The 56,937-nt window shown below is 72.7% G+C and carries 51 protein-coding genes (1 of these 51 only partly in view); 25 read left to right on the top strand and 26 right to left on the bottom strand.

All coding sequences use genetic code 11. From position 1 onward, the window contains the following. Positions 1–231, bottom strand: partial view of a glycoside hydrolase family 13 protein gene (locus tag WCS02_RS02025; RefSeq protein WP_340288989.1) — the start only. 1,500 nt of this gene lie to the left of the window's left edge; only the first 231 of its 1,731 coding nucleotides appear in the window; the start codon lies at positions 229–231; the stop codon falls past the left edge of the window. A gap of 138 nt (positions 232–369) precedes the next feature. Beyond that, positions 370–636, bottom strand: coding sequence for a hypothetical protein (locus WCS02_RS02020; RefSeq protein WP_340288986.1), 267 nt, complete (start codon positions 634–636; stop codon positions 370–372). 113 nt (positions 637–749) lie between these two features. On the opposite strand from WCS02_RS02020, the gene WCS02_RS02015 reads away from it, so the two are divergent. Next, positions 750–1,658 carry an NAD-dependent epimerase/dehydratase family protein gene (locus tag WCS02_RS02015; protein WP_340288983.1) on the top strand — a complete coding sequence of 303 codons (909 nt, stop codon included), beginning with the start codon at positions 750–752 and terminating at the stop codon, positions 1,656–1,658. A gap of 68 nt (positions 1,659–1,726) precedes the next feature. Here the strand turns inward: WCS02_RS02015 and WCS02_RS02010 are convergent, their stop codons facing one another. After that, complete coding sequence (locus WCS02_RS02010; RefSeq protein WP_340288980.1) at positions 1,727–2,134, bottom strand: VOC family protein; 408 nt, start codon at positions 2,132–2,134, stop codon at positions 1,727–1,729. A gap of 20 nt (positions 2,135–2,154) precedes the next feature. Next, on the bottom strand, positions 2,155–2,598 hold the full coding sequence (locus WCS02_RS02005) for a helix-turn-helix transcriptional regulator (RefSeq protein WP_340288977.1): 444 nt from the start codon (positions 2,596–2,598) through the stop codon (positions 2,155–2,157). A 173-nt stretch (positions 2,599–2,771) separates the two neighbouring features. On the opposite strand from WCS02_RS02005, the gene WCS02_RS02000 reads away from it, so the two are divergent. After that, the gene (locus WCS02_RS02000) at positions 2,772–3,977 is read left to right on the top strand and encodes a metal-dependent hydrolase family protein (RefSeq protein WP_340288975.1); all 1,206 of its coding nucleotides are present in this window, start codon (positions 2,772–2,774) and stop codon (positions 3,975–3,977) included. 6 nt (positions 3,978–3,983) lie between these two features. On the opposite strand, the gene WCS02_RS01995 is transcribed toward WCS02_RS02000, so the two are convergent. Beyond that, positions 3,984–4,565, bottom strand: coding sequence for a dienelactone hydrolase family protein (locus tag WCS02_RS01995; RefSeq protein WP_340288972.1), 582 nt, complete (start codon positions 4,563–4,565; stop codon positions 3,984–3,986). 107 nt (positions 4,566–4,672) lie between these two features. Between WCS02_RS01995 and WCS02_RS01990 the strand changes: the two genes are divergently transcribed. From WCS02_RS01990 to WCS02_RS01975, 4 genes are all read left to right on the top strand, one after another. After that, positions 4,673–5,119 carry a MarR family winged helix-turn-helix transcriptional regulator gene (locus tag WCS02_RS01990; RefSeq protein ID WP_340288969.1) on the top strand — a complete coding sequence of 149 codons (447 nt, stop codon included), beginning with the start codon at positions 4,673–4,675 and terminating at the stop codon, positions 5,117–5,119. After that, a complete protein-coding gene (locus WCS02_RS01985; protein ID WP_340288966.1) occupies positions 5,116–5,658 on the top strand; it encodes a DUF2306 domain-containing protein in 543 nt (180 codons plus the stop codon). The genes WCS02_RS01990 and WCS02_RS01985 overlap by 4 nt, the downstream gene beginning before the upstream one ends. Before the next feature lie 150 nt (positions 5,659–5,808). Then, the gene (locus WCS02_RS01980; protein WP_340288963.1) at positions 5,809–7,743 is read left to right on the top strand and encodes an adenylyl cyclase; all 1,935 of its coding nucleotides are present in this window, start codon (positions 5,809–5,811) and stop codon (positions 7,741–7,743) included. 171 nt (positions 7,744–7,914) lie between these two features. Next, positions 7,915–9,267 (top strand): PHB depolymerase family esterase, encoded by a 1,353-nt coding sequence (locus tag WCS02_RS01975; RefSeq protein ID WP_340288960.1) that lies wholly within the window; start codon positions 7,915–7,917, stop codon positions 9,265–9,267. Between the two features lie 51 nt (positions 9,268–9,318). On the opposite strand, the gene WCS02_RS01970 is transcribed toward WCS02_RS01975, so the two are convergent. Together WCS02_RS01970 and WCS02_RS01965 are read right to left on the bottom strand one after the other, a co-directional pair. Next, complete coding sequence (locus tag WCS02_RS01970; RefSeq protein ID WP_340288957.1) at positions 9,319–10,401, bottom strand: Gfo/Idh/MocA family protein; 1,083 nt, start codon at positions 10,399–10,401, stop codon at positions 9,319–9,321. Continuing rightward, positions 10,398–11,093, bottom strand: a complete 696-nt coding sequence (locus WCS02_RS01965; protein WP_340288954.1) for a ThuA domain-containing protein — start codon at positions 11,091–11,093, stop codon at positions 10,398–10,400. Before WCS02_RS01965 ends, WCS02_RS01970 begins: the two co-directional genes overlap by 4 nt. Before the next feature lie 192 nt (positions 11,094–11,285). Here WCS02_RS01965 and WCS02_RS01960 point away from each other — a divergent pair, with 192 nt between their 5' ends. The 3 genes from WCS02_RS01960 (at position 11,286) to WCS02_RS01950 (ending at position 12,413) form a co-directional block, all read left to right on the top strand. After that, positions 11,286–11,699, top strand: coding sequence for a hypothetical protein (locus WCS02_RS01960; RefSeq protein ID WP_340288951.1), 414 nt, complete (start codon positions 11,286–11,288; stop codon positions 11,697–11,699). Positions 11,700–11,808: 109 nt separating this feature from the next. Then, positions 11,809–12,048, top strand: coding sequence for a type II toxin-antitoxin system Phd/YefM family antitoxin (locus tag WCS02_RS01955; RefSeq protein WP_340288948.1), 240 nt, complete (start codon positions 11,809–11,811; stop codon positions 12,046–12,048). Further along, on the top strand, positions 12,045–12,413 hold the full coding sequence (locus tag WCS02_RS01950; RefSeq protein ID WP_340288945.1) for a type II toxin-antitoxin system VapC family toxin: 369 nt from the start codon (positions 12,045–12,047) through the stop codon (positions 12,411–12,413). Before WCS02_RS01955 ends, WCS02_RS01950 begins: the two co-directional genes overlap by 4 nt. A gap of 16 nt (positions 12,414–12,429) precedes the next feature. Here WCS02_RS01950 and WCS02_RS01945 read toward each other — a convergent pair whose 3' ends face one another. The 6 genes from WCS02_RS01945 to WCS02_RS01920 all read right to left on the bottom strand — a co-directional run bounded on the left by WCS02_RS01945 (position 12,430) and on the right by WCS02_RS01920 (position 16,854). Next, entirely contained in the window at positions 12,430–14,082 is a 1,653-nt protein-coding gene (locus tag WCS02_RS01945; protein ID WP_340288942.1) for an NERD domain-containing protein, read from the bottom strand. Positions 14,083–14,313: 231 nt separating this feature from the next. Then, complete coding sequence (locus WCS02_RS01940; protein WP_340288939.1) at positions 14,314–14,688, bottom strand: hypothetical protein; 375 nt, start codon at positions 14,686–14,688, stop codon at positions 14,314–14,316. 63 nt (positions 14,689–14,751) lie between these two features. After that, entirely contained in the window at positions 14,752–15,339 is a 588-nt protein-coding gene (locus WCS02_RS01935) for a helix-turn-helix domain-containing protein (RefSeq protein WP_340288936.1), read from the bottom strand. Between the two features lie 48 nt (positions 15,340–15,387). Beyond that, entirely contained in the window at positions 15,388–15,822 is a 435-nt protein-coding gene (locus tag WCS02_RS01930; protein ID WP_340288933.1) for a T3SS (YopN, CesT) and YbjN peptide-binding chaperone 1, read from the bottom strand. Positions 15,823–15,985: 163 nt separating this feature from the next. Further along, positions 15,986–16,363: a hypothetical protein gene (locus WCS02_RS01925; protein WP_340288930.1), complete on the bottom strand. Its 378-nt coding sequence runs from the start codon at positions 16,361–16,363 to the stop codon at positions 15,986–15,988. After that, complete coding sequence (locus WCS02_RS01920) at positions 16,354–16,854, bottom strand: hypothetical protein (RefSeq protein ID WP_340288928.1); 501 nt, start codon at positions 16,852–16,854, stop codon at positions 16,354–16,356. The genes WCS02_RS01925 and WCS02_RS01920 overlap by 10 nt, the downstream gene beginning before the upstream one ends. Before the next feature lie 286 nt (positions 16,855–17,140). Between WCS02_RS01920 and WCS02_RS01915 the strand changes: the two genes are divergently transcribed. Further along, positions 17,141–17,962, top strand: a complete 822-nt coding sequence (locus WCS02_RS01915) for a nuclease-related domain-containing protein (RefSeq protein WP_340288925.1) — start codon at positions 17,141–17,143, stop codon at positions 17,960–17,962. A gap of 139 nt (positions 17,963–18,101) precedes the next feature. Beyond that, on the top strand, positions 18,102–18,461 hold the full coding sequence (locus WCS02_RS01910) for a macro domain-containing protein (RefSeq protein WP_340288922.1): 360 nt from the start codon (positions 18,102–18,104) through the stop codon (positions 18,459–18,461). 114 nt (positions 18,462–18,575) lie between these two features. Here WCS02_RS01910 and WCS02_RS01905 read toward each other — a convergent pair whose 3' ends face one another. The 3 genes from WCS02_RS01905 to WCS02_RS01895 all read right to left on the bottom strand — a co-directional run bounded on the left by WCS02_RS01905 (position 18,576) and on the right by WCS02_RS01895 (position 20,559). Continuing rightward, entirely contained in the window at positions 18,576–19,127 is a 552-nt protein-coding gene (locus WCS02_RS01905; RefSeq protein ID WP_340288919.1) for a hypothetical protein, read from the bottom strand. Between the two features lie 65 nt (positions 19,128–19,192). Continuing rightward, positions 19,193–19,816 carry a protein-tyrosine phosphatase family protein gene (locus WCS02_RS01900; RefSeq protein ID WP_340288916.1) on the bottom strand — a complete coding sequence of 208 codons (624 nt, stop codon included), beginning with the start codon at positions 19,814–19,816 and terminating at the stop codon, positions 19,193–19,195. Then, positions 19,813–20,559 (bottom strand): ARPP-1 family domain-containing protein, encoded by a 747-nt coding sequence (locus tag WCS02_RS01895; protein ID WP_376983762.1) that lies wholly within the window; start codon positions 20,557–20,559, stop codon positions 19,813–19,815. Before WCS02_RS01895 ends, WCS02_RS01900 begins: the two co-directional genes overlap by 4 nt. 99 nt (positions 20,560–20,658) lie before the next feature. Between WCS02_RS01895 and WCS02_RS01890 the strand changes: the two genes are divergently transcribed. From WCS02_RS01890 to WCS02_RS01880, 3 genes are all read left to right on the top strand, one after another. Next, entirely contained in the window at positions 20,659–21,351 is a 693-nt protein-coding gene (locus WCS02_RS01890) for an NUDIX hydrolase (RefSeq protein ID WP_340288910.1), read from the top strand. Between the two features lie 155 nt (positions 21,352–21,506). After that, entirely contained in the window at positions 21,507–22,919 is a 1,413-nt protein-coding gene (locus WCS02_RS01885) for a PGN_0703 family putative restriction endonuclease (RefSeq protein ID WP_340288907.1), read from the top strand. Continuing rightward, complete coding sequence (locus WCS02_RS01880; protein ID WP_340288904.1) at positions 22,916–23,410, top strand: macro domain-containing protein; 495 nt, start codon at positions 22,916–22,918, stop codon at positions 23,408–23,410. The genes WCS02_RS01885 and WCS02_RS01880 overlap by 4 nt, the downstream gene beginning before the upstream one ends. A 36-nt stretch (positions 23,411–23,446) precedes the next feature. Here WCS02_RS01880 and WCS02_RS01875 read toward each other — a convergent pair whose 3' ends face one another. After that, positions 23,447–24,316 (bottom strand): hypothetical protein, encoded by an 870-nt coding sequence (locus WCS02_RS01875; RefSeq protein ID WP_340288901.1) that lies wholly within the window; start codon positions 24,314–24,316, stop codon positions 23,447–23,449. A gap of 262 nt (positions 24,317–24,578) precedes the next feature. Between WCS02_RS01875 and WCS02_RS01870 the strand changes: the two genes are divergently transcribed. Continuing rightward, positions 24,579–27,740, top strand: a complete 3,162-nt coding sequence (locus WCS02_RS01870) for a PD-(D/E)XK nuclease family protein (protein ID WP_340288898.1) — start codon at positions 24,579–24,581, stop codon at positions 27,738–27,740. Beyond that, positions 27,737–30,976 (top strand): UvrD-helicase domain-containing protein, encoded by a 3,240-nt coding sequence (locus WCS02_RS01865; RefSeq protein ID WP_340288895.1) that lies wholly within the window; start codon positions 27,737–27,739, stop codon positions 30,974–30,976. Before WCS02_RS01870 ends, WCS02_RS01865 begins: the two co-directional genes overlap by 4 nt. Before the next feature lie 108 nt (positions 30,977–31,084). On the opposite strand, the gene WCS02_RS01860 is transcribed toward WCS02_RS01865, so the two are convergent. Continuing rightward, a complete protein-coding gene (locus tag WCS02_RS01860) occupies positions 31,085–32,398 on the bottom strand; it encodes an SIR2 family protein (protein WP_340288892.1) in 1,314 nt (437 codons plus the stop codon). Between the two features lie 471 nt (positions 32,399–32,869). Between WCS02_RS01860 and WCS02_RS01855 the strand changes: the two genes are divergently transcribed. From WCS02_RS01855 to WCS02_RS01835, 5 genes are read left to right on the top strand one after another with little or no spacing between them, the layout of a single operon-like run. Beyond that, positions 32,870–37,855 (top strand): AAA domain-containing protein, encoded by a 4,986-nt coding sequence (locus WCS02_RS01855; RefSeq protein WP_340288889.1) that lies wholly within the window; start codon positions 32,870–32,872, stop codon positions 37,853–37,855. Positions 37,856–37,908: 53 nt separating this feature from the next. Beyond that, positions 37,909–38,163 carry a hypothetical protein gene (locus tag WCS02_RS01850; protein ID WP_340288885.1) on the top strand — a complete coding sequence of 85 codons (255 nt, stop codon included), beginning with the start codon at positions 37,909–37,911 and terminating at the stop codon, positions 38,161–38,163. Further along, positions 38,160–39,536 carry a DUF262 domain-containing protein gene (locus WCS02_RS01845; protein ID WP_340288882.1) on the top strand — a complete coding sequence of 459 codons (1,377 nt, stop codon included), beginning with the start codon at positions 38,160–38,162 and terminating at the stop codon, positions 39,534–39,536. The genes WCS02_RS01850 and WCS02_RS01845 overlap by 4 nt, the downstream gene beginning before the upstream one ends. After that, positions 39,529–41,529, top strand: coding sequence for a DUF262 domain-containing protein (locus WCS02_RS01840; protein ID WP_340288880.1), 2,001 nt, complete (start codon positions 39,529–39,531; stop codon positions 41,527–41,529). Before WCS02_RS01845 ends, WCS02_RS01840 begins: the two co-directional genes overlap by 8 nt. 53 nt (positions 41,530–41,582) lie before the next feature. Beyond that, positions 41,583–42,590, top strand: coding sequence for an EcsC family protein (locus WCS02_RS01835; protein WP_340288878.1), 1,008 nt, complete (start codon positions 41,583–41,585; stop codon positions 42,588–42,590). 91 nt (positions 42,591–42,681) lie between these two features. On the opposite strand, the gene WCS02_RS01830 is transcribed toward WCS02_RS01835, so the two are convergent. The 4 genes from WCS02_RS01830 to WCS02_RS01815 all read right to left on the bottom strand — a co-directional run bounded on the left by WCS02_RS01830 (position 42,682) and on the right by WCS02_RS01815 (position 48,810). Further along, on the bottom strand, positions 42,682–45,759 hold the full coding sequence (locus WCS02_RS01830) for a DEAD/DEAH box helicase (RefSeq protein WP_340288875.1): 3,078 nt from the start codon (positions 45,757–45,759) through the stop codon (positions 42,682–42,684). A gap of 115 nt (positions 45,760–45,874) precedes the next feature. After that, positions 45,875–46,999, bottom strand: coding sequence for an endonuclease/exonuclease/phosphatase family protein (locus tag WCS02_RS01825; RefSeq protein WP_340288871.1), 1,125 nt, complete (start codon positions 46,997–46,999; stop codon positions 45,875–45,877). Positions 47,000–47,095: 96 nt separating this feature from the next. Continuing rightward, positions 47,096–47,689, bottom strand: a complete 594-nt coding sequence (locus WCS02_RS01820; protein WP_340288868.1) for a YdeI/OmpD-associated family protein — start codon at positions 47,687–47,689, stop codon at positions 47,096–47,098. A 74-nt stretch (positions 47,690–47,763) separates the two neighbouring features. Then, complete coding sequence (locus WCS02_RS01815; protein ID WP_340288865.1) at positions 47,764–48,810, bottom strand: NAD(P)-dependent alcohol dehydrogenase; 1,047 nt, start codon at positions 48,808–48,810, stop codon at positions 47,764–47,766. Between the two features lie 232 nt (positions 48,811–49,042). Here WCS02_RS01815 and WCS02_RS01810 point away from each other — a divergent pair, with 232 nt between their 5' ends. Beyond that, the gene (locus WCS02_RS01810; protein ID WP_340288862.1) at positions 49,043–49,603 is read left to right on the top strand and encodes an AMIN-like domain-containing (lipo)protein; all 561 of its coding nucleotides are present in this window, start codon (positions 49,043–49,045) and stop codon (positions 49,601–49,603) included. Between the two features lie 83 nt (positions 49,604–49,686). Then, the gene (locus tag WCS02_RS01805) at positions 49,687–50,598 is read left to right on the top strand and encodes a 2-hydroxyacid dehydrogenase (protein ID WP_340288859.1); all 912 of its coding nucleotides are present in this window, start codon (positions 49,687–49,689) and stop codon (positions 50,596–50,598) included. 4 nt (positions 50,599–50,602) lie between these two features. Here the strand turns inward: WCS02_RS01805 and WCS02_RS01800 are convergent, their stop codons facing one another. Beyond that, positions 50,603–51,421 (bottom strand): GAP family protein, encoded by an 819-nt coding sequence (locus tag WCS02_RS01800; RefSeq protein ID WP_340288856.1) that lies wholly within the window; start codon positions 51,419–51,421, stop codon positions 50,603–50,605. A gap of 44 nt (positions 51,422–51,465) precedes the next feature. Between WCS02_RS01800 and WCS02_RS01795 the strand changes: the two genes are divergently transcribed. Together WCS02_RS01795 and WCS02_RS01790 are read left to right on the top strand one after the other, a co-directional pair. Beyond that, entirely contained in the window at positions 51,466–52,101 is a 636-nt protein-coding gene (locus WCS02_RS01795; protein ID WP_340288853.1) for a TetR/AcrR family transcriptional regulator, read from the top strand. 110 nt (positions 52,102–52,211) lie between these two features. Beyond that, on the top strand, positions 52,212–53,003 hold the full coding sequence (locus tag WCS02_RS01790; protein WP_340288850.1) for a hypothetical protein: 792 nt from the start codon (positions 52,212–52,214) through the stop codon (positions 53,001–53,003). 64 nt (positions 53,004–53,067) lie between these two features. Here WCS02_RS01790 and WCS02_RS01785 read toward each other — a convergent pair whose 3' ends face one another. The 3 genes from WCS02_RS01785 to WCS02_RS01775 all read right to left on the bottom strand — a co-directional run. After that, positions 53,068–53,712, bottom strand: a complete 645-nt coding sequence (locus WCS02_RS01785) for an endonuclease (RefSeq protein WP_340288847.1) — start codon at positions 53,710–53,712, stop codon at positions 53,068–53,070. 114 nt (positions 53,713–53,826) lie between these two features. After that, a complete protein-coding gene (locus WCS02_RS01780; RefSeq protein WP_340288844.1) occupies positions 53,827–55,047 on the bottom strand; it encodes a VWA domain-containing protein in 1,221 nt (406 codons plus the stop codon). Further along, on the bottom strand, positions 55,044–56,937 hold a 1,894-nt coding region (locus WCS02_RS01775), incomplete at its 5' end, for a DUF5682 family protein (RefSeq protein WP_340288841.1). The genes WCS02_RS01780 and WCS02_RS01775, both read right to left, overlap by 4 nt.

Below are 56,937 nucleotides of genomic sequence, written 5' to 3'. Positions count from 1 at the left end.
GTCCTGGTAGTCGCTGATGTCGTAGCCGTTGTCGTCCTGCGGGGACGGGTACACCGGCGACAGCCACAGCACGTCCACCCCGAGGTCGGACAGGTGGTCGAGCTTCTCGATGACGCCGCCCAGGTCGCCGATGCCGTCGCCGTCGGAGTCCGCGAACGAGCGCGGGTAGACCTGGTAGACCACCGCCCGCGTCCACCAGGGGGCCTGCACGGTCGAGGTCCACGTGCTCACGGGACCGCTCCTCTCCTCGGCGTGGCCCCGCCGGGCGGCGGCGCCCCGGCCATCATGGTGGTCCCGCGAGCTGCCGTCCCCGCGCCCCCGCACGCACGGTCCGTGGTCGTAGGCGCGAGGGGGCCCTCGCGCCGGGTGTCAGGGGCTCGAACCGGTCAGCGGGTCGCCGCTGTCCTCGGGGCTGGCGGCGGGGTCGGCCTCGCCGGAGTTGAGGGGGACGCCGGTCTCGGCGTCGGCGGGCTCGACGGCCTCGCCGCCGCACGCGGCCAGGAGCATGCCGGCGGACAGCACCAGGGCGCCGAGCACCGGTCGGCGCCGGCGACGGGAGGTGGTGGTCGCTGCCAGGTCGGCCGCGGGAGCGACGGCCTCGGGCAGGTCCAGAGGTGTGGGGCTGGGCGGTGTCATGCTCCCCGGGTGCCCGCCGTCGGGGCGGTGCATGCCTGCGGCCCGTGGACGCTCCCCGGCGCCGTGGCCGACCTCACGGTGCCCGCCCGGGCGGACGGTGGCAGTGTCGTCGCATGCCTGACACTCCTGCCGTCGTCGTGGTCACCGGGGCGAACGGCCTGGTGGGCGAGCGGACCTGCCACGCCCTCGTCGAGCGCGGTGCGCAGGTGCGCGCCGTCGTCCGCCGCGCCGGCACCGCCCCCGCCGCCGACGGGGTGACCGAGCACGTCGGTGACTTCGCCGACGAGGGGTTCGCCGCCACCGTGGTCGACGGCGCGACGGCCGTCGTCACCACGGTGCACCCGATGGGCTCGGACCTGCAGGTGCAGCACGAGGTCGCCGTCGTCGGCACCCCCGTGCTCGCGCGCGCCGCCCGCGACGCCGGCGTCGACCGGTTCGTCCACGTGTCGACCGCCGCGGTGTACGACCGCTCCCCCGGCGTCGGCGACGTCAGCGACGACAGCCCCCTCGTGGGCGACGACGGCGGGGACTACCCCGTCACCAAGCGCGACACCGACGCCGCTCTCGCGGAGGTCGGCGGGCTCACGCTCGTCCTGGTACGGCCGCCCGCCATCGTCGGCGCCGGCCCGACGTCGGTGTGGAACACCCTCCGCCCGGCCCGCGCCGCCGAGAGCGACCGCGACCGCAGCACCAGCCCCGAGAAGTCGTGGTCGTGGGTGCACGTGGACGACCTCGCCGCGTTCCTCGCCGACGTCGCCACCGGTGCGGTCGCCTCCTCCGACGACCCGGACGCCGGCCCGGTCCAGGGCGGGACGACGGCCGTCGTCGTCGCCGGCGAGCACGCCACCTGGCGGGACTACCTGGGCACGGTGTGCGAGGCGCTCGGCGTCGAGCCGCGGTGGACCGACGAGGCCGAGTGGACCGGCCGGCTCGTGCCCGCACGGGCACGGTCGTGGGGCTGGGCCCCGACGGTCGACCTGCCTGCCGCGCTGGCGGAGATCCGCACCGGCCTGCAGCGCTGACGAGGCGCGTGCCGACGCGCTCCCGGCGGACGGGCCGGCGGGCGGGCGGGCGGGCGGGCCGGCGGGCGTCAGGCCCGCTGGTTGACCCGGACGAGGTTGCCGGTCGGGTCGCGGAACGCGCAGTCGCGCACGCCGTAGTCCTGGTCGGTGGGCTCCTGCACGACGTCGGCGCCGGCCGCGACCAGCCGCTCGAACAGCCCGTCGAGGTCGTCGGTCGCCAGGGTCACCGCGGCGTGCGCGCCCTTGGCGACGACGTCGAGGATGACGCGGCGCTCCTCGTCGGTGAGCCCGGGGTCGATCGCAGGCGGGTGGAGCACGACGGACGTCGTCGACCCGGGCGGCGCCACGGTGATCCAGCGCATGTCCTGGTAGCCGACGTCGTTCAGCACCTCCATCCCGAGCAGGTCGCGGTAGAAGCCGAGCGCGGCCTCGCCGTCGGTGTGGGGGACGAACGCGTGGTGGATGGTGATGTCCATGCCCGCCACGCTAGGCAGCCTCACCGGGCCCGTGCTTCTCGATTCCTGACCGGTCGGGTGACCTGCTTGGCCAGGCACGGCGGGATACCGGCGGCGTCCGCGGCGTGGCGGCGGCGGTAGACGCTGGGCGGCACCCCGACCAGCTCGGTGAACCGCGTGCTGAACGTCCCCAGCGACGAGCACCCGACGGCGAAGCAGACGTCGGTGACGCTCAGGTCCCCGCGCCGCAGCAGCGTCATGGCCCGCTCGATGCGCCGGGTCATGAGGTAGGAGTAGGGCGACTCGCCGTACACCCGCCGGAACTCGCGGCTCAGGTGGCCGACGGACAGGTGCACCTCGGCGGCGAGCGCGGGGACGTCGAGCGGCTGGGCGTGGTCGCGGTCGATCCGGTCCCGGACGCGGCGCATGACGGCGATGTCGCGCAGCCGTCGCTGCTGCACCGCGTCGGCGTCCACGGGTCTCATGCTGGCACGCCACCACGCCACCACGGCCCGCACACCGGTCCCGGTCCGACCGCGCCCGCGCGGGCAGGTGCGCCCGGTCGGTCCGCGCGTGCAGGGTCCCCCGTCGGGCCCGGGCCTAGGCTCGACCGGCCGCGACGCCGCGGTAGCAGCCCGACGCCTCGGAGGTCCCGACCATGACGCGCACCCTGTTCACCGGCGGCCGGGTGGTCGACGGCACCGGCGCCCCCGCGGCCGCGGCCGACGTCGTCATCGAGGACGGTCGGGTCGTCGAGGTGGGCCCCGGGCTGGACGGCGACGTCGAGGTGGACTGTGCCGGCGCGACGGTCCTGCCGGGGTTCGTCGACTGCCACGTGCACGTCATGGTCACGAGCGTCGACTCGCTGCGGATGGCGTACACCCCGTTCGGCTACTCCTTCTACGAGGCGGCGCAGAACCTCCGGGCGACGATCGGTGCGGGCATCACGACCGTCCGCGACGCGGGCGGGGCGGACCTCGGCGTGAAGAAGGCTGTCGACGACGGCCTGGTGGCCGGGCCGCGGATGCAGATCTCGGTGGCGCCGCTGAGCATCACGGGCGGCCACGGCGACGACTGGCTGCCGTCCGGGACGCACCTGGAGTTCTTCGTGCCCCACCCGGGCCGGCCGTCCGGGCTGTGCGACGGCCCCGACGAGGTCCGCCGGACCGTCCGGCAGATGCTGCGCGCCGGCGCCGACGTCATCAAGGTGCACACCACCGGCGGCGTGCTGTCGCCGACGGACGACCCCCGGCACGCCCACTTCTCCCCCGCCGAGCTGGACGTCATGGTCGCCGAGGCCGCCGCGCAGGGCGCGTCGGTCATGGCGCACGCCCAGGGGGCGCCCGGCATCAAGAACGCTGTCCGGGCGGGCATCCGGTCGATCGAGCACGGCATCTACCTGGACGACGAGGCCATCGAGCTCATGCTCGAGCACGGCACCTGGCTGGTACCGACGCTGTCGGCGCCGCTGGCCGTCATCCGCGCCGCCGACGCCGGGGCGTCCATCCCGCCGTCGAGCGTGGCCAAGGCGCGCGGCGTCGTGCAGACCCACCGCGAGTCCTTCGCCCGTGCCGTCGAGGCCGGGGTCAAGGTCGCCATGGGCACGGACGCCGCGGTGTCCCCGCACGGCACCAACCTCGAAGAGCTGCCCCTCATGGCCGCCGGCGGCATGACGCCGGACCAGGTGCTCGCCGCGACCACGTCGAGCGCGGCCGCGCTGCTGGGGATGCAGGACGAGATCGGGCGGCTGGCCCCCGGCATGCGCGCCGACGTCGTCGTGGTCGAGGGCGACGCCCGCGAGCTCGAGGGGCTGCGCGAGCGGGTCCGCGAGGTATGGAAGGACGGCGTCCGCGTCGTCGGGTAGCCGGGCTCAGCCCACCTCCCGCAGCATCGCCCGCACCCGGTCCAGCACCTGCCCGCTCGCCGCGGCGTCATGCGTCGGCGACGACGGGTCGACGAAGAGGTGACCGTCGCCCGGGTAGAGGAACAGCTCGGCCCGCGCGGTCGCCGAGGCCTCCTCCACCAGCGCCCGCGCGGCGGGCAGGTCCTCCCCGGCGAAGAACTCGTCGCCGTCCATGCCGTGCACCTGCACCGGCACCCCCGCCGGCCAGCTGCCGAACTCGCCCGTCGGGACGGCCGCCTCGAGCAGCACCGCGGCGCGGGCACCCGGCCGGGTCTGCGCCAGCATCTGCGCGGGCATCACCCCGAGCGAGACGCCGGCGTAGACGAGGTCGGCGGGCAGGGCGTCGGCTGCTGCCACACCGCGCTCGGTGAGGACGCCGAAGCCGACCTCGGACGCGTGCGCCACCCCCTCCTCGACGGTGGCGAAGGTCCGGCCCTCGAAGAGGTCGGGCAGCGTGACCTCGTGGCCGTCCCCCCGCAGGACGTCGGCGATCTCGTGCAGTCCCGGGGTGAGCCCGAGAGCGTGGTGGAAGAGCAGGACGTGGGTCATGACGGTCCCCTTCGTCGGTGGTCGATGGGGCGGGACGCTAGCCCGCCCCGACGACAGAACCTCGGCGCGCACCTTGCATCGCTAAGTTAGGACGCTATGGTGGAGCGGTGCCGGACCGCTCGCTCGCCTTCGACCTCCACGCGCTCACCGCTCGCCTGGACCGCGCGGCCGACCGGATGCTGCAGGCCAGCGCCGGGCTGTCCTACCGCCGCTTCCTCGCGCTCGTCCTCGTCGGCGAGGGCGCCCCGACGCAGAAGGCCCTCGCCGAGCGGCTCGGGGTCACCGAGCCCTCGACCAGCCGGATGGTCGGCGTGCTCCACGAGGCGGGGCTGCTCGACGTCTCGCCCGACCCGGCCGGCGGCAACCGGCGCCGGCTCTCGCTCACGCCCGCGGGCAAGGAGCAGGTCGAGGCCTGCGCCACCCTGCTCGAGGGCGGCCTCGTGGGCCTGGTCAGCGCCAGCGGCGTGGACTACGAGCGCTACGCCCAGGACACCCGGGACCTGGTCCGCACCTTCGACAGCGCGCCGTCCCCCGACCCGGAGGTCCTCCCATGACCGCCCCGCTGGCCCTCCTCGTCGCCCACGCGAGCACCGCCGTCCTCTGCCTCGGTCTGGGTGCCTACGCGCTGCTCCGCCGCCGCAAGGGCGACACCGTCCACCGCCTCGTCGGGTGGTCGTGGGTGGCGGGCATGACCTTCGTCGCCACGTCGTCGTTCGCGATCCGCGACCTGCGTGACGGTCGCTTCAGCGTCCTGCACGTCCTGTCGCTCGTGACGCTGACAGCCCTGGTCCTCGGGGTCCGCGCCGCGAGGCGGCACGACCTCAGGGCCCACCGCGGCAACATGATCGGCAGCTACAGCGGCCTGGCCGGCGCGTTCGTCGGCGCGGTGGCGGTCCCGGACCGGCTGGTCCCGAGCTTCGTCGTCACGCAGCCGGCCGGTGCGGCGGCGGCCCTGGCGGCGCTCGCGCTGGTCTGGCTCGTCGTGGTCGGCGGGGCGCACCTGTGGGTGCGCGGCGACCGCGCCCGGGCGGTCCGCCGTCGCCCCGCCCGGCGTGCGGGTGCGGCTCAGCCGGTGGGCTCGCCCGTCCCCTGAGCGCGCTGGACGGCTGGGCCGTCGGACACTGCACCGTCCGTGGCATCTGACCAGGGGTCGTGCGACAGTTCCGCGGTCTGCAGGTACCAGGCGACGAGCCACCGGTGCACCGCTGACGACCCCACCCCTCCAGGACGAAGGAGTCCACCGGTGAGAAGCACCCTGCGCGCACCCCGCGCACGCGTGAGCAGGCGGATCGGCCAGGCGCTGGCCGCCGGCGTCGCGCTGACCCTGGTCTCGGCCGCCACCGCGACTGCCGCCCCCGCCCCGTCGGCCTCGGCGACGGACCCCGACCTCGGACCCGGCACCACAGTGTTCGACCCCAGCATGCCGGTCAGCGAGATCCAGGCGACCGTCGACGCCATCCACGCGAAGCAGGTCAGCGCCGAGATGGGCTCCGACCGGTACGCGCTGCTGTTCGAGCCCGGTGTCTACGGTACGGACGAGGAGCCGCTGCAGATCAAGGTCGGCTACTACACCGAGGTCGTCGGCCTCGGCGCCGACACGGGCGACGTGACGATCAATGGCGCGGTCGAGGTCTACAACCAGTGCTTCGACGACCCGAGCAACCCGGAGTTCGTCGGCTGCTTCGCGCTCAACAACTTCTGGCGCGGCGTCTCCAACCTCACCATCGACGTCAACAAGGCCGGCCAGGGCGGCTGCGAGTCCAGCGCCAACTTCTGGGCCGTGTCGCAGGCGGTGTCCATGCGCCGCGTCGACGTCACCGGCGGCAACCTCACGCTGATGGACTACTGCACCGGCCCGTCGTTCGCGAGCGGCGGCTTCATCGCCGACTCCCGCTCGGCGTCGATCACCAACGGCTCCCAGCAGCAGTGGTTCACCCGCAACAGCGAGGTCGGCGCCTGGTCCAACGCCGTGTGGAACCAGGTCTTCGCCGGCGTCGTCGGCGCCCCCGACGACCGCGACTACCCGACCACGCCGTACACGACGCTCGAGACCACGCCGGTGAGCCGCGAGAAGCCGTACCTCTTCGTCGACGACGCCGGCGTCTACCAGGTCCGTGTCCCGTCCGCCGCGACCGAGACCCGGGGCCTGTCCTGGGACGAGGGTCTGACCGCCGGCCGCACCATCCCCCTCGGCGACTTCTTCGTCGCCGAGCCCGGTGTCTCGGAGCAGCAGGTCAACAGCCAGCTCGCCCGCGGCAAGCACCTGCTGCTGACCCCCGGCGTGTACGACATCGACCGGAGCATCTCCGTCAAGCGGGCCGACACGGTCGTGCTCGGCCTCGGCCTGGCGACGCTGCACTCCGTCGGCGGCGCCGTGCCGCTGCGCATCGCCGACGTGCCCGGCGTGGTCGTCGCCGGCATCACCGTCGACGCCGGCGAGGTCGAGTCCCCCGCCCTGCTCCAGGTCGGCCGGCCCAACAGCCCGTCGTCGCCGCGGAAGTCGTCGGCGGCCAACCCGACGACGCTGTCCGACGTGTACTTCCGCGTCGGCGGGCCCTACGTCGGCCGGACCGACGTCGCGCTCGAGGTCAACAGCGACGACGTGCTCGTCGACCACACCTGGGTGTGGCGCGCCGACCACGGCATCGAGGGCTTCGACCGCACCGACGGGACGTTCGGCGACAACGAGCGCTGGCGCACCAACATCGGCCGCACCGGCGTCGTCGTCAACGGTGACCGGGTCACGGCGACCGGGTTCTTCGTCGAGCACTTCCAGGAGCACAACGTGGTCTGGAACGGCGAGGACGGCGAGGTCGTGTTCTTCCAGAACGAGCTGCCCTACGACCCGCCCACCCAGGCGGACTGGACCGCCGACGACGGCACGCTCGGCTGGGCCGCGTACAAGGTTGCCGACGACGTGCAGCGGCACACGCTCACCGGCGGCGGCGTCTACGCCTTCAACCGCAACAACCCGTCGATCGTCACGGCCAACGGCTACGAGGTCCCCGAGACCCCGCTTGTCGTGCTCAACCACGTCATGACGAAGAACCTCAGCGGTCCCGGGATCATCGAGTCGATCGTCAACGGCGTCGGCGACCGGGTGGACGGCATCCCGCCCGCCGGTGACCCCGACAGCTACGAGGACCCGGCATACCTGGTGCGGTACCCGGTGGGCTGAGCCCTCCCGCACGACGACCGGCCCGTCCCCTCAGGGGGCGGGCCGGTCTGCGGTTCCGGTGCCGCGACCGCTCACACACTTTGACCGGCGTGTTGACCACTTCCGCCCGACGGTGTGGGATCGGTGCTGCGCGGCCATGGCGGCCGACCAACGCGAGCACGGGGAGCCTCGATGACGAGCACGGTGCGATGGGCGAGCGTCCTGACAGCGACAGCCCTGGTGGGCCTCACGGCCGGCTCGACGGGAGCGGCCCAGGCCGCCCCGGCCGGCACGACGTCCGCCCCGGAGATCGTCGGCGTCGACGCCGTCGTGGAGGTGGACGAGCTGGGGGCGGCCGTCAGCGCGCTGGTCGTCGAGTACGACAGCCGGCTGCGGGTGCGTGCCGCCGACCTGCCGACCGAGGCGTTCGAGGTGTCCGTCACCGTGGACGGCCTCCCCGTCGAGCGGACGGTCGTCGACGTCTACCTCAGCCACTCCCCCGAGCCCGGTGAGGAGCGCCGCGTCGGGCAGTACCTGGTCGTCGAGCTCGCCACCGCCGAGCCGGGCGCCGCCGCGCTGGCCTACAACGGCACGGTCAACGAGCGGCTCGACCTCGACGGCGCCTACCTGCTCGAGATCGACGAGGACGTCGTCGACGCCCGCGGCCGCGTACAGGTGCCCGCCACCGGCGACGCCGTCGCCAACGACGACGTCGTGCGGCTGGTCGTCGACGACTTCCAGGTCCGCTCCACCACGGGCACGTCCGGGTCGACGCTGCGCTACGGCCTCTACACCCCGCCCGCCGAGCGCGGCGCGAGCGAGGAGCTGCTCCCTCTCGTCGTCGCCCTGCACGGTGCGGGCGAGCGCGGCACCGACGGCACCGTCCAGCTCATGGCGAACGAGCTCGCCGTGGCCTTCGCCGAGCCGGAGCGCCAGGCGACCGACCGCAGCATCGTCCTCGCGCCGCAGGCCCCGCCGCCGTCGATCCAGCCGGTGACGCCGGGCAGCTCGGTGTGGGAGGTGCCCGCGGTGCAGCAGACGCTCATGGAGCTCATCGAGCGCACCATCGCCGAGCAGCCCGTCGACCCCGACCGCGTCTACCTGACCGGGCTGTCCATGGGCTCCATGGGCACCTTCGACATCCTGCCGAAGCACCCGGACCTGTTCGCGGCCGCGCTGCCCACCACCGGGTACGCCGACCAGCCCGCGGCGCCCGTGCTCGCGACCATCCCGATCTGGGCGACGCACTCCGTCGACGACGGCACCGTCCTCTACGACCGGCCGGACTCCGACATCGCGCTGTTCCGCACCATCGCCTCGCTCGGCACGCCCGTCGTGTTCGACGAGTGGGCCGCCAACCTGCCCGACGCGGAGAACGAGGCCCGGGCGCAGGCGCAGTGGGACGCCGCCGAGGCCGCCGGTGCCGACCACCTGTTCACGACCTGGACCGCGGGGACGACGCCGGTCAACCCGCACTTCTCGTGGGTGCCGACGTACTCCAACGCCGTCATGCTCGACTGGCTGTTCAGCCACGAGCGGGACTGACCGCAGGGTGATCCAGGGCCGCCGGACCGTCTGGTCCGGCGGCCCTGTCGTTCAGGCCAGGTCGCCCAGCGGGACCGGTGCAGGACGGGCCGCCGTGCTCCGCATGGGTACCGACGCGCCGCTCGCGGTGGAGGCGAGGACCGACTCCATGACGTCGAGCACATGGAACCCGAGCTCCTCGTTCGCGCGGTGCTGCTGCCCGGCCGGCGTGACCGCCATGTCGGCGAGGCCGTACCCGCGACCGGCTCCTCGGTAGCCGGCGCTGACCGGGAGCACCTGCCAGCCGGCGTCCCGCTCGGCCAGCGTGCACAGCTCGACGTCGCCGTCGAAGTAGTTGGGGTCGGGGAGCACGAGGCTGCCCAGCTCGCCGTGCACCTCGATGTTCGGCGCACGGGTCGCGACCCCGTCGAAGCTCATGACCAAGGTGGACAGCACCCCGGACTCATGGACGAGGACGGCGGTGACGTGGCTGTCGGTGCTGACGGGCACCTGCTCCCCCTCGCGCGGGCCGGTGCCGATGGTCCGCAGGCCGCGCGTCCGGCTGCCCGCGCCGACGACCGAGGCCACGGGCCCGAGCAACGTGACCAGCGTGGTGACGTAGTACGGCCCCATGTCCATGAGCGGGCCGCCGCCCGGGACGTAGTAGAAGTCCGGGTTCGGGTGCCACCGCTCGTGGCCGGGGGTGAGCATGGTCGCCGTCGCGAAGACCGGTGCCCCGACCAGGCCGTCGTCGACCGCCTTCCGCGCGGTCTGCACGCCCGTGCCGAGCACCGTGTCCGGGGCGCACCCGACGAGCACGCCGGCCGCGCGCGCCGCGTCGAGCACCTGCGTGGCCTGCTCCGTCGTCGAGGTGAACGGCTTCTCGGTGTAGACGTGCTTGCCCGCGGCCATGGCCCGGAGCGACACCTCGGCGTGCGCGGCCGGGACAGTGAGGTTGAGGACGACGTCGACCTCGTCGTCGGCCAGCAGGTCGTCGACCGTCAGCGCGCGCACCCCCCGCAGGTCGGCCGTGACCGCCTCCGCACGGGCGGGTTCCAGGTCCGCGACGGCGACCAGCTGCACGGAGGTCAGGCCGGCGAAGGTCTGCAGGTACTGCGGCAGGATCGCGCCGCAGCCGACGACACCGACCCTCATCGGCTCGCCCACAGCAGCCCCCGCTCGACGAGGGTGCGCACGTTGGGGTTGTCAAGTGTCTCGAGGTCATGGCCGGGGGTGCAGACGAAGACCCGACCCCGGCCCCAGCTACGCGTCCACACCGCCGGCGACGTCACCGGCCGGTGCCACGGGTCCCACTCCCGGACCGCCTGCGTGGTGGTGGCGAGCACGTCGCAGTAGGAGTCCGCCAGCACCCAGTACTGCTCGGTCACCAGGTCGAAGTCGGCGATGCCGGCCGTGACCGGGTGCTCGGCCGCGGCGGGCAGCATGGTGATCCGGTGCGGCACGTAGTTGTCGGACTGCTCGCCGGTGCACTCATCGGGGTGCTTGCCGGGGTGGCCGCCGAACTGCCCGCCGACCAGCTGCAGGTAGTCGGACACGTCGCGGTAGGAGTCGGCGATCCCGCCGTGCCAGCCGGCCAGGCCGGTCCCGGCCTCGACGGCAGCGCGCAGGCCGGCCACCTCGTCCTTCTCGATGCTGCCCATGCTCACGCAGTGCAGGACCAGGTCGACGCCGGCCATGTAGTCGCTGTCGGCGAAGGCGGCCGCGGACTCCTCGACGCGGACGTCGTAGCCGTTGTCCCGCAAGTACGGGCTGAAGCGGTCGGTGGCTGCGACGGGCTGGTGGCCGTCCCAGCCGCCTCGGACGACGAGAGCTCGCTTGTCCTTCACAGAGTGCCTTTCGTCAGTCGGGCGCCGGCGCGGCTCGGTGGAGGCGCCGGCACCGTGTGTAGCGCAGCGCGCAGGGTCGCTGCACCCGCGGGCGGGTCATGCGCGGCGCGCCCCGCTGTCGGAGCCCCTGACGGAGGTCGGGTCTGTGGACGACGCTGACGAAGCGGGGCCTCGCCGGGACAGCCTCCGGGCATGGCGTTCACCGACCTCCCCGACGACCCACAAGACCTCCCCCTGTCAGACCCGGCCTACACCGCCGACGTCCTCGACCTCGTGGTTCCTGAGCGCGATCGGCATCGCGGCGCGATCGCTGTGCTGCTCTGCGACGACGAGGACCGGCTGCTGGTGCCGGCGATCGTCGGCGAGCTGCCTGACGACCTGTCCGAAGCCGAGCGGGAGACGGCTCTGCGCAGCCTCGTCGCGGCAGCGGACGAGCGGGGCTCCGTGCTCGTCGCGGTCGCGCGACGACAGGGCCTGAGCATCCGCCCCGGGGACCAGGCCTGGCGCCGGGCCGCCACTACGGCGTGCGCGGAGGGGCCGCGTCTGATCGGGGTGTACGTCATCACACCCGAGGGGTCGCGAGCGGTCCCGGCCGAGCCCGCCTGACGAGCCTCATGTCGCGACCGTCTGCCGGACCGCCACGCCCTCGGAACTGCCGGCATCAGCGCCAACCATTCTGGTTGTTCGCTGGGTGCAGCAGGACTAACCTGACCAGATGACCGAGGTAGGCGTGCACGAGGCCAAGACCAGGCTGTCCGAGCTCCTGCGCGAGGTCGAGGCGGGCGGTGAGGTGGTCGTCACCAGGGGCGGCCGAGCAGTTGCCCGCCTGGTCCCGGTGACGGGCGCCCCGGTGCACGCCGAGCGGTTCGGGGCGCTCCGGGGCGAGATCGACGACCCGGGCGACTGGGTCGGCGACGACGACATGGCCGACCTCTTCGGGATCCCTGCGGCGTGAGGCTCCTGCTCGACACCCACGCGTTCCTGTGGCTCGTCGCGGGCGACGAACGCCTGCCGGCCAGCGCGCGGACGCTCGTGGCCGGCGCGGAGCTGGTCCTGCTGTCCGCGGCGTCGGTGTGGGAGGCCGAGATCAAGCGTGCGGCGGGACGCCTCTCGGTCCCGCCGGTCACCGAGGCGGCGCGCCGCGCGGACGTCGACGTGCTGGCGATCACCGCGGAGCACGCCCAGGCCGCCGCCCACCTGGCCCTGCACCACCGTGACCCGTTCGACCGGATGCTCGTCGCTCAGGCGCAGCTGGAGAACCTCGTCCTGGTGTCGAAGGACGAGGTCGTGCGTCGCTACGGGGTCCCGACGGCCTGGTAGGCGGTCGGCGGCACGGTCACCTGATCCCCAGCCGACGTGCCACCCCGTCCCCACCGGCCGAACGGATCAGGCGGGGGTCGCCGCAGACGACCAGCAGGTCGCGCGCCCGCGACAGACCGACGTACAGCTTCTCCCGGGCCCGCTCGGCGCCGTCACCGCTGCCGAAGCCGTTGACGGCCAGCACCACGACCGGCCGCTCGAGCCCCTTGAACCCGAGGACGTGCCCGTAGAACGTCGACCGGGCGTCGAAGAAGTCACGCCAGTAGACGTCGTGCCCCTCCTCCTGACCCTCCCGCTGCACCGGGTGCCGACGGCCGGTGGTGAGCAGCGCGACGTGGTGCGGCTCGTAGCCCACGCGTTCCAGCAGCTCGTCGACCATCTCGTCCGCCGTGTCGAGCGCGTCCTCGCTGCTGCACGGGACGAAGCGGACCGCCTCGCCGTCGCCGCCGCGGATGCGCTGCTGGGTGGGCACGAGGCTGCTGAAGGCCTGGGCGATCTGCCTGGTGTTCCGGAGGTTCTCGTCCAGCGGGATCGGGACGAGGTCCACGGGCGGGCGTCCCGCGCGGGCGAACACGCGCTGCCCCTCGTCGGCGAACACCACGAGCCGACCGGGCTCGCGCAGACCGGCCAGCAGGGCCGGCCACCAGGTGTCGTCGAAGTCCTGACCCTCGTCCACCACCAGGGCGTCGAATCGTTCACCGTCGGGCAGGTCGGCGGCCAGCGCGGTCATCGCGCGTGGCAGCTCGTCCTCCCAGTAGACCGGGTCGTCGTCAGCACCCGGCTTCGCGCCCCACTCCAGACCGAGACCGTGGAAGGTACCGACATAGGCGGGGCGCTGCCGGGCGGACAGCAGGTCGCAGCGTTCGCGCAGGTACATCGCCAGGCCCCGCGAGTACGACAGCAGTGCGACCCGCATCTTGTCGGCGGCGAACCGACGTGCCTGCTCCACGGCGAGCCACGTCTTACCGCTGCCCGCCCCGCCCCTGACCTCCACCCGCGGCAGCAGGGAGATGTGGTCGAGGACAGCCGCCTGCCGCTGGGTGAGCAGGTCCACCGCGGCCCCGCGGGCCTCGACCTCCCCGGCGACGTGGTCCCGCTGCGCGACCGGGCGGCCGACGAGGCAGTCGACGAGCTGGGCGACCTCACCGGTCCCGGGCGTCGGAAGGCTCCGGTCCGCACCGGCGTCGACCGCGTCTGCGAGCCGACGCGCCAGGTGGGTGACGTCGTCCCGGTCCAGGACCATCCAGCGCGGGCAGTCGCTGGTTGACACGTCTGGCGCCACGCGTGAGTACGGGAACGCGACGAGGTGCTGTGTCCGGATCCGACCGCCTGTCCATGTCGGGTTGCCGTCGAGGTGGCCGCGCAGGGCGTAGCGGCACCGCTGTGCCTGTCGCACGGGGTCGACGCCGTGGTCGCCGCCCTTGCCGCTCTGATGCCACCGGCCGTCCCGGTCCAGGCTGACGTGGCCGCCCTTGACCTCGACGACGACGAACCCCACATCGGGCCACGCCACCAGCAGGTCGGCCTCGCAGTCGCCGTCAGCGTCCGTGAACCGGCGGTTGGCGAACAGGACGGCGTCGTCCGGGAGCTGCTCGCGCAGTCGTTCCCACACCACCCGCTCCGCGTCGGACGCGAAGTCGGGCACCTCCGGCACCGAGCGCGCAGTCATGTCGTCTGCCTCCCCCAGGGCGTCATCGCGACAGTCTGGCCCCGTCAGTTGTCCATCGAGCGTCATGCGGCAGAACTCGTACGTCCGTGCACGACAAGCCGCCCTCCCCTTCCACCGGCCCAAGCCGTCGTCTCGGAGGGGTCGGACGCAACTCGCGGATCAGCCCCCTCCTCCACCAGCACCGACCGCCGGACGCGCAACGTCGCCGCCAGCGTCACCGTGCCGCTCCACTCACTCGCCGGGCACCGCCCGCTCCTCGAGCGCCGCGCGCACGGCGGCGACGATGCCCCACGCACGGGTCAGGTCGGCCGCCACCTCCTGCCGGCCCACGGGCACGTCGTGGTACTCGCTGCGGTTCCGCTTCAACCGCATGGCCTGCAACCACCCCACGCTGCCCGTCGGGTCGTCGAGCTCGCTCGCCGCGTACAGCCCGACGGCCTCGTGGGCGCCCGCCCGGTTCTGGACGCGGTACCCGCGGGCGAGCATGTGGGCGGTGACGGCCTTGCGCGCGGCGTCGTACAGGGCCGCGCACGCCGTGGCCGGATCGACGTCTGCCAGCAGGCCGGCGCTGCGCAGGTGCTGCTCGCAGGCGGCGAGCCGGTCCATGGGCCGAGGCGGGGCCGGCCGGCGCCCGCTCGACCCGGCCGCTGCGCGGCAGGTCGTCGAGGCTCACGGGCCGCTCACCCGGGCGACGGGTACCCGGGCATCGTCACGCACGTCACGGACGAACCCGTCCCGGGGGTCCTCCCACTCCCCGGGGGCGAGGAACGACAGACCGACAGGACGCCCGAGCCGAGACCCGGCCCGGGTCACTGCGTCGGCGAGCTCGTCCATGTCCGGCCGGCCCACCACGAGCAGGTCGATGTCCGACGGAGAGGACCCCGGGTCGCCGAGGTAGCGGCGCACCCAACTGCCGAACACCCATGCCGCCTCCACCCCGTCCACCGCGGCGAGCTCTGGGCCCAGGACGGCAGCCGGCCCGAAGGCCTTGAGGACCAGCCCGGCGAGCTCCGGGTAGAGCAGCGCGTTCGTGTCCACGGCTACCGAGCGGAGGTTCCGGTCGCCGTCGACGGTCACGACCCCGGTCTGCTTCAGCCGGCGGACCTCGCGGCTCGCGGTCGGCTGGGACACGTCCGCGGCCTCGGCGAGGGCGGGCACGGTCCAGGTCACCTCGGGCGCAAGCAACAGCCGGGTCAGGACCCGGGCCTGCGCGACGCTGCGCAGGGCGGGCAGCAGGGCCGGGGCAGCCTGGCCCACATCCTGAATACTGTCATTCAGGATGTGAAACACGACCGCACAGAGTCATCACTCCGCCCCCGGCACCGGTCCGACGGGCAGCGCCACCTTCCCGCCGTGCACGGTGGCGACCAGCGCGCCGAGGCGGTCGGCGGTCCCGCCGACCTCGGAGACGAGGGCGCGCAGGTCCTCGGCACGGAGCGTCTCGACGGGCAGGCAGCCCTCGATCATGAGCGCGCCGCCGTGCATCCACGCGCGCGCCAGGACCAGCCAGGCGTTGGCGTCGTTGACCTCGCGGAGCACCGGCTTGGTGACCGCGATCCCGTCCGCGGCCCGGGCCCAGACCCGCACCAGCCTTCCGTCCGTCACGACCGAGACGTACAGCACCGCAGTCCCGAACGGGAACGCCAGGTCGCCGTCGGGGTCCACGACGACCTCGGCCAGCTCGAACGCCTCGCGCGCCAGCTCCTTGACGTGCGACCGCGCCATGTCCAGGTACGACAAGCCACCACCCTCTTCCGCTCGACGGCGACCATCGTCTCGAGGGGGTCGGACACAAGACGCCCGCCAGCCCCACCTCCAGCAGCGCCACCAGCCCCCGGCCGTGGTCACCCCGACGTGCAGCCGCGGCCGTCCCCGTCAGCGTCGAAGCGGTGCGGGTCCGGGGCTACGACAGCGAAGCTGCGGTGAGGCACGTCACCGCAGTCCAGATCCGGCGGCGCCGCGGGATGCAGACGCCGGGGTACGCCGCGTCGCACCCGGCGGCGGCTGGTCCTGCGGGTGCCGGTACGACCTGGGGGGCAGGTGCGGCGCCGCAGTCGACGCGTGACGGTGACCCGGCGTCGGCCTCGATGTACTCCGCCTCCCTCGCGTGGGCGCCGTAGCCGTCGCGGGAGTCGTAGCGGGCGATGCCGTAGCCGTCGGTGATCAGGCTGAGTCCCGCGTCCAGGGTCGCTCCTGACGCGGCGTCCTCGACGACGTCCACATAGGCCAGCAGCCGGTCGTAACGGTCCCGGCTGTCGCGGGCACCGGGCGTCAGGAGCACCTGCCGGTCCTGCGCGAGGAAGGTGAGCGCCGCGCGGCCTCGTCGAACCCGCACTGCCCCTGCTCCGGGGTGTCGAGGCCGACCACTCGCACCCGCTCGACCACGCCGTCGCGGCGGGCGTCCAGGGTGTCGCCGTCGATGACGTCGACCACGACCCATGCGTCCGGCTGGGGTGCCGGCGAGGGCGGAGGTGCCGGCGGGGGCGGAGCCGGCGTCGGGGTGGGCGACATGGCCGGGACGAGCGCGGCCGCGCTGGCCACCGTCCCCTCCGGCGCCGCGGACGGAGAGCCGGTCGGCTCGTCAGTGGGCTCGTCGCCGGTCGGGATGGCCGAGCGGGTCGGCTCGGCGGGCGAGGTGTCGGACGACGGTGCGGAGGCGACCGGGACCTCCCCCGGCTCCCCCGACATCGTCACCCCGACCACGCACCCCCCGAGCAGCATGCCGGTCAGGAGCACTGTCGCGTCGCGCAGCGACCGGACGCTTCCCCTCACCAGGAGGTGATAGCAGGGACCGGGGGACACAGGTGGGCACCTGGGACGGGTTCACCGATACGGCCCCGAGCGCCGGGTCGGCTCCGTACGACCCGGCGGAGAGCCATGTCCGGGGGTGCGATGAGCGTCATCACCACACCCAGAGCCGACCAGTGCCGCCGGTGTGGTCGCGCGGTCCCTGTCGGGGAGCGGGTCGAGTGGTCGCCGCAGTCCGGGGGTCCTGTGCCTGGAGTCCTGCGGCAGAGGCGTCGCACCGCTGCGGGCCGGGAGCGGGTCCACGGACGCCGTGGTGACTGCGGCGGCATCGCCCGCACCGGCTCCCTCCGACCTGGGCGCGCACACGCCGGCGACATCGGCGACCGGGTGGCCGGACGCCGGTGTCCCGGGTGCCTCAGCGCTCCGGGAGTACAGGACCAGGGCTGCCGCAGAGAAGGTCACGCGGACACGATCCTGGCCGCGACGGGTGCCTGCCGGCGTCGTCCTCCTGCTGCTGAGTCTCCCAGCGATCGTCCCCTTCGGACCTCTGGCGTCGGCGTTGGGCCTCCTCGTCGGCGCCGCGGTCGTGGCCCTGCCGATCTGGAGCTCCCCGACGGCCGAGACGATGCACCACCGGACCGGCGTTATCGGAGAGCTTGAGGTCGGTCGGTGGCTGCAGGCCGTCGTCGAGCGGCAGCAGGCGCTGGGGCGTGGGGCTGGGGTTCTCCTCGACCGCGGGTGCCGGGGCAGCGAGAACGCCGACCACGTCGTGGTCGCCTCTGCCGGCGTGACGGTGGTCGAGGCAAAGAACTGGTCCGGTTGCGCGCGGGTCCACAAAAGCTCGTACTACGCAGGCCAACGGTCCTCGGTCGACAAGGCCGCCGTCCAGGCGAACCGGCAGGCCGCTACTGTGCGTCGAGCGCTCGTCGCGGAGGGGGTGCGCGACGTCCCGGTCCACGCCGTCGTGTGCCTCGTGGGACAGGCACGACCTCGGGTGGCGCTGCAGGTCAAGGGCGTCACGGTCTGCGGTGCGGACCAGCTCTGGGCGGCGCTGCCGACCGGGACCCTCGGGACCCGGCAGCAGTTGGCTGACGTGGCGGGGGCGCTGGACCGCTGTCTGCGAGCTGCGTGACGCCGGGGCGCCGCGGTACCAGCAGTCACTGCCCCGCCCAGAGCACCTGGCGGCGGGCGGCACCGTCGGCGAGGTGTAGCAGTGGGCCGCTGCGGCGGAAGGACTGTCGCCGTACCGCAGCACGTATACCGGCGAGGTCATGCACGCTGCGGCAGCACCCAGGCTGCTGAAGGCACCGCGGGCGTTGGCGCCGTGCCCGCCGGGACAGGCGGCCATGACTCCCGCCTTCGACCTGACGACGGTCCGCTGGGTGATCCATGCCGTCGGCCCCCTCCCGCGGACCGGAGGACGCAGCACGCTCGCGTCGGCGGACAAGGCGAGCCTCGCGCGGGCTGACGAGGTCGGCGCACGGTCGGTGGCCTTCCCCTCCATCTCGACCGGTGCCTACGGCTACCCCGCCGACGCGGCGTCAAGGGTGTCGGTCGAGGCGCTGCTAGGGGCGACAACGGCGGTCGAGGTCGTGCTGCTGGTGGCGCTCGTCCACCGAATGCCGAGCTGATGGAGCGGGCGCTACCGAACAGCGAGCGTGCTGGAGGGCCCATGTGACGTAGCCCGCTGCCCCGGCGTCGAGAACCCGTCCAATGGGACGACGCGCCCTTGCATCACCGACCAGTCAGTCGCACGTGCCGCACCCACCGGCGACCGGCATCAGGACGTTGCAGGTCGGGCACTCGCGGCCCTGTCGGGCCCCGGCCGCCGCGGGTCCCCCGCCCGCGCCGGAGTCGTAGCCGGGCAGCTCGGTGAGAGCACCCCCGCTCCTCCAGTACGTCTTGCCCACATACGCGACGGCGGTGCCGTCCGAGCCCAACGCGATGTAGGAGCGGCTGTTCGGAGCCCACACTGCGTCGTAGTCGACGTCTCGGGCCAAGTTCCGCACCTTCTGCCGCGCCTGCAGGGGAACGTACGCCTCCAGCGCCCGCTCGAGATTGTCGAAGTACTGCCGACCGTGACCGCCTAGTTCCGCCTGACACGTAGAACAGACCTGCCAGGCCTCGAGGTCAGCTTCGTTCGCCACGACCAACACCGTCGCACCACGCTCCAGTCGGTAGCACTGCGACAGGTGCAGCCGAGAACCGGTCAGCGGCCGGAGCAGGACGTCGGGCGCGACGTGCGTCATGGCCTGGCGAGCGGTGAAGGACGACTGCGGCGCACCTGCAGTGGACATGACCGCAGATTACGAGCGGGGCCGGACACAACGGGACCGGCCGGGTCAGCTGCGGCACACCTCGATCAGCCCCGATCGATCGCAGCCGCCTCCAGCAGCCCGCGCATCTCCTCGTCGCGGACCTCCTGGATGACGCGCACAGTGTGGTGCGGGTTTGCCGCCCAGAACGCGCGCAGCTGTGTCCGCTGCTGGCGTCGCTGCACCGCGGAGGCACTCGAGCGCCGGTGCCACCACGACAGCGCGTCCCCCGCGTACCCGATGGCCGCCCTCGGCCTGGCGTCGCGGATAGTCCGTACCCCAGCCGCGGGGCTCATACCCGTCGCGAGCAGGACCGCGAACGCCATGGACGGTCCGCGGTTGATCCCCATGTGGCAGTGCACGTGGACCTTGGCCGACGGGTCCGCCATCGCCTCCAGCGTGAAGTCCACCCCGCGGTCGAACCACGCGTCGGGCATCCGCTGCCCGGCGTCGTCCGCGCCGTTCTCCAGGTACGTGATGGCCGGCGCGTACTCCGCCAGCAGGTCGAGGTCGCTCGCCTCGATGCGGTTGTCGACCACGTGGGTGATGCCCAGCGCCTCCCAGCGGTCGAGCTCGGCGGACCAGGCGCGTCCGTCCCACTGCGGCAGGTCGGCACTGGTGAAGAGCTGGTCGTTGAGGCGGGTGAGCCGCGGTGTCCCGGGCGTCATCACGCGGCCAGCATGAGGTCGTGGCGCGGGTTGAGCACCGTCAGGTGCGCCAGCTGGTCTTGCCACAGCACCCCGCGGGCCAGCACGTGGTCGCTCTCACCGGCGACGGCCCGGCCGTCGACCGCGTCGACGGTGGAGACCGTCCGGAAGCGCCTGCCTCCCGATGCCGCCAGTGCTGCGACGAACGCTCGCGCCTGACGGCCTGGGGTCGGGACGGACGGCCGCATCCCCGCGTCCAGCCAAGCCGACGCGATCAGCGCCGGCAGGTGACGACGCAGCGACCGCGGGTCGGGGAACAGCTCGAGCAGGGCCGGCTGCCCCCCGATGCCGATCAGCACACCCCGCTGACCCGCCAGCACGTCCGGCGACGGGGGGACGCTCGGCAGAACGGTCGTCAGGTGGTGCAAGAGGGTGCCGGTGCTCGAGGGGCCGTAGGCCCGGTCGTAGCGGGACACGACCACGACGGCCAGGTTGCCGGGGGCGAGCACGACGTCGTGCACGAGGGCCCGGTGCTGCCAGCCGCCCTCGAACAGCTCGCCAGCCAGGAGGAGCGCAGGCTGCGCGCCCTGGTTGTGGGCCACGAGCTCCCCGACCACTGGAGCACCTCGCGCTCGTCGACGGCGACGGCCCCGCCGCTGGACAGACCCCGGACCGGGGTCCCGGCGGCCCAGACGGGGGAAGACGCTGAGGCCGCCGCGGTGGGTGGGGCTGCCGAGGTGCAGCCGGGGCAGGGGGACGATGGACATGTGACACGACCTTCCGATGGTTGGATCAGGACTGCGCTTACTCGAACGCTAACCTCTAATAACGCGGTAGCGCGCTAACTGCTTCCCTCGGAGGTCCCCGTGGTTCCCGGCACCGCACCGACCAGCGACCTGCTTGCGTTCCCCCGTCCGTCGGTAGCGGTCGACACGGCGGTGCTGACCGTCGCCCCCCGCGCCGACCCGGCCGCCGACCAGCCCGTCCTCCAGCTCCAGGTGCTGCTGGTGCGCCGGGACGGCGCCGACGGACGTGCGACGTGGTCCCTGCCCGGCACGTTCCTCCACGAGCGGGAGCGGCTCCAGGACGCGGTCATGCGATCGCTGGCGACCAAGGTCGGCATCCGCCAGCGCGCCCGGACGACCGAGATCGGCGTCTTCGACGACCCCTACCGCGACGACCGGGGCTGGGTCCTCAGCGCGGCCCACCTCGCGGCGCTGCCCCTGGAGGCCGTCCTTCCTGCCGTGGAGGCCTCGGACGGAGGACTACGCCTGGTCCCGGCCTCGCGACCGCCGTCCCTGCTCTGGGACCACGGTGCGATCGTGCGGCGAGCGCGGGAGGAGCTCCAGCGGCACTACACCCGCCACCCCGACCCGTTCACGCTGCTCGGTCCCGCGTTCACGATGACCGAGCTGCGCCAGGTCCACGAGGCAGTGCTGAGCCGGGTGCAGCAGAAGGACACCTTCCGTCGGTTGATGGAGCCGCAGCTCCGGGCGACGTCACGGATGTCGAGCGGGACCGTGGGCCGACCGTCGCAGGTGTACGGGCGGAAGCGCTGAGGCGCAGCCTCCTGCCGCACGGATCGGGTCGCCTCGCCTCGCCCGTCCCGCCGAGGGAGCTCACCGGCAGCACGCGGTCGCGAGAGGATCGGGCACAGTTGCCTGCCCAACAGCGCTCACGGCTATGTCCGACCCCCCTCTTACCGTGGCCGTAGATGACATACACCGAGCACGAGAAGGTCCGCGCCGCGACGTGGAAGGCCCGCACGGCCACCCTGCCGTTCGCGGCGAAGCTGCCTGCCGGCTACGTCCACCAGAACGGGACCACCAGCGCGACGCAGCACCACTACTGCCTCCCCGCCGCCTACGCCGAGCACTCGCTGCTCGAGGCGGTCCGGGAGCCGGCGCTGGCGCTGTTCGACGAGCTGGACATCCCGTGGCACGCCGGCGTCGGCGACGGTCCAAGCAACCACCTGCTGTCCTCGCAGGTGCAGTGCGTCAACGCACCGATGCCGATGGTGCACGACCCGGCACGCGTCGTCCGAGCGTTCGGCGACCTGCTCGGCATCGAGGAGGTGCTGCAGGTCGAGCCCGGCCGCTACCTCACCTTCGAATACATCGGGCCCACGGACTACTTCGGAGAGGTGCCCGACGGGCAACGGGTCCGCGGCGCCCGCTGCACCAGCATCGACGCCGCCTTCCTGCACCGGGCGCGGGACGGGGCGGTGGAGCTCGTGCTGGTGGAGTGGAAGTACACCGAGTCCTACCGGCTTCGGCGACCTGACCCCGCCAAGGACAAGGTCCGCGAGCGACGGTACGAGCGCGCGGTCGCCGACCCGGAAGGTCCGGTCCGCGGGGACCTGCTGCCGTTCGACCTGCTGCTGGACGAGCCCGTCTACCAGCTGGTCCGGCAGCAGCTGCTCGCCCATGCCCTCGAGCAGGACCACGCCGAGGGCGCCGACCGGGTCCGTGTCCTCCACGTCCTGCACCCGGGCAACGAGGAATACCAGCAGTCCCTGCACCGGCCGGAGCAGCGGGCCCTCGGTCGCACCGTCGGCGAGGTGTGGCAGCGGCTGCTGCGGCGGACCGACAGGTTCACGTCGCTGGACCCGCGTCTCTTCCTCGACCAGGAGGTGACGTCGCGGGAGTACCTGCTCCGCTACGCCGAGGACGTGATCCACGACGAGGTGGACCTGCTCGAGGCGTTCGATCTCGAGCGCGCCGACGATCTGGAGGACGTCCTGTACGCCGACCACGAGTTCGACGGCAACGTCCTGGTCACCGATGAAGGGGTCGAACTCTTCGTCGGGCGGGACAGCATCGGCTGGACCTACCCGTTCACGGCCACCGAGCTGCGTGACCTCGCTGACGAGCAGGCGTTGGCCGAAGAGATGGTCACGGACGTGGACGTGGACGAGGACGAGCTCACCTGCCCGCGATGCGGGCACTCCCCACTCCTCCGGGTGATGTACGGCATGCCGGCCGGCCCGCCGCCGCCGGACGTCATCCTGGGCGGCTGCGTCGTCCTCCCCGACCCTCCTCGCCACGGCTGCCCCAGCTGCGACTGGATCGGGTCCCCCGACGACCCGCCGGACAGGTCTCGGTCGGCACCTGGCGGCGCCGAATGAGGATCTTCGTCGTCCGGGGCGACATCACCCAGCAGAGCGTCGACGCGGTCGTGACCGCCGGCAACCGGTCGCTGCGCGGCGGGAGCGGTGTGAACGGTGCCGTTCATGCCGCGGCGGGACCCCGGCTGCTGGCCGCCTCACGCGCGCTGGCCCCCTGCCCGCCCGGGCAGGCCGTCGTCACACCGGCCTTCGACCTCGCGACCGCCCGCTGGGTGATCCATGCCGTCGGCCCGAAGTACCGGGGGCCGCAGGACGCGGTGACGCTCGCCTCGGCGTACGCGGCGGCGCTCGCGCGGGCGGACGACGTCGGCGCCCGGTCGGTGGCGTTCCCCTCCATCTCGACGGGCGTCTACGGCTACCCGGCCGAGGAGGCGGCACGCGTGTCGGTCGGGGCGCTGCGCGGGGCGACGACTGCGGTGGAGACGGTGCTGCTGGTTGCGTTCGGCGCCGAGATGGCCGAGTTGTGGGAGCAGGCGCTGGACGGACCGTAGGTCGGAGCCCTTAGCGCGTGCCTCATCAGGTATTATTCACCTGGTGCGCATCGCGCTGTCACCCAGCCGCTTGTAGCGCGTACGACCGCTCGGATTGTGGTGCACGTAGGCGACGCGAAGATGTCCAGGAGGCGCCACGGCGTAAGCCTCGATCGCGTCCACGTCCAGGCTGCCCACCCGGGAAAGATGCAGGATGTAGGGGGCTTTGACGTGGCTGTCGAGCATCTTCTTTCCGTCGGCTTGAAGATGCTCCAACCCGTAGTCCAGCCCGACCTCAACCACGACCGGCGCGGCGATCCGTCCCTGCCGGAACTTCTGGCGGCTGGCCGACGCTAACTGCTGCGGGCTCACCACCGCGAGGTCGAACGAACCGCGCTGGGTGGCCCCGACGCTGCGATCGGGGAAGGTCTCGGGCCACTCCTTGTGAGCGACCTGGGTCAGCTCCCCGGTGGCTATAGGAAATTGCCCCTGCAAGGCAGGCTGATCCTTGAGCCGTCGGTAGATCTCGGCGTGCAACGAGTGCTCGACCCGGTGCAGGTACGGGTGATCGAGGAATTCGATCACGACATCGTCCAGCACGACCTCCACGGCCGCGGTCGCGTCAGCGAGCCATACCTGATCGAGATCGATGTCGACATCGACAAGAGGCAGCACCGCTTGTCCGCCTTGACCGTCCCGCTGCTCCTCCACTCCGTTGCGGGTGGGCACCCAGTCGTGCACTGCCCCGGCGTCGGCCAGCTCAGCGATGTCGGCCAGCTCGACATCCTCAGTGATGGGCAGCCGATAGATGTGCTCGTACTTGCCGTCCTTGTTGGCCGAGGTGCAGACATTGATCGTCTGTGTCTTGGCGCCGCGCGCAAGGACAACTACCCGGCCGTCCCTGAGCCACGTCCGGTTTCGCTCCATATGGGTAACGTAGCGCTGGTACCGCCACCGAGCTGCGACCACACGAGACGCAGGACACTGTTACGCCCACGCCGGTGTCTTCGCCGTCAGGCGCTTCTCGTCATGACGCTCACCCGAGCAGTCCACCGTGCACATGGCGGAGGCTCGGGCGAGCAGGGTGTCGTAAGCGAGCTCGCGCGGACTCAGTTGGAAACGCCTCTCCCTACGTCTGATCTGCATGAGACCGACCACCCGCCCTCGCCCGATCGCTAGCCTCCGCCCCATGGCCTTTTCCCGCGGGACCGTCATCCGCCCCGAGGCCGGTGGGAGCCTCGCCGCAGCGCTGGGCCGGGCCGTCACCGCAGCCCAGGCGGGCGACCCGCTCGCCCCGGTGGAGGTCGTGGTGCCGACCTCGCTGGCGGGGGTCACCCTGCGCCGGGGGTCGGCCGGGCCGCGGGGGTGGGCCAACGTGCGGTTCGGCTCTCTGCCGCAGCTGGCGGAGCGCCTCTGCACGGTGGAGCTCGCCCTCGGGCCGGGCCCCGCCCGCCGCCCGCTGACCGCCCTCGACCGGCGCCGGGCCGTCGCAGAGATGCTCGCCGCCGCGGCCACCTCACCGCTGGTGGCGGCCGCCCGACGCCAACGCGCGACCGCCGACCTGCTCGCTGGGGCGTTCACCGAGCTCGACGACGCCAGGGTCGGCCCGGGCCAGGCCGCGCTGAGCCCTCGCGGCGACGAGGTGCGGCTCCTGCACACCGCCTACCGGTCGCAGATCGCAGGCCTGCTGACCGGGCCGGAGGTGATGGCGCTCGCCGCCGCCGTGGCCTCCCGTGACCCGCTGCCGCCGGTCGTCCTCGTGGCGGCCGGTCCACTGCGGCCCGACGAGCGGTCGTTCCTGGACGCGTTCGGGGCGCGCCTGACCGTCGTCATCGCCCCGGCTGCCCACCCCGGGACCCTGGAGTGGCTCGGGGCGGAGCCGACGTCCCCGGCCTCCCCGGTGACGGCCGTGACGCTGGCCCCCGATCCGGAGGAGGAGGTCAGGATCGCCGTCCGCGCCGCGGTGGCGCACCTGCAGGAGCACGGGTGCCGGCCCGAGCGGATCGGTATTGCCTACGTCTCCCCCGAGCCCTACACCCGGCTGCTGTCCGAGCAGCTCACGGCCGCCGGCCTCCCGCACCACGTGACGGGGGACCGGAACCTCGCCCAGACGCTCACCGGCCGGGCCCTCACCGGCCTCATGGCGCTGCACGCCCGCGGCCTGCCCCGGGCGGACCTGCTGCGGTGGATGTCCGACGGTCCCCGCGTGGACGGCGACGGTCGGCGGCTGCCGGTGACCCGCTGGGAGCGGGTGTCTCGCGAGGCCGGGGTCTCCCGGGGGCCGGCGCAGTGGCAGCAGCGGCTCTCCCGGCACGCGGACGAGCTGCGCGCCCGCGCCCTCACCGAGGGGGCGGACACCGCTCGCCTCGACCGGGAGGTCGCGGACGCAGAGAGCCTGCTGGTCGAGGTGCAGCGCCTCGACGCCCTGGTCACCGCCGTCGACGCCGCTCCCGGCTGGCGCGAGGCGAGCGACGCGCTCGTCGTCCTGGTGCGCGGGGTCATGGGCACCCGCGCGCAGGTCGACGGCTGGTCCGCCCGCGAGGGGTCGGACTCCCCCGAGGTCGCGCTCGAGCAGGCCGCGTGCGACGCCGTGCTCGACAGCCTGCGCGCGGTGTCCACCACCCCCACCCCCTTCAGCGACGCCGCCCTGAGGTCGGAGCTGGAGGACGCCCTGGGCTCAGGGGTCCGCAGCGCGACGACCCTGGGCCGTGGGCTCCTCCTTGCCCCGGTGGCGTCTTTCACCGGGGCCGACCTGGACCTGCTGCTCGTCCTCGGCTGCACCGAGGACGCCCTCCCGGCCCGACGCCGGGAGAACCCGCTGCTGCGGGACGACGACCGGACCGCGCTCTCGCCGTCGCTGGCCACGGTGGCCTCCCGCCGGGTCGTCGAGCGGACCCGGTGGGCGGCGGCCCTGGCCTGCTCCGGTGAGGTCCGGCTGTCCTACCCGCGGGCCGACCCCCGCTCGCAGCGACGCCAGTTCGCCTCCCCCTGGCTCCTCGCCGAGGCGAGCCGCCTGCACGGCAGCACCGTGACCGCCGCGGCCCTGGACGGCGACATCGTCGACGCGCCCTGGCTCGCCTGCCCGCCGTCGTTCGAGGCCTCCCTCCGGGGTGCGACCACACGGCTGAACCTGCAGGAGCTCGACGTCGCCGCCGCGCTGCACGGGGACGTGGACGCGCTCGCCGCCGCCGACCCCCGGCTCCAGCGCGGCCTGGAGGCAGCCCGGAGCCGTCGGGCAGGCAGCTTCGACGCCTGGTCCGGCGGCGTGGACGCCCTCCCCGCGGAGCTGCGGGCGGGGGTCGACGCGCACCTGTCGGCGACCAAGCTGCAGGTCTGGGCTACCTGCCCCGCCCAGCACCTCTTCGGCACGGTCCTGCGGGTCCGACCGCTGGAGGACCGCGGCGCCGGCGACACCATCGACGCCCGAGACAAGGGCACCCTGGTGCACGACGTGCTGGAGACGCTGGTCCGCAGCCGGTTGCCCGAGGACGGCACGGCGGGCCTGGACCCGCAGCAGGAGTGGACCCCGGAGGACGTCGCCGAGGCTGTCGCGCTGCTGGAGGCCAAGGCCGCCGACCTCACCCAGCGGGGCCTGACCGGTCGCGAAATTCTGTGGGCGGCGCAGCTGTCCCGGTTGCGGCGGACCCTGCTCCGCATCCTCGCGGTCGACTCGGACCTGCGGCGCTCCCGCCGCTCCACCCCGGTCGCGACCGAGGCCGCCTTCGGACGCGACGGAGCCGACCCGCTCGTCGTCACCCTGCCCCGTCAGGGACAAGTGCCGTTCACGGGCTCCATCGACCGGGTGGACCGCACCGACGACGGTGATCTGGTCGTCATCGACTACAAGACCGGCAGCGGCAGCGGCTACGACGCCATCCCCAAGCACCCGTCGCTGGACGAGGCCGCCGACCTGGTCGACCGCGGCAAGAAGCTCCAGCTGCTGCTGTACGGCCTCGCCGCCCGCCAGCTCGAGGGGCTGCCGGAGGCGGCGGTGCAGGCCTGGTTCTGGTTCGTCGAGCAGGGCGCCCTGCAGCGGGGCGGCCCGGTCGGCGCCCACCAGGAGCGGCGCCTGCTGGAGGTCCTCGACGTCACCGTCGGGGGCATCCGCGACGGCGTATACCCCGCCCACCCCGGCCCCGAGTCGTGGCGGAGTAACAGGCAGGGCTGGGAGAACTGCACCTACTGCCCCTTCGACCGGGTCTGCCCCACCGGGCGCGCCGAGGCCTGGACCCGCCTCCGCACCGCGGCCCCGGTCCGCCCCTACGCCACGCTCGTCGACCCCGAGCCCGCCGCTGACCCCGCCACCCACCCCGCCGCTGATCGCGTCGTCGACCCGGAGGCCACCCTGTGACCGACCCCTCCGACCACGCCGCCCGCCACCGCATCCGCACCGACGTCGCCGAGGTCCTGTTCGTGGAGGCCGGAGCCGGCACCGGCAAGACCCACGCTCTCGTCGACCGGGTGGTGGAGCTGCTCGCGACCGGGCACCTCACCTCGACCGCCGGGCTCGCAGCCATCACGTTCACGGAGAACGCGGCCGCCGAGCTCCGCAACCGGCTCCGGGAGGCCCTGGCCACCGCGGCGGAGGGTCACCTGCACGGCCGCGACTTCGACGCCACGGAGCGGGACCGGCTCCTCACCGCGGGCCACGACCTCGACGACGCGGTCCTCACCACCCTGCACGGCTTCGCCTCGCGCATCCTGGCCGACGCCGCGCTGGAGGCCGGGCTGCCGCCGGGCTTCTCCGTCGCCGGTGCCCTGGCCGGCAGCGACGGCGCCGAACGGTCCTGGGAGGACTTCCTCGACGCCCTCCTGGACGACGGGGCGATCCGGGAGCACCTGCTCCGCGCCCTGACCCTGGGGCTCACGATCGACAGGCTCGCCGATGTCGCCACCGCGCTCGGCGCGTCCTGGGACCGGCTGCGCGACCGGCCACTCGTCGACAGGCCCGCCCCGCCGATCGGCGTCGAGGAGATCGCCGCACCGCTGCGCCGAGCGCTCCGTGACCCCGACGCCTGGCCGGACGACAAGCTCGCCGCGCACCTGCGGTCCACCGTCGCGCCCCTGCTCAATGACCTAACCGGCTTGACCGACCCCCTCGACCTGCTCGAACGGCTCACCACCGTGAATCTCCCCTCCGGCAACAAGGGCACTGGCCTTGACTGGGCCCGCGCCGGCCTGGACAAGCAGGCGATCGTCGCGGATCTGAAAGAGGCCGACGCCGCCCGCGCGGCCGTGCTCCAGACGGTCGGCGCCGCCGCCACCGAGGCCCTGACGGCGCGGGTGCAGGACTGGCTCCTCGCGGAGTCCGAGCGCCGCCGAGACACCGGCGAGCTGGACTACCACGACCTGCTGGTGCTGGCCCGCGACGTGCTCCGCGACGACCCCGAGGTGCGCGCACGGCTGCACGCCCGCTGGCCGGCGCTGCTCGTCGACGAGTTCCAGGACACCGACCGGCTGCAGGTCGAGATCGCCTATCTGCTCGCCGGCGACCCCGGCGGGCTCGGGTCGGACTGGAGCCAGACCCAGGTCGAGGGCGCGCGGCTGTTCTTCGTCGGGGACCCCAAGCAGTCGATCTACCGGTTCCGCGGCGCGGACGTCACCCTGTTCAACGCCGTCGGGGCGCGTCACGCGGCCGGGCCCCGGCTGGAGGTCAACTTCCGGAGCGTGCCCGGCGTCCTGACCGCGGCCAACACCGCCTTCCGCACCCTGTTCGACCCCGGCGACGGCATCGTGTACGCCGACCTGCTGCCCTCCCGGACGGCCGTCGACGACGTTCCTCCGGTGCTGCTGCTCGGCGGACCGCAAGCTGGCGTGAAGGCCAAGGACCTGCGGCTCGCCGAAGCAACCCACCTGGCCGACGTCATGGTGCGCGCAAAGGGGCGGTGGCAGGTCCGCGACGGCCGGCCGGCGCGCTATCAGGACATGGCGGTGCTACTGCCGACCCGCGCCTCGCTGCCCGCGCTGGAGCGTGCGCTGCAGGAGCGCCAGGTGCCTTACCGGATCGAGAGCCGCTCCTTGGTGTGGGGTACCGACGCAGTCCGCGGCCTCGTCACCCTGCTCCAGGCCGTCGACGACCCGGCCGACGAGGTCGCCCTGCTGGCCTCGCTCCGCCACCCCGGGCTGGCCTGCTCCGACGTCGACCTGGTGACCTGGCGGGCGGCCGGCGGTCGCTGGTCGCTCTTCGCCGACGTCCCCGCGGGTCTGGAAGGGCACCCGGTCGCCGCGGCCCTGGCGACGTTGCGCGGCTGGCACGACCAGCGGTGGTGGGTGCCGGTCAACCAGCTCCTCGACGCGATCACCCGCGAGCTGCGGCTGGTGGAGCTCACGACCGTCGAGGACCGGCCCCGCGACCACTGGCGGCGGCTGCGGTTCCTCGTCGACCAGGCGCGCGCCTGGTGCGACAGCGGGGGGTCCGGCCTGGGGCGGTTCGTCGCCTGGGCCGTCCGGCAGATCGCCGAGGACGCCGACGTGCTGGAGACCGTCGTCCCCGAGCCCGACGACGACGCCGTCCGCATCCTCACGATCCACGGCGCGAAGGGGCTGGAGTTCCCCATCACCATGGTCGCCGGGCTGGGGAGCATCGTCACCCGGCAGGACACCGTCCTGTGGACCGACGACGGACCGCAGATCCGCCTCAAGACCGGTCTGCTGGAGACCAGCGGGTACGCGCAGGCGGTCACCCAGGAGAAGCTGGCTCGCCGCCAGGAGGACATCCGGCTGCTGTACGTGGCCGCGACCCGCGCCGAGGACCACCTCGTACTGGGCTGCTACCACTCGCCCCCGAAGGGGGCAGAGGCTCAGCGGTCGTCGGCCCAGCAGCTCTGGGGACTGCTGGCCGACGAGGGCATCGCCCGCCGGGAGCTCCAGCCCCCGAACGGGGCGCCCGCCGTACCCTCCCCCGCCGAGCCCGCGCACCTGGCCGTCGCCCACGATCCCCTGCCGGACCGGGTCGTGTTCCTAGAAGGGCGCGCCGACCTGCTCGAGGACCTGGCGACCCGGGTGGCCACGAGCCCTACCTCCCTCACCGTCGCCGCCGCGGACCCCGAGCCGGACAAGGAGGCGCCGGAGGACATCGCGCCGGTGGTGCGCCGCGGGTCCAGTCGCGGGGCCGCGATCGGCACCGCCACCCACCGGGTGCTGGAGCTCCTGCCGAGCCTCACCGCCGCGACCACGGCCCAGGTGGCGGGCCTGAGCCGGCTCGCGTGCGCCGAGGCCGACATCCCGGACCTGGAGTCCGACGTGGCCGGGCGGGTGTGGTCGGCGCTGGAGTCACCCTCGCTCACCGAGGCGCTGACCGACGACGCCCGCGCCCTGCGCGAGGTCTACCTCGTGGTGCGCGACGCAGACCGTTTCCTCGAGGGGTACATCGACTTGCTCGTCGACTCGAAGGACCGTGGTCTCACTGTCCTGGACTACAAGACCGACCGCGCCGTGACGGCGGAGGAGGTCGCGGCTAAGCAGGCCCGGTACGGCCCCCAGCTCGACGCCTACGCCCGTGCCGTCGAGCAGGTCACCGGGACGGCGCCGAGCTCGACGGGGCTCGTGTTCGCCCGCCCCGGAGGGCGCCTACCCGAGAACCCCTGACGGCTTCGTGCCATGGGGCCTGATTGCAGTGAGCTGGCCGGGACAGCGCTAGAGCATGCACGACCATGGAGTCGTCAAGGGGCCCCCGCGAGTGCAGCGTCAGCCCTCTCAGCGCCGTTCCGGGCCGGGGGCCCGGTTCCGTCCACCCAACGTGGCGAGAGCCTCTTCCACGACGTGCCAGGCGGCGGTCTGCTGCTCGTCGGCACTCACCTCGCCGCGAAGATCGTTGAGCTTGTCTCGAAGGGATGTCTCCGCGGGAGTGCGTGGCATGGCGTCGTACCGACCGTCCAGGAGGAGCACCTCGCGACCGTGTCGGGCGGACTCTGCACACCAGGACAGCCGGTCGAGGAAGAGTTCTAGCCGTCTCGCGGCCACCAGGACCCTGCGATCAGGCTCTACACCAGGGTCCTCGTCGGCCAGGCACACGCGATCGAGGTCGTCTCGCCACAACCGCTCCCTGGCCCTATCGGCCTGCAGCGCGAGCACTGTCCCCGCTTTTCGGCCTTGCGGGTGCGCGTCGTGCATCAGGCGGCGGACCTGGTGAGCGAGACGAGCGAAGTTGTCGTCGACGAGGGAGAACCCGACGAAGAGCATGTGCCGGGTCATGAGGAGCGCCTGCACCATGCCGGTCACGGGAGAGCGTGCGTCGGCGTAGTCCAGATAGTGCGACTTCGTGAGGACGATGTCTTTGGGAGCTTCGACGTCGCCGTGCATCTTCAGCAGCCACGGTGACCCCGCTTGAGCGTGCTGGCGGGGTAGGACCCGGAGCGGGTGCTCCTTCGGGTGCAGGCTCTCGGATGCGAGCTCGTAGCCGTTGTCGTAGTTGGTCGTGACCACGGCGTCGGTACGCAGGCCCGCCAGCAGCATGTGCGCCGGCGCGCAGGTCGAGAGCCGGAACCGCTGCGCCATGAACTGGTGGAAGTCGTCTCCCAAGATGTCGCTCAGGATCTGCGCGGCGTCTGGTGGTGCCAGCGAGCTCAGCTCTTTGGGGTCCTGCTCCGCCCGCTCCGCCAGCTCGTGCAGCAGGCCCCTCCAGCTCGGCAAGCCTGCGGCCATGCTGACCCCGGCACCGAGGAAGAGGACCAGCTCCCCCCGGGCGGCCTTGTGACCCATCTCGTCCGCCCGGTCGAGCTCAACAGGCGTCAGGGCGTCCGAGCCTGGCACGTGCGCGCCCACCCGGGCCGCCTGGACGGCGGCGAAGTCCTGGTCGTCGTACAGGACGAGTGCCACGTCGACTCCCAGCCGTTCTGCGGCGTCTTGGAGGGCCGGGACGGCGGCCGCCACCACCTCCCCGCGACGCTCCGCCAGCCCACCTGCCCCTGAGCCGGCGAGCGGCACCCCGACCAGTGGGAGCGCGCGGTCGGTCACGCCGACCAGCTCGGCAGCCGCCCGCTCGATGGCCTGGACGAGGCTCGCGGCCACCCAGGCACCGTCCTTGTCCCAGGCGTCCGTGCGGGCGAGCCAGATCTGACGCCGGCCTACCTTGTCCGCCCGGAGCACACGGTCCTCCGTGCCCCAGCCTTGAGGGCGCTCCATCGTGAGGTGGTGCCATCCCTGCCCGTCCGCCCGGGGGGCGTGCGCACCCACCAGCGGGAGCCAGGGCGTCGTGACGGCCAGGTCCCCGGACATGGGGACGACGACGGCGTGGCACTCCAGTCGCGTCAGGTCCCCTCGGAGGGCGAGCAGTTGCCCGAGGCGGTCGGCGCCGATGGTCTGTCTCCCTCGATGGTCCCGGTGGTGGCCGCGACGCTACCTGGCACCTGGACAGCAGGCGACCGACTGCTGACACCATCCATCTGTTCGGGTAGGTGCGGAAAACCGGTCACGCCGCGCCTGGCTGCTCCAGACTGTCAGGCTGACACCGCGCCCTGCGCGCGACGGGGAGGACTACACGTGACCAGCGCCATCGAACGGCCCAGTAGTGACATGACGGACCCGCGCCTGCAGTCGGCGCTCGGACTCTTCCGCTACCTGCGTGCCGCCCAGGAGCTGCGCAGCACCCCGGTCCGCGATATCAGCGTGTACCGGCGCGAGGAGCAGCGGCTCCTCTGGTTCGTCGACCTGCCGGAGCACGACGCCGTCGAGCACCCCCTTCTGGCTGAGGACCCCCCGGCCGACGGTGCGCCCGTCCTCTTCGTCCGACGTGTTCCGGTCGTCGTGGCACCCGTGCCTGACGAGCGCCTGACGCCGTGGCTCACCTCGCTCGACTGGGACGACCCGGCGCGCGCGCCGGAGCTCCGTCCCTCGCGGCTGGTGCCGAGCGAAGACCTGGACGGACCCGGCTCATCGGTCGACGTCACCGACGTTCCCGGCATCACCAACCTCTTCGAGGGGTGGCTTCCTCGCTGGCAAGCCTGGGCCGAGCAGGAGCTCGCGGCCCAACCTGTCCGTGACCTGTACGCCGACCTGCACCACGCCTACACCCGGTCGACCGCCCAACCAGAGGAGTTCGAGCTGGTGCTGGGGGTCGGCCTGCTGGGATGGCGTCCGCTCGGTCACGAGACCGTGCGGCGGCACCTGGTCACGAGCCCGTGCGCCATCGACTTCGATGCGGCCACCGGTGGCCTGTCGGTCCGCGTGAACGCGGCTCTGCAGACCCTCAACGTCGAGCTGGAGATGCTCGACCCCGAGGTCGTGCCCAGCTGGCCGGACGCTACCCGGGCGCAGAGGGCGCTCGAGGAGTATGCCGGCCACCCCCTGGACTCCGCAGCGCTCCATGGCCCGCTGAGCGCCCTCGCCCACTCGGTCTCGGCAGCCGGGTCGTATGACACGGCATTGGAGGCGCCGGCGACCGGGGTCGAGGCCAGGGCCTCGTTCGCCCCCGCACTGATCCTGCGCAACCGGTCCCGCAACGGCATCGCCGACATCTACAAGGCCATCGTGAAGCAGCTCGAGAGCACGGGCGTGGTACCTGACGGACTACTCCCCCTGATCGACCCTGATCACGTCCCGCCGGTGCAGGCGATCAGCGCCGACGGCGCTGTCATCCCCGTCGACGACGAGGTGTTCCTGCCGATGCCGGTCAACGACCGGCAGCGTGAGGTAGTCGAGACCGTGGACCGAAAGGCTCAGACCCTGGTCCAGGGACCACCCGGCACCGGCAAGACCCACACCGCGGCGGTGCTCATCTCGCACCTGCTCGCTCGCGGACAGCGTGTGCTCGTCACGGCGCAGACGGACCGGGCCCTGAAAGAGGTTCGCGAGAAGCTGCCGGAGCAGGTGCGGTCTCTGGCGGTCTCCGTCGTGGGCGCAGGTCGGGAGGACATGGCCAGCCTCAAGACCGCGGTCGAGTCGATTGCCTCACGGGCGGCCGACCATGACGGCGCAACGTCGCGACGGGTCGTGGACCGCGCCCTCGCCTCAATCGAGGACCTGCGTCGTCGACGGTCGAACACCTTCTCTGAGCTGCTCGCTGCTCGTGAGGGGGACGTGCGCCAGCACGAGCACCTGGGGTACCGAGGCTCGCTGGCTGTCATCGCCGCCCGCCACCAGGAGGAGCGCCCCCAGCACGAGTGGGTCGAGGACGTGCTAGGTGGTCTGGTCCGCGGTGACTGCCTGCTGAGGGTGACCGACGCCGCCGAGTGGCTGCACCTTCACCTTCAGGAGCACACCCCAGAGGACAGGGGGGAGGCCGGGGCACGCCTGGTCGACCTCGACCGGCTCCCCTCCCCTGCTGACTTCGCCGCGCTGGTCCACGCGGAGCGGGAGGCCGTATCACGAAACGCGACGCACGAGGCCGTCCGCAGCCACGGCGCCTTCGACGTCATGCGCACCCTGTCCCCCGGGGCCCGCACGGAGGTGCAGACCACGCTGCACCGGTTGGCCGCCGAGGCACGTGAGCTGTCCGAGCGCCGGGAGCAGTGGATCGGCGACGCCCTGGGCGATGTCCAGAAGGGACGCGACCACGGCTGGCGCGCCCGCCGCGACGAGGTGGCCTCCCGCGTCCCCCAGGTGGAGCAGCTCCTCCGGTTGCTGCCCCGACCCTTCGCGGTCACGGTGGACGAGGACCGCCTGGACCCGCTGGCGCGGATGGCCGCAGCCGTCCGAGACCACCTCGCCCCCGGCGGTGCCCTCAAGACCGATACCGCCGGTGAACCCAAGATCGGGTGGCTGACGACCAAGGTCGTCAAGGAGAGCCAACCGTTGTTCGACTCGGTCCGCGTGAACGGGCTGCCCCCGACGTCGCACGAGACGCTCGACGCGTTCGTCACGTGGTGCAACGTCACCCGCCTTCTCGACGACCTCGACCGACAGTGGCCGGTCGGGCTGCGGATACCGCAGGAGGACACCCCAGGGGAGCGGTTGCGCTGGCACGTGACAGAGCTGTCCATCCTCGATCGGGTCCTGGCCCTGGCAGACGAGCTCGCTGGACAACAGACTCGGCTCGCCCAGCTTGGGCTGCCCACCCCCCGTTGGGACGCCCTCGACGCCGTCACCGCGTACGCGGCCACCGTCGACGCGGCTTCGGCAGCCGATGCGCTGTCCAACGCGACCGCACCGCTTGAACGGCTCAACCGTGACCTCACCGACGTGGTGCAGTGGGCTGACGCAGCACCGGCCGTCGGGCACCTCGCCACCGCGGTCGACAACCGTGACCCGCAGGCCTACGACACCGCGCACCGCCGGGTGACTCACGTGCTCCGTGTCCGTTCCGACCTCGCCCGTCACACCAGCCTGACCGAACGGATCGGCCGGCACCTGCCTGGCCTTGCGGCAGCCGTCTCCCAGGACCGTGACGCAGCGCTGTGGGCGGGACGGCTCCGGTCGCTGCCCGAGGCCTGGCGATGGGCTGCCACCGGCACCTGGATCCTCAGCATCCAGTCCGCGGACGTCAACGCCCTGCAGGAGCGGCTGGCCGGGCTCGAGACGGAGATCCGCACACACGTCCAGACGATTGCGTCCACCCGGGCGTGGGCGCACGCAGTGTCCGACGAGCGGCTCAGCGGTCAGCGCAAGGCGGACCTGCTCCAGTACGCCCAGCTGGTCCGACGACTGGGCAAGGGCACTGGCAAGTACGCCGGGCAGCGCCAGGCCGACATCCGCGATGCCATGGCGAGGTGTCGCCCGGCGGTACCCGTCTGGATCATGCCGCTGTACCGGATCGCAGAGCAGCTTCGCGTCGAGCCAGACATGTTCGACGTCGTGATCATCGACGAGGCGTCGCAGGCAGGTGCCGAGGCGACGTTCCTGCAATACCTGGCCAGGCGGATCGTCGTCATCGGCGACGACCGGCAGGTGTCGCCGTCCGCGGTGGGGGTGGAGCAGCAGCAGCTGCGCGACCTGGCGATGCGGTACATCCCGGACGACCGGTACCGCGCGACCTGGGAGGACCCGAAGGTCAGCCTGTTCGACTCTGCTCGGATGCGATTCGGCGGCATGATCACGTTGACTGAGCACCGCCGCTGCGTGCCAGAGATCATCGGCTTCTCCAACGCCATTGCCTACGAGCCCGACGGCATCCGCCTGTTGCCGGTGCGGCAGTACGGCGCTGACCGGCTGGACCCGATCGTGCCGGTGCACGTGCCGGGCGGCTTCACCCGCGGCGTCACCCAGAAGATCAACCAGCCGGAGGTGGACGCCATCGTCGAGCAGGTCGTGAAGTGCTGCGCCGACCCCCGGTACGACGGGCTGACCATGGGCGTGATCTCGCTGCTGGGAAAGGCGCAGGCGCGCACGATCGAGAAAGCGCTCCTGGACCGGATTCCGGACGAGTGGGAGGTGCGCGAGCTGCGGTGCGGAGACTCCGTCGACTTCCAGGGCTCTGAGCGCGACGTCGTGTTCCTGTCGATGGTTGCAGCGGCCGAGCCGGGGCAACGGTTGATGCCGCAGACGCAGGAGATGTACGTCCAGCGGTACAACGTCGCAGCCAGCCGGGCGAAGGACCAGCTGTGGTTGTTCCACTCCGTCACCCTGGCGGAGCTGACCAACCCCGAGGACCTGCGCTACCGGCTGCTCGAGTACTGCACGTCGGTCGCCCGACGCGGCGACACGGCCGTCGAGGGAGCGGTGGAGCATGTCGTGCCCGAGGACGAGCGCGTCCCGCCCTTCGACTCACTCTTTGAGCAGCGGGTGTTCAACCGGATCGTGGAGCGCGGTTACACGGTCGTGCCGCAGCACGAGGCGATGGGCTACTCGATCGACCTTGTCGTGGTCGGCGGGCAGAGCCGGGTGGCGGTGGAGTGCGACGGGGACCACTGGCACGGACCGGCTCAGTACCAGCGCGACCTCGGGCGGCAGCGTGAGCTCGAGCGGTGCGGGTGGACGTTCTTCCGGGTTCGGGAGTCTGACTTCTACGTCGACAAGGCGGCGGCGCTGGCCGGGCTGTGGGCCCTGCTGGACGAGCGGGGGGTGCGACCGGCGGGGTGGTATTCCCCTGCCGAGGCAACCGCCACGAGTGTCCTCGAAGCGACCGGGGAGAAGGATGAGCCGACTGTCAGACTCGACCACGTTGACGAGCATGCAACCGGGGATGTGGCACCTAATGCGACGCCGACCAGTCCACCGGACACCGGGCCGGAGGCACTCAGACCGACCGTAGAATCCGAGAATCACGTCATTGCGACGCACGCCGATCCGATTGGAGACATCGATTCCCCCGTCTTCAGGCTTCGCGTTTCACGCAGTCCCGAGCGTCATGCCGAGGCACGGCTGACCGAGGAAGGCTTCGTCGTGCTTGGTGGCTCGTACGCCAGCAACGTGGTGGGCGTGATGCTTCCCGGATACAAGAGCCGCCGGGATCACCTGATCCGCAACGGACAGCTTCAGACCGTCCCTAGCGAGCGCTCGGTGCTTCGCCTAGTGAACGACCAACGATTCACCAGCCCCAGCCAGGCCGCCAGCATCATGAATGCGGGTAGCGACAACGGGCGCATCCGTTGAGTCACCAAGGAAGGGCTTACTTATGCCGACTGGGAGGCTCAGCAACGGCAGGCATGATGCTGCGTCCGGAACGCCCCGTGCCCTTCGCCCCACCAGCGAGACGCTTTCGCCTGCCCGACGCGCACCTTATACACGCCGGCACCGCCGGCGAGGTCCCCGCCCGGTACGCCATCCCCGGCGCCGGCGTCACCCTGCACGTGCACGCCGTCGACATCACCCCCGACCTCAAGGCCGTCGAGGCGCAAGTCGAAGGGATGGCGACCCACCTGCTGCCCAGGCACAACATCGAACCGGCGAGGAGCGCATGAGCATCGACGAACTCACGGTGACAACGGACACCCGTGGTTCGACCGCCCCCGAGCTCCGGCGGGTGGACGTCGTCACGGTCGGCAGCGTGCTCGACCAGCGTAGGCTCTCCATCCCCCGCTACCAGCGGCCCTACAGCTGGACCCCCGCGACCGCGCTGCAGCTCCTGGACGACATCCATGACGCCTTTACCACCACCGGCGCACCTTCGTACGTGCTCGGCGCGCTAATCCTGCACCGCCACGGCGACGACCGCCTCGACGTGATCGACGGACAGCAGCGCCTCCTCACCCTCCTGATGATCGTTCAGCTCCTTGACGGCCGACACGACGGGAAGGTGCTGCCTAGCGAAGCGCCCACCTCACCGGTCGTCCTCGTTCGCACGCAGCTCGCCGCTCGGATCAGGAAGATCGACAAGCGACAGGCCCTGAAGGAGTACATCCGGTCGAGCTGTTGGCTCGTCCAGGTGCAGACAGACGATGCGGACGAGGCCTTCCGCGTATTCGACTCCCAGAATTACCGCGGCAAGCCGCTTCTGCCGCACGACCTGCTCAAGGCGCACCACCTGCGGGCGATGCAGGACGAGAGCGAGGCCATGCAGTCCGCCGTCGTCGAAGGTTGGGAGAGGATCCCCGACGACCAGCTCGACCGGCTGTTCTCCGCCTACCTCTACCGGATCCGGCAGTGGTCCAACGGGCTGCCCGCCCGGCGCTTCACCGTTCGCGACATCGACCTCTTCAAGGGCATCTCACCTCACGGTGTGGCATCGCCCGCCGATCGGTACCACCTCGCGGCACAGGCCGCCGTGCCGATGCTGGCGGCGTGGAACCGCACGCAATCCGGCGCCGGTGACGAAGCCGCCGCAGCCATTCGGGACGCTCAGCGCGCCCGCTTTCAGCTCGACGCGCCGGTCACCGCGGGGCGCGCCTTCTTCGACATGGTCGCCTTCATGGACGAAGAGCTTCGGCGGCTCCGCAAGGAGCACTATCCGCCGGAGCACGACGACTTCGCCTCCACCGACGCGGACTTCCGCGAGCGATCGGGCAAGAGCCGCTTCCGCTACGTCTCCGAGCTGTTCCTCGCTGCGGTGCTGCAGTGCACCAACAAGTTCGGCGACAAGGACATCGACGAGCATCGCGACCGCCTGTTCCACTGGGCGTACTTCTTGCGCGTGACGAAGGCACGCGTGCAATTCGCTTCGGTCGACAACCGGGCTCGCGAGGCGGGGTCCGCTTTCGCCATCACCAAGGCGGCGTCGAGGCCCCGCGAACTCCGTCGCCTCGTGCTTACGCCAGCCACACCGGCCAGCGATCCTGATACCGACCCGACGCTGACCGCCTCACTACGCATCATTGAGGGAGGCCACCATGACTGAGCGCCCGGTACAGGCCGAACTGCTTTCCATCGGCGAGGTCTTCCAGGATGCCTCGTACCAGGTCCCGATCTACCAGCGGAACTACTCCTGGAGCGAGGAGGAGATCGGGCAGCTCATCGACGACATCTGGAGCGCCGCCAGGGACGCGGGCGCGGAGGTCGACGACGCGGCCACGTACTTCCTCGGCAACCTCGTGGTGGCCGAGCGGCCCGACGGGACGACACAGACAGAACTCCGGCACTTCGACGTCATCGACGGCCAGCAGCGGCTCACCACGCTGTCACTGCTACTCGAAGCCCTCGACACCCAGGCTGACCCCCACCGGCCGGGGCCCTACCTCCTGTACGCATCCCGGCCCGGGGCTGCAGCCGCCCTGGCAAACCCCGGCTCGCCAGACGGGGGTGGCGGCCCGGCCGCGTCGGTGCACACGGCATTCCGGATCATCCAGCAGTCCCTGGCCACCCATCTCGGCAAAGACGACAACGGGACGGCACGTCAGGCGTTCGCCACCTTCCTGTTGCAACGGGTCCGCCTGGTGCGGGCGACCCTCGACGCGTCCACCGACCTCAACCGCTACTTCGAGATCATGAACACCAGGGGCCAGCAGCTGGAGCAGGTCGACATCGTCAAGGCACGGCTGATGCGCCTGCTCGGCGACGAGCCCGACGACCAGAACTGCTTCGCTTGGATCTGGGACGCCTGCGCCGACATGGACACCTACGTCCAGATGAGCCTCACCCGCGTGGCCAGGGCGGTCGACCCCGTCAGCCTGCGGAGGCAGATCTTTGGGCCGAGCTACGACACGCTGCAGGGACATGACTTCGCCACGCTCAACACGTTCCTGCAACGCTTTCGTGGCGAAGGCGTCGTCGTGGTCGGCAGCCACGAGGACGGCGGCCTCGAGGAGGCCTTGGTCGCCTACGCACGAGCGCCTGAGCCCTCGGCAGCAGCCGACGGGGAGGGCTCTGACCGCTTCCGTTCCCCCATCATCTTTGCCAGCTTCCTGCTCCATGTACTTAAGGTCCTCGACACCGGCCCTTCGGCCGATGACGACACGGACGACGGTGGACTCGACGACAACAAGCTGATTGTGTTGTTCGACAAGCGGTTCGGGAGCCAGACGGATCACACAGGGAGCCGCGACGCCGTAAAGCGCTTCGCCGAGACCCTGCTCAGGTGCCGGTTCGTCTTCGACAACTTCGTGCTCAAGCGGGAGTACACGGGCAGGAACGGCGACGATGGAGACTGGTCGCTGCGCCGGCTGACCCAGGGCACGAAGCCGTCCTCGGTGACCTACCAGAACGCCTTCGCAGGTACCGAGGCCTCCGAAGAGGATCACGCCCTGCATCGCCGAGCGCTATTGCTGCAGTCCATGCTCCGCATCACGTACACCTCGCCGCGGACGATGCACTGGATCACCGCGGTGCTGCGCATGCCCGAGCTCGACAGAGACGGCAGTACGTCCGGCGCGGCCGTAGTCTCACGGCTCGAGGACTTCGCCAGGGCGCGGGTCCGCGCCGCCTACTTCGCCGGTAAGACGCCCTCAGGCTTCGCAATCGAGCGAATCGTCTTCACCTACCTCGACTACCTGCTACTACAGCGGGACAGCAGGACGGGCTACCGGTTCACGTTCCGCAACTCCGTCGAGCACTTCTTCCCGCAGCAACCCGACCGGGACCAGGCGGACGACGTAGAACTCCCGCAGGGGCTCAACTCGCTGGGCAACCTCGCTCTCATCAGCGTCGGCGCCAACTCCAAGTTCAGCAACAACACGCCGCGCCGCAAGAGCGACTTCATCAGGTTGATCGCTCAGAGCCCGAAGCTGCAGCTCATGGCCCAGCACGCTGAGACGTGGGACGACGAGGCGATCGACGCCCACTGCCGAGAGATGGAGCGACTGCTGGGGGAGGACGTGGCGAACGCGCCGCCGCCCGATCACCACCTCGGCGCTGTGAGCCAGCCCGGCAGCGGCGACCAAGGCACGGCAACCTAACTCAACACGTGGCCATGGCGTGTTGCTGTGGTGGAAGAACAGCAGGAGGCGGCGTGAATCTGGACGGACAGCCAAACCGGGGGCCGGGGGCCATGTCCCCGTACGAGCGGGAGCAGTGGCAGGATCTCAATAAGTATTGGGAGCGGAAGTCCAGCCGGCGTGGCATGCCGAAGGCGGTGGCCAGTAGCGGTCGGGCGGTGTCGCGAGCAGCCGGCGGGGCCGCTGCTGCCGCGGGTCGAGTGGTCCCGGGGCCGGTCAAAGCCGCGGCGACGAGCGTCGGCGACACGATCGCCGATCATGCGCTGCAGCCAGCCCTCAAGGGCGCCGTGGGACTGATCGAACTGGTTGACGCGTGGGCCACGGACCTCATCGACCCTGCTTCCGTCGTCAAGCTGGCACGCGCCCGCGGAGTGGACATCGGAGACTTTTCGGAACTCAGTGGACGGGACCTACGTGACTGCGACCGACTGGTCGCTCGGGACACGCTCAAGTGGCGGACGGCCGGGGCCCTGGAAGGAGCCGGGATGGGCGCCGTCGCGCTGATCCCGGTTGCGGGGCTACCGCTGTCTGTCACCGCTGACGTGGTGATACTGCAGATCTTGAGTGTCTCCATCGCCACCCGCATCGCTTACTCATACGGGATTGATGGCGCATCACCCGCGGAAAGTGATTTCATCACGGAGCTGGCAACCGGTGCTCTTGCGCGGCAGGCGACGAAGATCGTGCCGCTGCGAGACGCTGGGCGCGCCCATCAGGCGGCTGCCAAGCGTGTGCGCTGGTCTCCGAAATTGCGCGACGACCACGTGCTAGTCGCGAAGCTGGAGCAGTTCATGGCCAAGTGGTACACGGGCGGAAAGGTGCCCGTGCAGCACATGTCGAAGGCACTTTCGGTCTTCGCCATCGTGGTGGGAGCTGGTGTGAACGCGACCACGCTCGGGCGTGTGTCCTCGCACGCGCAGCGGTACTGCCGGACTCGATTCCTGGCTGAGAAGTACGGCTTGGAACTACCAGCGGCGCTCAGGAAGGGCGACGTAGCGGAGGATCTAGGCCACGACTTCTGAGGGGCGCACCTCTGTCGCGCCTAGCAGGCGGGCTTCGGCGACGGCGGAGAGCCTGTTAGTCCTCCGGTTGCGCATGCATAAGGCCACCCCCTCACGCCACCACGGACGCCGCCCGGAACGTGTCCACCGGCATCCCGTGCCGCAGCCGCCAGGTGATCGCCATCGGCCGCTCCCCCTCGTGCGACACGTATGTCGCCGGCCCCAGGCACTGGTAGGTGGCCGCACCGCCCCAGCCGGTGCTCCTCGTGGGCCGGACGAACAGCAGCACGTGGCTCCCCCGCTCCGCGTGGTGGACGTACCGCTGCCCCGTGGCGGATGAATCCGCGGTGGCGTTCTGGGACTCCCAGTGGAACGTGTCCCGGCTGATGGCGTAGTCGCTGTACATGGTCTGCGGCGAGAAGTGCCTCTCGTCCTTGGTCAGCGTCACCAGGAACGCGTCTGTCCGAGCCTCGGGGGCCCAGACCACGCCGGACGCGTGCCCCTGGGTCTTGCGCGGCGAGACGCCGTCGATCCCCGCCCAGCCGAGGGCAGCGAGAATCTCGTCTCGGCTGTAGTGGGCATGGGTCTGAAGCGTGACCTGCTGCAGCCCGGCCTCCAAGGGCGCGGTGACGTGCTCCGCGCCTGCCAGTCCTAGCTCGACGAGCTGACGGAGCTCGTCCCGTACGGCGGGGTGGGCAGCGAGGACGTCGAAACCCTCCTGGTAGGTGACGTGGCCGCCCCCGTTGGGCCACAGCGAGAAGAACATCATCCGCGCGAGGCGCTGCTCCCGCTCGGACAGCTGGTCGTAGCGCCACCCGTCGCCGAGCAGGCGGACGTACAGCGCTGCCCGCTCCGGGTCGTCGACGTGGGCGAAGGCGCTCGTCCGCCCGAGCAGCTGCTGCTCGACCGGTCCGGCCTCGGGCGTGGGGAGGCCAGCCTGCCGACGCAGCTGTGTCCAGGACCCGGCCCGGAACACGTCCGCCAGCTCGCGCCCGGCCTCCCGCAGCCAGCCGGCCAGGGGCAGGTCGCCGTGGCTGCGGACCTCGTGCAGCAGCTCCTTGCGGTTGAGCCTGAGCTGGCGGCGGACGTTGTCGAGCACGACGTCCCGGGCCACCGCGTCGAGCACGAGCTCGCACCCCGACGGCAGGAGCCCGAAGCCTGTCTCGAGCTGGCGCTCGAGCCCCGAACGGCTGGCACCGGTGAGGGCGCGGTACTTGAGGTCGAACCGGAACTGACGGCTCTGCTGCCCGATGAAGTCCAGCACCGTGAGCACCGGCTTGTCGGCGGTCCGGCGCAGCCCGCGACCCAGCTGCTGGAGGAAGACCGTCGCGCTCTGCGTCGGGCGGAGCAGGAGAAGGGTGTCGACGTCGGGGACGTCGAGGCCCTCGTTGAAGAGGTCGACCGCGAAGAGCACGTTGACCGTGCCGTCCTTCAGCGCCTGGAGGGAGTCGGCACGGTCCTCACGGGAGGTGGCGCCGGAGACGGAGCGCGCGGGGATGCCCGCCGCGTTGAACCGGTCGGCCATGAACTGCGCGTGCTTGACGGACACGCAGAACCCCAGCGCGCGCATGCGGGTCGGGTCCAGGACCTTGTCGCGGAGCTCCTTGAGGACGATCCGGACCCGGGCGTCGTCAGCGGTGTAGAAGTTTTCCAGGTCGCCGGTGCTGTACTCCCCCGCACGCCAGTCGAGGCGGGACAGGTCGGTCAGGTCGCTGATGCCGAAGTAGTGGAACGGGCACAGCAGGTCGTTCTCCAGGGCGTCCCACAGGCGCAGCTCGGACGCGATCCTGCCGCCGAAGAAGGACAGGATGTCGAAGTCGTCGCCACGTTCGGGGGTGGCGGTCAGGCCGAGCAGCTCGTCGGGCTGCAGGTGCTCCAGCAGCCGGCGGTAGGTCGCTGCCCCGGCGTGGTGGAACTCGTCGACGACCACGACCTCGAACTGGTCGGGGGCCAGGCGCTGCAGCCCGTCCGCGGACAGGCTCTGCACGCTGGCGAAGACGTGCCGCCACCGGTCCGGCACCTCGCCCCCGACGTACAGCTCGCCGAACGCCCCGTCGGCCAGGACCTCGCGGTAGGTCCGGAGCGACTGCTCGAGGATCTCCTTGCGGTGCGCCACGAAGAGCAGGGAGGGCCGGCCCGGCATGCGGGCGTAGTCCAGGGCCGCGATGACGGTCTTCCCGGTGCCGGTCGCGGCCACCACGAGGTTGCGGTGGTGCCCGTGCGTCTCGCGCTCCACCCGGAGCTTGTCGAGGATCGCCTCTTGGTGCGGGTAGGGACGGACCTCGAGACCGCTGATCGTCCGGGTGACGGTGCTGCGCTCCTGATGCCCGCCGGCGACGGCGAGCGCCTGGTCGAGCCTCTCGCGGTCTGTGTCCGGGTCGTAGGTGACGAAGGCGGGGTCGGCCCAGTAGGTGTCGAACGTCGCCTCGAACTTGGCCGTCAGCTCCGGCGTGTGGGAGCCGGCGAGCTTGACGTTCCACTCCAGCCCGTCGAGCAGGGCCGCACGGCTGAGGTTGGACGAGCCGACGTAGGCGGTGTCGTAGCCGCTGCGGCGGCGGAACAGCCAGGCCTTGGCGTGCAGCCGGGTCGACTGCGTCTCGTAGTTGACCTTGACCTCGGCGCCGAAGTCGCGCACCAGCCGGTCGAGTGCCGTGCGATCGGTGGCGCCCATGTACGTCGTGGTGAGGACGCGGAGCGGGACGCCTCGCTGCCGCAGGTCCGCCAGCTGGTCCTCGAGGACACGGAGGCCGTACCACTTGACGAACGCGCAGAGCAGGTCGACGCGGTCGGCCGTGGCCAGCTCGGCCCGCAGCTCGGCACCGAGCTTGGGGTCGGTCGTGGAGTTGGTGAGCAGCGCGGGCCGGGACAGCGGGACGGCCGGACGGGTGCCGAGGAGGGTCCAGACGCCGGGCTGCTCCTGCCGGGCCACGGACAGCAGCTGCTGAGGGCCGGGCTCGACCGCGTCGCTGTCGATCTGCGCGAGGAGCGTGTTGACCATCGCGACCCGGTCGGCAGGTGCGAGGCCGGCGAGCGCACGGGCGACGCGGCGGCCGACGTGGTCGCCGAGAGCCGTGGCCTGCTGACCGTCGGGCACGTCCTCGGTGATGGCCCGCAGGTCCGCGAGGCGGGCGAGCAGGTCGCGGGTGAGGAGGCTCTCGTAGATGCCGGTCGGGAGAGCGTCGTCGGCCACAGCCGGCAGCTTGGCACGGACGGTGACGCTCGGTGGGCGGAACGTGCGCAAGTCCTGAGCCGTCAGCCGGACGGCAGCGCGCGCGGCCGTCCGGCTGGGTCAGCGCGCTGCGCGGCTACAGGTCGAACCCCGCGACGACCCCCGCATGGTCCGACGCCCAGAACGGCGGCACCCCCTGGAACGGCACGTCACCGACCACGACGGCCTCACCGGGCACCGCTCGCGCCGCACCGCGGCTGAGGACCAGGTCGATCCGGGTGCGCAACGTGGACACCGGGTTGTTCAGGGCTCCCGGCGCCAGCGGCGGGGTGCTCGAGGTCTGGCAGCAGGTGAGGCCAGCGCCGAGGAGACGCTCGTCCCAGGCGTCGCGGAACCTGCCCCGGGCGGTCAGCTGCGCGTACGACGTCGTCGAGGACCCGTCCGCGGCGGAGTTGAAGTCGCCGGTGGCGATGACCGTCCCGCGCCTGCCGGGGCCGGCGAGGAACTCCGCGGCCTGGGCCTGCTGCACGGCCGGGAACGCCTCGGTCTCCAGGTGGGTGTTCACGAAGCGGAACGGCTTCCTGTCCAGCCGCGCGTCGATGCTCACCCAGCCGCGGTCGAACGACAGCGGCCCGACCGGCGACGGCAGCAGCGCCTGCGCCCGGTACCGGCCGCTCTGCGGGTTGCTCCAGGTCAGTCCGGGGGTGTCGTCGTTGACGAGGATGACGTCGCGGTCCTGGAGCCGGACCGCGCACGTGATGGTCGGGCCCGGCTGTACGCAGCCCTGCGTAGCCAGCGCCAGCGGGGCGGGACCGATCGAGGCGTTGTCCACCGTGGCGGCGACCGAGTAGTCGAGCCCGCGCGCCTCGAGCGCCTCCTGCAGGACCGGGAGGAAGTCGTAGCCGGGGGGCGGGTTGACGCCCGACGTCGTCCAGCGCGTCACCTCCTGCAGCCCGACGAGGTCGGGCGAGGTGGCCTCGATCTCGTCGGCGAGCGCCTCGGCGCGGGCGGGGAAGTCGGTGTACTGCACGGTCGCGTAGATCCGCGCGACGGCGGCGACGAAGCCCTCGGGGGTGGTCGCGGTCAGCGCGGGCGCCAGGCTCGAGCCCAGGTACAGGTTCCGGGTCATGACGACCAGGTCGGGGTCCGAGCCGGGGGCGGCGGACGCCGGCACTGCCGGGACCGCGGCGACCAGTGCGGCGGTGAGCGCGGCGGTCAGCACGCCGAACGCTCGGCGGGTGAGAGAGCGGGGCTCGTGCACGGGGCCTACCTCCGTCGGTCGGGCCGATGCCAGTGGACGGAGCGTAGGCGGCGGGGTCGTCGAGCGGAGGTGATACGGACGTACCGGTCGCCGGTCCTACCGAGCCTGCTTGCGCGGGTACACCGTCTCCCCCCGCGCGAGCATCGCCACGTTGGCCTGGATCCGCCGGGCCCGGGTCTCCGGCTTGACCGCGGTGACCACCCGGTGCAGGACCGCGTACCGGTTCGTGGCGTCGAGCTCGGCGAACAGCGCCTGGGCTGCGGGCTCGGCGGCGAGCGCGGCGACCAGGTCCTCGGGCACCTCGATCGTCGCGGGGCCCGAGTACGCCGCGTCCCAACGGCCGTCGGCCTTGGCGCGCTCGATCTCGGCATGGCCGTTGGGCTGCATCCGGCCGGCCTCGATGAGCGCGGCCACGTACCCGACGTTGCGCTTGGACCAGATGCTGCGGGCCCGGCGCGGGGTGAAGCGCTGCCGGTAGACCTGGTCGTCGACGCTCTTGGCCTGCCCGTCGATCCACCCCTGGCACAGCGCCTCCTGCAGCGCCTGGGCGTACGTCAGGCTCGTCGGCTCCGTCGTGCCCTTCTTGGCCAGCGTGAGCCACACGCCGGGCTGCTCGTGCACGTGCTCGGCGAGCCACTCCCGCCACGCGTCGACGTCGGGGACCGTCAGCTCTTCCGCCTGCTCCGCCACGGGCACACCCTCGCAGCCGGGTACGACGACGGCCCGCCCCCCAGCAGGGGGACGGGCCGTCAGGGTCGCTGGGGTCAGGCCAGAGTTGAGGTGTCGATGACGAAGCGGTAGCGCACGTCGGAGGCGACGACACGCTCCCAGGCCTCGTTGACCTGGTCCGCGCCGATGACCTCGATCTCGGCGCCGATGCCCTTCTCGGCGCAGAAGTCGAGCATCTCCTGGGTCTCGGGGATGCCGCCGATGGCCGAGCCGGCGAACGAGCGGCGGAACGGGATGAGCGAGAACACGGCGACGTCGAGGGGCTCCGGCGGCGCACCGACGTTGACCATCGTGCCGTCGACGGCGAGCAGGCCGAGGTACTGGTCCAGGTCGAGCTTGGCGCTCACGGTGTTGACGATGAGGTCGAAGGACCCGGCGAGCGAGGTGAACGTGTCGGGGTCGGAGGTGGCGTGGTAGCTGGTGGCGCCCAGGCGCAGGCCGTCCTCCTGCTTCTTCAGCGACTGCGACAGCACCGTGACCTCGGCGCCCATGGCGGCGGCGATCTTGACGCCCATGTGGCCGAGGCCGCCGAGGCCGACGATCGCGACGCGCTTGCCGGGACCGGCGCCCCAGTGGTGCAGCGGGGAGTACAGGGTGACGCCGGCGCACAGCAGCGGCGCAGCCTCGTCGAGCTCGATGCCCTCGGGGATGCGGAGCACGAAGTCCTCGGTGACGACGATCTGCTGGGAGTACCCGCCCATCGTGGGCTCGCCGTCGCGGCCGACCGCGGCGTACGTGCCGATGTTGCCCTCCAGGCAGTACTGCTCGAGGCCCTGGGTGCAGCTGGAGCACTCGCGGCAGGAGTCGACCATGCAGCCGACGCCGACGCGGTCGCCGACCTGGTGCTTGGTGACCTCGGCGCCGACCTCGGCGACGGTGCCGGCGATCTCGTGGCCGACGACGATGGGGTAGGTGACGTCGCCCCACTCGCCGCGGGCGGTGTGGATGTCTGAGTGGCAGATCCCGGCGAAGGCGATGTCGATGCGGACCTCGTGCGGGCCGACGTCGCGGCGCTCGATGGTGGTGCGCTCGAGGGGGCCGTCGGGGGTGAGGGCGGCGACGGCGTTGACGGTCGTGGGCATGGTGGAGTCCTCTCGGTGGCTCGGTCACCGCAGCGGGCGGCCCCGGCAGGGGCCTCGCGGCTGCGCCCGGTGGGGGCACGGGCAGCGCGCGCTCGTATGCGGTGTCCCTCATGCAACCAGACCGGGGCCGCCGGTGCCCGCCGAGGAGGCCCCCGGAGGATGCCCTGTCAGTACACCCTTGCGACCGCCCGGGTGGCGTCAACCTGCGCGGGTCGCCGCGCGTGTACGGGGCATGAAGACCGCCGTCTCCCGCACCGTCGCTGTGCTGGCGCTCCTCCTGCCGGCTCTCCTGGTCCCCGCCACCGCTGGTGCCGCCGCGTCCTGCGGCACCGGCTGGGGATCTCTCCCGAAGACCTCCGCCGCCACCGTCTCCCCCTCCTCCGCGCCGGGCGACCTGGTCGCCCTCCGCTCCGGCCGCCACGCCTGCTTCGACCGCCTCGTCGTCGACGTCGACGGCTCGACGCAGGGGTACTCCGTCCGCTACGTCGACCAGGTCCGCTCCGACGGCTCGGGCACTGTGGTCCCCACCGCCGGGGGCGCACGCCTCGAGGTCGTCGTCGGTGCCCCCGCCTACGACGACGAGGGGATGGCGACCTTCGTGCCGCCGACCGGCCAGCGCCTGCTCGACGTGGGCGGCTACGCCACCTTCCGCGAGGTGACGTGGGCCGGCTCCTTCGAGGGCCAGTCGACCGCCGGCCTGGGCGTCCGGGCGCGGCTGCCGTTCCGGGTCCTCGCCCTGGACGGGCCGGGCACGTCGTCCCGGGTCGTCGTCGACGTCGCCCACCGGTGGTGACGGCCGGCTGAGGACCCGGTGACCCCGTCACGCCGGTCTGCCCCGGGGAGCGGGCCGGCGGGACGGGCACCTACGGTCGACCCATGCCCTCGACCGTCATCGTGTTCACGCAGGAGGGCCTCGACGCGCTGTCCGGGGCCGACGAGCTGGAGCCGGTGCTCGTCGACGCCGGCGACCGGAGCACGTGGCCCGGGTCGGCCCGCGCGGTCGTCGCCGCGGGGGCGTCGAGCGACGACGTGCTCGAGGTCGTGCGTGCCGTCGAGGGCGTCGAGGTCGTCCAGACCCTGTCCGCCGGGGTCGAGACCTGGCTCGGCCGGCTCCCCGACGGGGTGTCGCTGGTCAACGGCCGCGGGGCGCACGGCGGCGCGACCGCGGAGTGGGCCGTCACCGTGCTGCTCGCGATGCGCCGCGGCATCCCCGGCTTCGTCCGCCAGCAGGACCGGCACGACTGGTCCGACGCCGGCTCCCCCGGCCTGCAGGGCGCCCACGTCCTCGTCGTCGGCGCCGGCGACCTGGGCGAGCAGACCCGGCTGCGGCTCGACGGGTTCGGCTGCACCGTGACGCTCGTCGCCCGGACCGCCCGCGAGGGCGTCCGCGGCACCGACGAGCTTCCCGAGCTGCTGCCCGACGCCGACGCCGTGGTGCTCGTCGTCCCGCTCACCGACGCCACCCGCGGCCTGGTCGACGCGGCGTTCCTGGCACGGATGAAGGACGGCGCCGCTCTGGTCAACGCCGCGCGCGGCCAGGTCGTCGACACCGACGCCCTGCTCGCCGAGCTGCAGGCCGGCCGCCTCGTCGCCGGACTCGACGTCACCGACCCCGAGCCGCTGCCGGAGGACCACCCGCTGTGGGACGCCCCAGGCTTGCTGCTGACCCCGCACGTCGGCGGGCAGACCGGCGGCTCCACCGAGCGGGCGTGGGGCGTCGTGCGGGAGCAGCTGCTCGCGCTGGCCCGCGGCGAGCGCCCGTCGAACACCGTCGGGGACGAGTACTGACCGCTCAGAACAGCCGGAGGGCGACCGCCGCGTCGCGCGCCAGGAGGAACCCGGCGATCGCCGCCACCCACAGCACGGCCTCGCCGCCCGCCCGCCTCGACCAGCCCTCGAGCCGACGCAGCAGCGGCTCCACGCGCTTTGCGGCCAGCACGCGGAAGGCGACCAGGAGCAGCGCCGGCAGCACCATGACGAGGCAGTAGCCGACGAGCACGAGCACCTGCGTGCCGGTGGCGAGCGGGGTGGAGGCGAGCAGGGTCACCGCGCCCAGGTACGGCAGCATCGTCGCGGCCTCGAGCAGCACGGCCACGGCCGCCAGGGCGAGCAGCCCGGTCGGGGACCCGCCCTCGGCGGCACGGTCGCGCCAGCGGACCAGCCGCCCGGTGGGCGCGCTTGGTGCGTGCGCGGGCGCCGGGGCGAACGTGCCTCCCTGTGCTTCCTGTCTCCCCGCGTCGGCAGCACCGTCGGCCACGTCGACGGCGGGACTGCGACGCCGCCCGAGCCGACGGCGCCACCGCTCCGGCAGCAGCGCCCACGCCAGCAGCAGCACACCGACCACCAGCTGAGCGACCAGCACCGCCCTCGGCCGGTCGGCCCCGCCACCGTCGGAGGCACCGGACACCGCCTCGACGACCACGTCGGCGCCTGCGAGCAGGGCCAGCCCCAGCAGCCAGTACACGACCGCGACGACGGCGAGGTAGCCGAGCACCGCCCGTGGACGGATGGTCGGAGCGAGCAGGAGCCACGCGGGCAGGAGCAGCGTCCCCACGCTCGTGCTGTCGACGAGGGCGAGGACGGGCAGCGCCGCCAGGGTGCTCCAGTCCATGCGACCAGGGTGCCATACGATCGTATGGGTGCGACGATCCTGCCGTGCCGGACCCACCCTCCCCGTCGGACACGGTGCGCGACGCCGTGGTCGCGGTCATCTCCGAGCAGGGGCTCGAGGGCACGTCGGTCCGCCGGGTCGCCGCCCGCGCAGGCGTGTCGATCGGGGCGGTGCAGCACCACTTCCCCACCAAGGACGCCATGCTCGCCGGGGCGATGGTGCGGCTGGAGGAGGTCTACCGGCGGCGCCTCGACGAGGAGGCGTCGCAGCTGCCCGACCGGCCGGACGCCCGGCTGCGCGCGACCGTCCGCAGCCTCGTGCCCGCCGAGCCCGACGACCGGTCCGACACCGCGCTGTGGCTCGCCTTCGTGGCACGCGCCGCCGTGCACGGCCCGACCGCCGCGCTGCACCGGGAGACGTGGCAGCGGGCGGAGGACGGCATCGCCTGGCTCGTGCTCGCCTGCGGTGCTTTGTCCGAGGGTGATGGCACCCCTGCTGCTCCCCCGCCGTGGGCGCGCGACGCGGCGGCCGAGCTGCTCGCGCTCATGGACGGGCTCGCCGTCTCCGTCCTGCTCGAGCCGGGGCGGATGCCGCCGGGGCGGGCGCGCCGGCTCGCCGACGAGGCTGTCGACCGGGTGCTCGACCGCGCCGAGGCAGCCGCGGAGACGCGCACCCCCTGAGAACTCGTGGTGCTTCCGACGGTCCTCGGACGACTTCCGCCAAACACCACCCGTCCGGCCCAGCGGCAGGCTTGACTGCGGCGACCCCCTCACCGACGAGAAGGACCCCCATGCGACTCACGTCCGCGTTCGCCGCCGCCGCGGTGGCACTGCTCACCCTCGGCATGTCGGCAACCCCCGCCACCGCCGCGACCACCACCGTCACCGAGACCGCCCTCGGCTCCACCTGGAGCACCGGCGCTACCGGCGGTACCGGCGGCCTCGCCTTCACCACGGCTTTCGGCGCCCCCGCCGGGCTGGGCACCGGCGCCCTGCAGCTGTCGACGCCCGACTTCGGGGCCAAGGCGCAACTGGTCACCTCCGCCGACCTCCCCCTGTCGGCGCTCCAGGACGCCTCATTCTCGACGTTCCGGGCGGCCTCGTCCACAGCCCCGGACGTCCAGACGCCGGCCATCAACGTCACCATCGACCACAACGGCCCGACGGTGGACGGTGGCTTCGCCGTCCTCGTCTTCGAGCCGTACTACACCTACGGCACCTCGCCGGAGGGCTCGTGGGAGACCTGGTCGGCGAAGGGTCAGGCCAAGTGGTGGTCGACCCGGGCCATCCCCGGCGTCCCCACCAGCTTCAGCAGCTTCGTCGCGCTCGACGACATCATCGCCGCGAACCCGGCCGCGCGGATCTCGTCGTTCGGCGTCAACCAGGGCAGCGGCAACCCCGACCTGCTCGCCGCGGTCGACGGACTCACCGTCGGCGGCACGACGTACGACTTCGAGCCGCGCGTGTTCACCAAGGTCGACTGCAAGGACGGTGGCTGGGCGACGAACTTCCCGGCCGACACGTTCGTCAACCAGGGCGACTGCGTCAGCTACTACGCCTCGGGCGGCAAGACGCACGGCTGACCCGGCCGGGCGGCGGCGGCGGTCCCTCGGGCCGCCGCCGCTGCGTCACCACCCAGGCGGTCCGTCACGCTCCCTGCAGGACCTCTTCCGCCGCGCCGTCGGTGAGCGTCACCCGCACGCAGGCCGACGCCAGGCGCGGCAGGTCGGCAGGGTCCACCAGCGCGGCGAGCTCGTCGGGTCCAGTCGGCAGCCCGACGGCTCGCGCCCCCTCGGCGACCCGGTCGTCGACGAAGGGCGCCAGGGCCGGCCAGACGCCCTGCACCTCGCGGCAGAAGATTGCCGACCCGGTCGGCCCGATGCCCGGCATCTCCTCCAGCAGCGCCCTGACCCCGTCGACGTCGGCGCCCTCGTCGCGCAGACGACGGAGATCGCCCTTCCACCGGTCACGGACCAGGTCGGCGCAGTCGCCGAGCATCGTCGACGTGCGCTCGTCGTAGCGGCGGTACCCGCCCTCGCCGAGCACGTCGACGCGCTGCTGCCACGTCGCCCCGGCTATGGCGTCGGCCGTGCGCATGCCGGCCGAGGACAGCGCCCGCGCGGTGGCCACGGCGATGGCGGCGCTGATCTGCGCCGAGAGGAGGTTGCTCAGCACCAGCAGCCGGAATAGCGGCGACGGCGTGTCCTTGAGCGTGATGCCGGCCTCCTCGGCGTACGTGGTCCCGTACCGCTCGAGGAGCGCGGCGACGGTCCGTGCGTGGTCCTGGGTCACCGGCCCATCGTGCGAGCAGGGTCGCGGCGCCGCACGAGGACGCATGGCGTCAGCGCCGGCCGTGGGTACGGGACACCGGCGGCTGCCTGCTGCGCCCGAGGGGCGGACCAGACGTCACCGTCCCCGGGCGGCCCGCTGCTCCCGCTGCACCCAGGCATCCACGTCACCGCGCGCCAGCGCCACGGCGAGCAGGTCCGGGAAGGCGTCGGGCGTGCAGGCGAAGGCCGGCGCCCCCAGGGCCGCCAGCTCGGCGGCGAGCTCGCCGTCGTACGACGGCGCACCCTCGTCCGACAGCGCGAGCAGCACGAGTACCTGCACGCCGGCGCCGAGCATGGCCTGCACCCGGCGCAGGAGCTCCTCCCGGACGCCGCCCTCGTACAGGTCGCTGATGAGGACGAACAGGGTGTCGCCGGGGCGCCGCACCAGGCCCTGGCAGTACGCCACGGCCCGGTTGATGTCGGTACCGCCGCCCAGCTGGGTGGCGAAGAGGACGTCGACGGGGTCGTCGAGCTGGTCGGTGAGGTCGACGACGGCGGTGTCGAACACGACGAGCGAGGTCCGCAGCGTCCGCATCGACGCGAGCACCGCGCCGAACACCGCGGAGTAGACGACCGAGGCCGCCATCGACCCGGACTGGTCGACAGCGAGCACGACGTCGCGGGCGACGACCTGGCTGCGCCGGGCGTGGCCGACGAGCCGCTCCGGGACGACGGTGCGCTGCTCGGGCTGGTAGTGCCGCAGGTTCGCGCGGATCGTCCGGTCCCAGTCGACGTCGCGCAGCCGGGGCCGTGACGTCCGGGCGGAACGGTCGAGGGCCCCGCTCACGGCGCTGCGGGTGCGGTCGGCGACCCGCGCCTCGATCTGCTCGACGACAGTTCGGACCACCTGGCGGGCGGTGGCACGGGTGGCCTCCGGCAGCGCGCGGGTGAGGCTGAGCAGGGTGCCGACGAGGTGGACGTCGGGCTCGACGCTGCCCAGCAGCTCCGGCTCCAGCAGCAGCCGGTGCAGGCCGAGCCGGTCGACGGCGTCGCGCTGCACGACCTGCACGACGGTCGAGGGGAAGTACGTGCGGATGTCGCCGAGCCAGCGCGCCACCCGGGGGGCAGAGCCTTGCAGCCCCGCCGCCCGGTCCTCGCCCGGCTCGTACACCGCGGCCAGCGCCCGGTCCATCCCCGCGTCGGCACCGGACAGGGTGGCGCCGAGCGCCTCGGCCGACGCCCCGCCGAGGACGAGCCGCCAGCGACGGGCGCGCTCCTCAACGGACGCTGCAGCGGTGGGTCCCTCGTGGACAGGACCGTCCTCGACGGGCCGGTCGACCGCCTGGCCGTCGCTCACCGGGCACCTGCCAGCAGCGCCGCGACCGCACGCAGGGCCGCGTCGGCCTGCTCCCAGTCAACGTCGGGCCCGTCGTCTGCGGCCGCCGCACGAGGTCCGCCGCCGAGCGAGACGACGGCGGAGGCCACCGCCCGGCGCTCCCCCGCGGCGACCGCGCCGAACGCACGGCGCAGCGCGGGCAGGGCGTCGACGAGGTCCCTCGGCCCGAGCCCGACGAGCCAGCCGTCGAGCGCCGCGAGCAGCTGCCGGTCGTGGACGAGCAGCAGCCCGCCGCCGGCGAGGAACCCCTCGACCCACGCGGCCTTGGCCGGGGCCGGCACCCCTACCGACAGCGCCCGGGAGAGCCGGGTGGCCACGTCGTCGCCGGGCAGGTCGCCCGCGTCGTGGAGCAGGCGGACCAGGCGGCCGAGCAGCAGGCCGTGCAGGTCGGCGCGCTCGACGAGCCCGTGCAGGGTCGCCGACCACAGCCGGGTGGCATCGGGGTCGTCGCGCAGGCTGACCGCCCGGTGGACAGCCTCGAGCCGGGTCCGGAGCGCCCCGGCCGCGTCGTCGTCGACGCCCTGGACGGCGACCGGCAGCACCGCGCAGACCCTGGCCAGCAGCGCGTCGGCGACACGGCCGAGCGCGGGGGTGCGGGTACCGCGGACGTCGCCGTAGCGCAGCGACCGGACCACCGGGGACAGCGCGTCCATGAGGTGCCCGGCGTCGCCGGCGTGGCCGGCCCGCTCGTCCAGGGCGGTGAGCACGGCGGGCAGCGCGTCGGGCAGGTCGGCGAGCAGGCAGGTCTCGACGCCCTCGGCGAGGTCGACGAGCGACGAGCCGGTGCCCTCGGCCCGGGACACCATCCGGGCGGTCGCGGCCGAGGCGACCGTCGTCCCCCACAGCGACGCTTCGACGAGCCGGACGGACAGGGTCGGGTCCCACTCCAGCGTCCATGTCTCGCGGAACGTCCCGGTCGAGCGGACCTCGTCGCGGCCGGGCCGCCCCCACGGCAGGTCGAGCAGCAGCAGCCGGCGCAGGAACCGGGACCGCTCGGCGCCGGTCGGCTCGCGCAGGTCGAGGTCCAGGGTCTTCGGGGCCGCCGCCACCGGCAGCCGGAGACGCCGGGCCGTGGCGCGCAGGTCGGCCTCGAGCGGCGTGGTCGCGACGTCGTCGGGCACGGCGCCGAGCCGCTCACCCACCACCAGCCGGTCGGTGACCAGGCCGAGCAGGCCCTCGTCGCCGTCGACGAGCACGGCCCGGGTGACGTCCTGGACCTCGGCCAGGCCGGCGGCGGCGCGCCCGCGCAGGGCGGCGAGGGTGCGGGCGGACCGGACGGCCTCGATGACCGACGCCGTCGACACCGGCAGGTCCTCCTCTCGCAGCACGCCGGCGACCCGGGTGAACCACCCGGCCAGCGGGTCCCCGGTGCCGGCGAAGAGGTGCTCGTACCAGCCGGGCGACGTGATGCCGGCGCCGTAGCCGGACCAGACCCCGAGCCGGGAGTGCGTCCACGGCACCCAGGTGAGCGCCACCTTGCGCCGGGGCAGCCGGGTGAGGAGCTTCGTGTCCGCCGCGGCCGTGGGGAGCCGGCCGGTGAGCGCCGGCGCGTGCCAGGCCCCCACGACGCAGGCGACCGACGAGGCGCCCCCGGTGATCGTCTGGCGGAGGACGCGGCGCATGTGGGCCTCGCGGCGGGCCTCGCGCAGCGACAGCCCGTGCCCCTCGCGCAGCACGGTCATGGCGGCGGTGAGCTCCTCGAACGGGGCGGTGGCGTGCTCCCGGCCCTCGACCACGGCGTCCCACCACCGCTCGGCGTCGTCGTACCCGGCCGCGGCGGCCAGCTCGGCGAGCGGGTCGCCGGGGCGGGTGCCGGCCGGGTCGGCGCGGGGGTCGGTCGCCCCGCCGTCC

The sequence above is a fragment of the Aquipuribacter hungaricus genome (assembly GCF_037860755.1).
GTDB classification, from domain to species: domain Bacteria; phylum Actinomycetota; class Actinomycetes; order Actinomycetales; family JBBAYJ01; genus Aquipuribacter; species Aquipuribacter hungaricus.
Note: the sequence above shows the minus strand (reverse complement) of the source record. Positions and strands in the feature narration are given on the sequence as shown.

Excerpts from the sequence above, each read along its gene's own strand:
- WCS02_RS01970 (WP_340288957.1), bottom strand. The coding sequence starts at position 10,401 with ATGAGGGTCGGTGTCGTCGGCTGCGGCGCGATCCTGCCGCAGTACCTG.
- WCS02_RS02020 (WP_340288986.1), bottom strand. The coding sequence starts at position 636 with ATGACACCGCCCAGCCCCACACCTCTGGACCTGCCCGAGGCCGTCGCT.
- WCS02_RS02010 (WP_340288980.1), bottom strand. The coding sequence starts at position 2,134 with ATGGACATCACCATCCACCACGCGTTCGTCCCCCACACCGACGGCGAG.
- WCS02_RS01805 (WP_340288859.1), top strand. The coding sequence starts at position 49,687 with ATGCCCTCGACCGTCATCGTGTTCACGCAGGAGGGCCTCGACGCGCTG.
- WCS02_RS01790 (WP_340288850.1), top strand. The coding sequence starts at position 52,212 with ATGCGACTCACGTCCGCGTTCGCCGCCGCCGCGGTGGCACTGCTCACC.
- WCS02_RS01845 (WP_340288882.1), top strand. The coding sequence starts at position 38,160 with ATGAGCATCGACGAACTCACGGTGACAACGGACACCCGTGGTTCGACC.
- WCS02_RS02005 (WP_340288977.1), bottom strand. The coding sequence starts at position 2,598 with ATGAGACCCGTGGACGCCGACGCGGTGCAGCAGCGACGGCTGCGCGAC.
- WCS02_RS02000 (WP_340288975.1), top strand. The coding sequence starts at position 2,772 with ATGACGCGCACCCTGTTCACCGGCGGCCGGGTGGTCGACGGCACCGGC.
- WCS02_RS01815 (WP_340288865.1), bottom strand. The coding sequence starts at position 48,810 with ATGCCCACGACCGTCAACGCCGTCGCCGCCCTCACCCCCGACGGCCCC.
- WCS02_RS01975 (WP_340288960.1), top strand. The coding sequence starts at position 7,915 with ATGACGAGCACGGTGCGATGGGCGAGCGTCCTGACAGCGACAGCCCTG.
- WCS02_RS01985 (WP_340288966.1), top strand. The coding sequence starts at position 5,116 with ATGACCGCCCCGCTGGCCCTCCTCGTCGCCCACGCGAGCACCGCCGTC.
- WCS02_RS01870 (WP_340288898.1), top strand. The coding sequence starts at position 24,579 with ATGGCCTTTTCCCGCGGGACCGTCATCCGCCCCGAGGCCGGTGGGAGC.
- WCS02_RS01940 (WP_340288939.1), bottom strand. The coding sequence starts at position 14,688 with ATGGACCGGCTCGCCGCCTGCGAGCAGCACCTGCGCAGCGCCGGCCTG.
- WCS02_RS01885 (WP_340288907.1), top strand. The coding sequence starts at position 21,507 with ATGACATACACCGAGCACGAGAAGGTCCGCGCCGCGACGTGGAAGGCC.
- WCS02_RS01995 (WP_340288972.1), bottom strand. The coding sequence starts at position 4,565 with ATGACCCACGTCCTGCTCTTCCACCACGCTCTCGGGCTCACCCCGGGA.
- WCS02_RS01905 (WP_340288919.1), bottom strand. The coding sequence starts at position 19,127 with ATGTCCACTGCAGGTGCGCCGCAGTCGTCCTTCACCGCTCGCCAGGCC.
- WCS02_RS01800 (WP_340288856.1), bottom strand. The coding sequence starts at position 51,421 with ATGGACTGGAGCACCCTGGCGGCGCTGCCCGTCCTCGCCCTCGTCGAC.
- WCS02_RS01850 (WP_340288885.1), top strand. The coding sequence starts at position 37,909 with ATGATGCTGCGTCCGGAACGCCCCGTGCCCTTCGCCCCACCAGCGAGA.
- WCS02_RS01945 (WP_340288942.1), bottom strand. The coding sequence starts at position 14,082 with ATGACTGCGCGCTCGGTGCCGGAGGTGCCCGACTTCGCGTCCGACGCG.
- WCS02_RS01840 (WP_340288880.1), top strand. The coding sequence starts at position 39,529 with ATGACTGAGCGCCCGGTACAGGCCGAACTGCTTTCCATCGGCGAGGTC.
- WCS02_RS01955 (WP_340288948.1), top strand. The coding sequence starts at position 11,809 with ATGACCGAGGTAGGCGTGCACGAGGCCAAGACCAGGCTGTCCGAGCTC.
- WCS02_RS01880 (WP_340288904.1), top strand. The coding sequence starts at position 22,916 with ATGAGGATCTTCGTCGTCCGGGGCGACATCACCCAGCAGAGCGTCGAC.
- WCS02_RS01910 (WP_340288922.1), top strand. The coding sequence starts at position 18,102 with ATGCACGCTGCGGCAGCACCCAGGCTGCTGAAGGCACCGCGGGCGTTG.
- WCS02_RS02015 (WP_340288983.1), top strand. The coding sequence starts at position 750 with ATGCCTGACACTCCTGCCGTCGTCGTGGTCACCGGGGCGAACGGCCTG.
- WCS02_RS01960 (WP_340288951.1), top strand. The coding sequence starts at position 11,286 with ATGGCGTTCACCGACCTCCCCGACGACCCACAAGACCTCCCCCTGTCA.
- WCS02_RS01810 (WP_340288862.1), top strand. The coding sequence starts at position 49,043 with ATGAAGACCGCCGTCTCCCGCACCGTCGCTGTGCTGGCGCTCCTCCTG.
- WCS02_RS01875 (WP_340288901.1), bottom strand. The coding sequence starts at position 24,316 with ATGGAGCGAAACCGGACGTGGCTCAGGGACGGCCGGGTAGTTGTCCTT.
- WCS02_RS01895 (WP_376983762.1), bottom strand. The coding sequence starts at position 20,559 with ATGTCCATCGTCCCCCTGCCCCGGCTGCACCTCGGCAGCCCCACCCAC.